Here is a 45,222-nt window from a genome sequence, read left to right as displayed (position 1 = left end):
ACCCCCGGCCTACCCCGCGGCACCCGGCGGACCCGACCCCTTCGCGCTGGACCAGCTGGCCACCGACGCCGCCGCTCGCGCCCACGCCCTGCTCACCACCGGCCGTGACCCGGTGGGCGGGCTGACGCTCTGGCAGGACGCCGCCCGTCTCGCCGCGGCCCGCCCCGGCTCCGGTCTCACCGCCGGCACCCGGGCGCTCTACGCCTCCCTGGCCGGCGCGGCGGGCCGGGACCAGGCCGACCTGGCGCGCGCCGTGGCGGCCTGGCGACAGGGCGGCGCCGACGGCCTGGACGTACTGGAGGAGGCCTGGGACCCGCCGGCCGGCCGCTTCGACCGGGCCCGCCCCCTGCTGCTCGCCGCCGACCTCCCCGCGTTCCGGCCCTGGCGCAACCGCCTCACCCATCCCGGAGGCCATGTCCAGCTCCGGCTCGGCCGGTCAGGGCTCTGGTACGCCTACGAGTCGGAGCCCGGCCGGGAGGACTGGTGGCCACGGGGCACCCCCGACCTCGACCCGGTGGGTGCCCTCACCGGCCTGGGTTCGTCCGACGACCTCTGACCGGCCGTCAGCGGCCACTCCTGCCAGGGGTCACCCCTCGGCGTCACGCACCAGGAGGGCGATCTGCACCCGGTTCTCGACCGCCAGCTTGGCGAACAGACTGCCGGTGTGCGCCTTGACCGTCGCCACGCTGATGTGCAGCCGCCGGGCGATCTCCGGGTTGCCCAGCCCGTCGGCGATGGCCCGGGCGGTGTCGAGTTCCCGTTCGGTCAACGTGGCCAGCTGCTTCCGCGCGGCGTCGCGCGAGGAGTCGCGGGCGTGCGAGGAGTGCGGACCGGTGGCCGCGGCGATCACCCGGGCCGTGGCGGCCGGAGACAGGACGGGATTGCCGTCCGCGACCGTCCGCACCGCTTCGAGGAGCTGCGGCGGCTGGGTGTCCTTGAGGACGAACCCGAGCGCTCCGGTGCGCAGGGCGCCGAGCACCAGATCGTCGGAGTCGAAGGTGGTGAGGATCAGCACCCGCGGCGGCGCCGGCCGGGTGAGCAGCTCCCGGGTGGCGCTGAGACCGTCACGGCCGGGCATCCGCACGTCCATCAGCACGACGTCCGGCCGGTGTTCGTCCACCACGGCGATCGCCGTGTCGCCGTCGGCCGCCTCCGCGACGACGGTCAGGTCCGGTTCGCCGTCGATGACGAGCCGCAGCGCCATGCGCACCAGCTGTTCGTCGTCGACTACGACGACCCGCACCGGCTCCCGCTCGCTGTCCACTCATGCTCCCTTTTCGTGTGTGGGGCTCGGCCAGGGCAGTTGTGCGCTGAGGAGGTAGCCGTCGTCCCGTGTGGGGTGGTGGCGCAGCTCTCCGCCGGCGAGGTCGACACGCTCGCCGAGGCCGAGCAGGCCGAATCCCGACGCCGGCGGCTTCGCGGCCGTCGTGGTCGACGGGGAGTTGCGGACGCTCACCCGGAGGCTGTCGCCCGCCGCTCCTTCCAGGGTGATGCGGATGCGCGCGTCCGGGGCGTGCTTGGCGGCGTTGGTCAGCCCCTCCTGGACGACCCGGTAGCCGGTGCGGCCGACGAGGTCGGGCGGCGTCCCCGTCACGGTGCCGGCGAGCGTGGCGTCCAGCCCGGACGCGCGGGCGTCGGCCACCAGGTCGGGGACGCCGTCCAGCGAGGGCTGCGGCGGTTCCGGGAGACCGGGGTCGGCCCGGAGCACGCCGAGGACGTCCCGTAGCTCCTCCAGGGCGAGGTGGGACCCCTCGGCGATGCCGCGGACCAGTACGCGGTTCTCCTCGGCCTTGAGATCCCGGCGGTGGTCCAGCACGCCGGCCTGCATGGCGACCAGGGAGATGCGGTGGGCGAGGACGTCGTGCATCTCGCGGGCGATCCGGTTGCGTTCCAGGGCCCGCGCCTGCGCCGCCCGCGCGGACTGCTCCCGCTCCGCGCTCTCCGCCCGCTCCCGCAGGGACCGCACCTCGACGCGCCGGGCCCCGACGGCCATGCCCATCGCCACCGCGATGCCCGCGGTCAGGAACGGCGTGGCGACCTGGTACCAGAAGGCTCCGGGAGGGGTCTCGATCGGGTAGAGCCCGGCGCCGAACTGCGACGCGGTCAGGTGGACCGCCACGACGACCGCGATCTCCACCGGACGACGACGGGTGGAGACCGACGCCAGTGCCAACAGCGTGGCGCCGGTGGACATGACCGACACGGTCGAGGCGGCCGTGACTCCCAGGGCGACGGCGACCGGGAACCGCCGTCGCCACACGAGCGCCGTCAGGCACCCGAGAGCCACCAGTGGATCGCCGACGAAGTACCAGGTACCGGGTTCGCCCGCCGGCCCGTTCGACACCGCCACGCCGGTGGTGATCCAGAGCACCAGGCCAAGGGCCGCGGCCGCCGTCAGCCGCCAGGTCTGCTGCCACCACCCGAGCCGTGGTGCGACGTCCATGTTCACCAGGCCATTATCGCGAAACAGTCGCGCCGGTGACTCGGCCCGAGGACTGAGACGCCCTAGACCAAAGTCGAATTCCCGCCTCGCCCGTGGTCCAAGACGTTCCGGTCCGCCGGGCCGATGTGCGGGGCCGCGCCGCACGAACAGACTCCCTCCAGCGCCGGGACACAACCGAAGGCGAAGCGAGCAGAGGGAGTGGGAGGCATGTTCGACGACGTGCGCCGAAGGCGGGCCATGGGTCGGGTCAGGCCGGGGGACGGGCGGGCGCTGAAGCCTTTCCGTTGGTGGCAGTTGCCGTTCCGCGCCCTGTTCTACCTCCGGCTGCCGAACGACGACGGCGGCCGCAGCGTCTACGCCGTCGACGTCAGGCACGGGAAGAGCGACGACTCCGGCAGGGTCAGCGCCCAGCTGTACCTCGACGGCAGGCAGCACGCCGAGTCGAAGCTCCCCGCCGCCTTCCCCGTCCCGGGCGGCGTCGTGGAGGTGAGGCGGAGCGAGTTCGGGCTCAAGCGTTGCCACTACGTCACCGACGACGGGACCGAGTACCCACTCGTCCCCGACCGCGACTCGGCCGAAGGGCGCCGCGCCCACTTCGACCGCAAGCACCCCGTGGTGAGCCGCGCCGTCGACTTCCTCTCGGCGGTCGTGCTCCTCGTCGGCCTGTTCCTCGTCCTCACGCAGCTCGCCGAACAGCTCACCCGGCCGGAGGAGATCGCCCGGCACGTCGGCGGGACCTTCACCGCGCCCGTCGACCTGCCGGCCTGGGGCAACACCGTGGCCGGCCTCATCACGGTGACGGCCAGCACGGAGCGTGCCCTGCGGCTCCGCTACAGCCGACTCCTCGACGGCGCGGCGGGCTGACCCGCCCCTGCCCCCCCACACCACGCTCCACAAAGCAAAGAGCAAGGAGTACTGCATGCGAAAGCTTCTCGTCGGGGTCCTCGCCACCCTCATGGTGGCGCTGCTCACCTGGCAGGGCGCCTCCGCGCAGACGGCACCGAGCGCGACGGCGCCCCCCGGCCGGATCAGCTGGGGAGAGTGCCCCGGCACCCCACTGCCGAGACTGGAGTGCGGCACACTCAAGGTGCCGCTGGACTACCGGAACCCCGACGGCAGGAAGATCGACGTCGCGATCTCACGCCTGGCGAGCACGAACTCCGAAAGGCGCCGAGGCGTGCTGTTCACGAACGCCGGCGGACCGGGGGCGCCCGGCCTGAGCTACCCGCTGGTGCTGAAGTACTACGGCGTGCCGCAGAGCGTGCTCGACACCTACGACGTGATCGGCTTCGACCCCCGAGGCGTCGGCTACAGCGCGCCGGTGACCTGCGGCCTGGAGGGGGAGGCGACGGCGACGGCGAACGTCCCCGACTACGCGCTGAACCGGGCCGACGTGGCCCGGCAGGCCGAGCACGCCGCCGAGGTCGCCGAGAAGTGCGGTTCGGCGGCGACGGCTTCCCTGCTGCCCCACATCAGCACGGCCAACACCGCCCGTGACATGGACCGGATCCGCGCCGCCCTGGGCGAGCCGAAGATCTCCTACCTGGGCGTCTCCTACGGCACCTACCTCGGGTCCGTCTACACCACGCTGTTCCCGCGCCGGAGCGCGCAGTTCGTGCTCGACAGCGCGATGGGCCCCGAAGGCAGCGGACCGTCGGCCACCCGCGGATTCGGGGAGGGCGTCGAGGACAGGTTCCCCGACTTCGCGACGTACCTGTCGGAACATCCGGAGTACGGCTTCGGCACCTCGGTGGAGCGGATCAGGGAGAAGTACTTCGAGCTCGCCGCCCGGCTGGACGCGGAGCCGAGGCCGGACGGATTCGACGGCAAGAAGTTCCGCAAGGTCACGTTCGAGCGGCTCTACCTGGACCTGTGGCTGCCCGAACTGGCGGAGATCTGGCAGGCCGTCGACACCGGACGGGCCCTCCCGCCGACACCGCCCGTCGAGGTGCCGCCCGGGCAGCCGGCCGACAACCCCGCCGCCGGTCAGCTCGCCGTGCTCTGCAACGACCGCGACTGGCCGGAGTCGGTCGCCACGTACCAGCGCAACGTCGGGACCGACCGCGTCCGGCACCCGATGTTCGGCGCGGCGGCGGCGAACATCTGGCCCTGCGCGTTCTGGCCGACGGAACCGTCCGAGCCGCCCGTGCGGATCAGCGACCGGGGACCGTCAAACGTGCTGATCGTGCAGAACCTGCGCGACCCGTCCACGCCGCTGTCCGGTGCCCGCGCACTGCGCGCGGCCTTCGGCGAGCGGGCGCGGATGATCACCGCGGACCAGGGCGGGCACCTCGCCTACCTCTACCTGAAGAACCGCTGCCTCAACGACGCGACGACCGCTTTCCTGGTCACCGGGGAGCGCCCGCGAACCGACCGGGCCTGCGCGGCCGAACCGGGCGCGAGCCGCGGCGGCCGGCCCGACGCCCCCTGAAGCGGAAGCACCGGAGCCGGCATCCGTGCGGCCGTGCCGACCTCAGTCGTCGTACGACAGGCCGTGTCCCATGCGGAAGAGGACCCTGGCCGGATCGTCGGCCCGCTGGACGGGCACGGGCAGCTTGCCCCGCGGATCGACCCGCCCGGCGATCACCCGGGCCGCAGCGCGCAGTTCGACCTCGGTCCAGCAGTAGGAGACCAGTGAGGCCCGGACGTCGCCGAGGTGGGCGATGTCGTAGGGGTTGCGCACCGCGAGGTGGACGACGGGGACGCCGGTCGCGAGCAGCCGGGAGACCAGGGTGCGCTGCGCGCTGGTGGCACCGACGTTGTCCGTGGTGACCACCACCGCGTCCCGTCCCCGCGCGGCGGCCACGGCTTCGTCGATCTTCGCCGCGTCGGGTGTCCGGCCGGTGGCCAGGTGGGTGGTGCCGTAGCCCAGTTCACCGAACGCCTTGGCCAGCTCGGGCACCGTGGTGCGGTCGGCGTCGGTCGGGAAGGCCGGGCTGGCGCCGACCACGAGCAGCCTCCGCTGCCCGCGGCGCAGCGGGAGCGTGTCGTCCTCGTTGACCAGCAGGGTGGTGGTGCGCTCGGCGATACGGGCGGCGGCGCGCTGGTGGCCCCGGGCGCCGACGACCCGGTCGACCTCCCTCTGCGACACGTAGGGGCTGCCGCCGAGCAGGCCGGCCTTGTCCTTGATCCGCAGGACGCGCAGGACCGATGCGTCGAGGCGGTCCTCGGTGATCTCCCCTCCCCGGACGGCGGCCAGCACACCGTTGAAGGCGACGTCCATGTTCGGCGGGAAGAGCAGTTGGTCGACGCCGGCCTTGAGGGCGAGGACCGGCACGCGGTCGTCGCCGTACTTGGTGCGTACGCCCTGCATGTTGAGGGCGTCGGTGACGATCACACCGTCGAAGCCGAGTTCGTCGCGGAGCACGCCCTGGAGGATGGCGGGCGACAGGGTGGCGGGCTCGTTGCTGGGGTCGAGCGCCGGGACCTGGAGGTGCGCGGTCATGATCGAGTCGACGCCGGCGGCGATCGCGGCCCGGAAGGGCGGGGCGTCGATGCGCTCCCACTCCTCGCGGGTGTGGGTGATCACGGGCAGCCCGGTGTGGCTGTCCTCGCCGGTGTCCCCGTGGCCCGGGAAGTGCTTGGCGCAGGCCACGACACCGGCCCGCTGATAACCCGTCACCTGCGCGCCCACCATGCGACCGACCTCGCGGGCGTCGGCGCCGAAGGAGCGGACGTTGATGATGGGGTTGGCCGGGTTGACGTTGACGTCGGCGACCGGCGCGAAGTTCTGATGGATGCCGAGGGCGGCGAGTTCGGTGCCCGATATCCAGCCGGCGGTGCGCGCGTCGGAGAGCGAGCGGCCCGCGCCGAGCGCCATCGCGCCCGGCAGCTGGGTGGCGCCGCTGCCGATGCGGACGTTGACGCCGTGCTCCTGGTCGATGGAGATCAGGGAGGGGATGGGGGTGGGCAGCGCGAGCGAGGCCCGCTGCACACCGTTGCTGAGGTCCGCGACCTGGCGGGGGTCCTGGATGTTGTTCGCCCAGCCGGAGAAGTAGATGACCCCGCCGACCTGGTACTTGGCGATGAGCTCGGCCACGGTGCGGACGCCGAGTTCCTTGAGGTTGCGGTCCTGGTCGAGCGGGCTGGGGGAAGTCGCCGACGTACCGTAGAAGTACGGCACGAACAGCTGGCCGATCTTCGCCTCGACGCTCATCCTGGAGATGATCTTCTTGAGGCGGCGGTCGCGCGAGTGGGCGACCGCCGGGGTGGCTGCCACACCCGAGACGGCCGTCGCGCCCGCGGCGACCACGGTCGCGGAGGCGAGCACGGTTCGTCGGGAAAGACTCCGGTCCTGCATGCGGACTTGCTCCTCCCACCCTTGCCCATCAAGGGACTTGACGGATTCTTGAAGGACTCCGAGCAGCGGGAAAGGTAGCCCGCGGGTCGCGGGTGGGGCAATAGGTCTAGACAAAATAGGTCCGGACGAAGCGAGGGGCTCTGCCGCCCGAGGGCCCTGCCGCCTGGGGGCTCCGGCCCACGAGGCTCCGCGTTCCCAGGCTGCGCGCGTCCTTCAGGCGACCGGCTGGGCGGACCACTCGGCGATGACCCCGCGGGCCGCCTCCTGGGTGGCGTTCACATCGAAACGCTCTGTGTGCCAGGTCGTGGAACGCAGGACGCCGCGGTCCCGGTAGGCGCGCATGATGCGGACGTGGTCGTGCCGGGCGACGAAGCCGCGCAGGCCCTCCTCGTCGCGCCACACCGAGACCGACCCCGAACGAGGGCGCGACAGGCCGGGGACGGACCAGAGCCAGAGCCCGATCGCCCCCTCGACGTCACCCCAGCCGCGGCGCAGGGCGGCCCCGGCGACGTTGACGCCGAGGGAGGTCCAGGGGCGGTGCGGGGCGAATTCGGTGACGCTCACGACGGCCGGACCGCCCGGACCGGTGTCGGGGCCGGTGTGTCCGGCGGGGCCCGGCTTCCACGGGGCGAACCAGATGGGGCCCGGCATCGCGCCTCCTCGCAGCACTAAAACTGAACGGTCGGTCGTGCTAATATATCAGGCCCTGACGCGCAAGCGAGGAGCCGTGAGCATGAAACCCACCGAGGCAGTCGCGAGTACCGCCCTCAACGCCCTCTCCCTCGTCTCGGGGCGGCTGGCGGGCAAGGGGGCGTTCGCCCTGTTCCACATGCCGCTGGTGCGCAGCCGGCTGCGGTCGTCCGAGCGTGAACTCCTCGACAGCGCGCGCGTGGGGCGCATCGAGGTGGGCGGCGGCAAGTACGCGGTGACCTACCGGTGGGGCGACGGCAGTCGCCCCGTCCTTCTGGTGCACGGGTGGCAGTCGCGTGCCTCGCGGCTGTCCAGCCTTGTCCCGGGGTTGCTGGAGCGCGGTCACAGCGTCGTCACCTTCGACGCCCCGGCCCACGGGGACGCGGGCGGACGGGGCACGACGATCCTGGACTACCGCGACATCGTCTCCGAGCTGCACGCCGAGTACGGCACCTTCGACTGCCTGATCGCCCACTCCATGGGCGTACTGGGCTCGTTCTTCGGCCTGCGGAACGGAGCGGTGGCGCGGAAGGTCGTCACCGTCAGCGGGGTCTGCGACTTCGACTACCTGATCGAGGAGTTCTCCGCGGAACTGAACCTCCGCGGCAGCCTCAAGGCACGGCTGCGCGACGAGATCAGGGTGAACCTCTTCCCCGACCTGCCGCACGACGAGGTGCCTTTCTCCCTCACGGACATGACCGAGACCGTGAGCGCTCCGCTCCTCGTGATCCACGACGAGGACGACACCAGGATCCGGGTGGACCAGGGCCGCAGGATCGCCGAGGCCTTCGGTGACCGGGCGCGGCTGGTCGTGACGAGCGGTCTTGGGCACCGGCGCATCCTCGGTGACGAGGAGGTCGTGCGGACCGTCCTGGACTTCGTCTCCCAGGGCCGGCGTCCCGCCGACGGGGTGGAGGCGCGGGCGGCCGTCCTGGACTGATCCCTTCCGGTTCGGACATCAAACCGCACGAACGTCCACTCATTCGCTACACTGTTGACGCCTCAACGGAGCCGAGAAAGGCCGGCTCCAGGAGAGTAGGTGCACATGGGCGTGGCAGGAACGCAGGCCGACGGACGGGTCGTGCGCGGTAACCAGACCCGTCAGCTGATCCTCAGACGGGCGGTGGAGATCGCCTCGGTGGAGGGCCTCGCGGCGCTCTCCATGGGGCAGCTCGCCAATGAGCTGAAGCTGAGCAAGAGCGGTGTCTTCGCCCTCTTCGGCTCCAAGGAGGACCTCCAGCTCGCGACCATCCGCGCGGCCATCACCGTGTACCTGGAGCACGTGGTCCAGCCTGCCCGGGACCTGCCGGCGGGCGTCGGCCGCCTGTGGCGGCTGTGCACGGGGTGGCTCACGTACTCCCGGGAGCGCGTCTTCCCGGGCGGCTGCTTCTTCTACTCGGTCTCCGCCGAGTACGACGCGCGCGAGGGCAAGGTCCACGACATGCTCGCCGCGGCACGCGCCAACTGGTTCTCGTACCTGGAACAGACGGCACGGGAGGCGCAGCTGGCCGGCGAGATCGCGGACGACATCGATGTCCCGCAGCTCGTCTTCGAGCTGGTGGCGTTCCTGGAGATGGCCAACGCCGAGTCGGTCCTGCACGACGACTTCACCTGCTACGGCAAGGCGGAGAAGGCCGTGCTGAGCCGCCTGCGCACCGTCGTCACCGACCCGTCGTCGCTGCCCGACGGCACCTGAGCGCCCCGCGGAGGGCACGGTGGCGGTCCGTCCGCCGCCGTGCCCCCCCCTCACGCCCCGATGGCGTGCACGCCGCCGTCGACGTGCACGATCTCCCCCGTCGTCCGGGGGAACCAGTCGGACAGCAGGGCGACGACGGCGCGGGCGGCCGGCTCGGGGTCGGAGAGGTCCCAGCCGATCGGGGCGCGGGTCTCCCAGACCTCACGGAAGGTCTCGAAGCCGGGAATGTGCCGGGCCGCCATGGTCCTGACCGGGCCGGCCGCGACCAGGTTGCAGCGGATCCCGCGCGGGCCGAGGTCGCGCGCGAGGTAGCGCGAGGTGGCCTCCAGCGCCGACTTGGCGACGCCCATCCAGTCGTACGACGGCCAGGCCGTGCTCGCGTCGAAGTCCAGGCCCACGACCGACCCGCCGCGCTCCTCCATCAAGGGCAGGCACGCCATGGCCAGCGACTTGAGGGAGTACGCGGAGACCTCGACCGCGGTCGCCACGGAGTCCCAGCCGGTGGCGAGGAAGTTGCCGCCCAGCGCGTCCTGCGGGGCGAAGGCGATCGAGTGCACGACGCCGTCGAGACGCGCTTCGCCGCCCACCCGGTCCCTGACCCGGCCGGCCAGGCTCTCCAGGTGGCCCGTGTCCCGGACGTCGAGTTCGACGAGCGGGGCCGGTTCGGGCAGTCGCCGCGCGATCCGCTCGACGAGGCCGAGCCTGCCGTACCCGGTGAGGACCACCTCGGCGCCCTGCTCCTGGGCGAGCCGGGCGGTGTGGAAGGCGATGGAGGACTCCATGAGGACGCCCGTCACCAGGATGCGCCTGCCCGCGAGCAGTCCGCTCATCGCGCCGCCGCCCTCGCCCGGCCACCGCGCCCGCCGGGCTCCCGTCCGGTGAGGAACCGGGAGACCGTGTCGACGACGACGGGGGCTCCGAGGATCCGCCGGTGTCCGAGTCTGCGGGTGACCACCAGCCTCGCCCGGTCCGCGAAGGCTCCGGCGAGCCGCTCGGCCTGTTCGGCGCCGACCGCCTCGTCGTCCTCGTCGTGGACCAGCAGGAGCGGTACCCGTAGTCGAGGGGCGTGGTGGAGGACCGAGAAGCGGGTCCACATGTCCTCACCCGGGTACAGGTCGCGGTCCAGGCGGTCGCGCAGCTCCTGGCTCGTCCGGGCGTCCAGGGCGGTGTGGGCGCAGAACGAGTCGACCAGGTAGGCGAAGTCGGGGACCGTGCTGATCGCCACCATCCGGCGGGCGACCAGTCCCTGGGGCAGCGACAGGAAGAGCGCCAGCGCGCCGAAGGAGTGGCCCACGACGGCCTCGAAATCACCGTGCGCGCGGTGCAGCGCGCGGATGGCGGTGCGGTAGTCGACGAGGGTCGCGCTGTCCCCCTCGGACTCGCCGTGGCCCGGCGCGTCGAAGGAGACCGGGCTGAGGCCGAGTTCGAGAAGCCGGGTGACGAGCTTGGCGTAGCGCGACGCGCGCGACTCCCAGCCGTGCACCAGCAGCACGGGGCGTTCACCGGTGCCCCAGGTGTAGGTGACGACCTTGCCACCGCCGACGCTCAGCTCGCCGGTGCGCGCGCTCTCGATGGCGGCCCGCTCGTCGGGCCGGGGCCTGCTGCGCCCCTGGGGCCGCCGGAAGAGGTCGAACATCCTCTCTCCCTCGGTCCTCGGGACCGGGTCGGCCTCCGTCGTCACGAGGTCCATGGCACGCCTCCAGATCGATCAGCGGACACGGGATACTAGCACGATCGTTCGCTCATATTTATACCAGCGCATCGGGCCCGCGAGTATAAAACTGAACGAACGATCGTGCTAATCTGCCTCGCGTCAGCGCTCCCGCTTGGAGGACGACATGGCACTCTCGTATCCCGCCGCCCGCACCACGCAGACCGTGGCGGACCGGCAGCCCGGCCCCAACCAGTGGATCAAGGACCACCTGGATTCGGTGATCGACGCGGAGTTCCTGAGGGACCACTCTGCCGAGCCCGCCGACCAGCGCGCGGGAGTTCGGTCATGACCGGGGGATCCGCGACCAGGGAGGCTCCCCGGGGGCGCGTGGGCATCGCGGTGGCGTCCGGCATGTTCAAGGGGGTCTACGGCCACGGTGTGCTGTCCGCCTTCGAGGAACGGGGCCTGACCGCCGACGTGTACGCGGCCGCGTCGTCCTCGGGGCTGTCCTGCGGCCTGGCCGCGATCGGCCGTGCCCGCGAGGTCGGCGTCGACTACTGGCTGGGTGCCGCCGCGGCCGCGGGTGAGCACGGGATGAGCCGCGTGGTGCTCGACAGCATCGCCACGTACGGGCCCCGCCTGCGTGAGGGCCTGTTCCTCCCCGGTGCCCCGGAGTACCTGCTGGCGACCAGCAAGGTCACCGACGAGGCCGCCGCGGAGACCACCCGGGGCCCTGGCGCCAAGGTGCTCGGCAAGCAGTTGCTGCGGAACGTCTTCACCGGCGACCGGAGCTGGGTCGAGCGGAACCTGGCCCCCGTCGTCTTCTCCTCGCGGGCGGTGCCAGGCGAGGGACGGCCGCGTCTGACGCCGGGGAACCACGACGCGGTCGCCTACGCCTCCACACGGATGCTGCACGCCTGGGCGGTCCCCGCCGAGATCGACGGCGAGGCGTACGTCGACGCCTCCTACACCTGCTCCTGCCCGGCCCGCGAGGTCGCCGCGCGGGGCGTGACCGAGCTGATCGCGATCGGGTCCGACCCGTTTCCGCTCTTCCGCGACCTCTACGCGTCCGAGGAGATCGCCGACGGCTCCGTACTCGACGGGGCCCGGGTCATGGTCGTCAAGCCGCAGGAGGACCTGAAGAGCCTGGGCGTCGACTACGCGGCGGCGACCCCTGAGGGCCTGGTCAAGGCCTACGAGGCCGGACTCGACGCCGGACACGGCTTCCTGGACGGACGGCCCGGGCTGCTCGCCGCGCCGGCCGCGCCCGGGGAGGGAGCCGCGTGACGCACGTCGTCACCGAGCAGTGCGTGCGCTGCAGGTTCGCCGAGTGCGTCACCTACTGCCCGGTCGCCTGCTTCCGCGAGAGCGACACGTTCCTCGTGATCGATCCCGAGGAGTGCATCGACTGCGGCAACTGTGTCGAGGCGTGCCCGGCCGACGCGATCTACCCGGAGGACGAGCTGCCTCCCGACCTCCGGCCGGCCCTTGAGTGGAACGCCCGCCTGGCTCCCCGGCTGCCGCTGGCCACGACGGACGTCGCGGCGCTCGCCGAGGCCGACGCGTGGCTGGGCCGCCCGGACAAGTGGCGGACCCTGGAGGGGGAGCAGGCCCCGACGGCCGGTCGTCCCTGAGCGCGAGACCTTCCGGAGCGGCACGACGACGAGAGTGGGGGGAAGGCCGGTCCCGTCCTTCCCCCCACTCGTGCGGACCTCAGACGGCCATGGCCTCGCGTTGCGCACGGGCGGCCCTGATGCCCTCGCGGCGGTCCGTGAACGAGGTCGCCTTCCTGTCCAGCCGCTCGACGAACGCGGCGAGTTCCTCTCGCGCGGCCTCTCCCCGCGCGCCGAACCCGTCCCGCTCGAAGACCCGGAGCTTGCGCAGGATCGGCATCAGGACGCTGTCGTGGTGCAGGCGCAGGTCGTAGATGCCGGCGATGGCGATCTCCGCGGACTTGCGGCCGAAGTCCTTGATGGTGGAACCGGGCATCTCGAAGCCGACGACGACGTCACGCACCACCTGCATGGCCGTGTCCGGCGCGAACTCGAACGCGGCCTCGACGAGGTTGCGGTAGAACACCATGTGCAGGTTCTCGTCCGCGGCGATGCGTGCGAGCAGGGCGTCGCACCGCTGGTCCGTGCTCACCAGACCGGTGTTGCGGTGGGAGATGCGCGTGGCGAGTTCCTGGAACGCGGCGTACGCGATCGCGTGCAGCGCGCTGAAGCCGTCCGGCCGGTCGTAGCCGCCGGACATGTGCGTCATGCGGGCGCGTTCCAGGGCCTGGGGGTCGACGGCCCGGGTCACGAGGAGGTAGTCCCGCAGCGCGGTTCCGTGCCTCGCCTCCTCGGCGGTCCAGCGGTCCACCCAGCTGCCCCAGGCGCCGTCCTTGCCGAACTCGGCCACCGCGAAGTGGTAGCCGGGCAGGTTGTCCTCGGTGAGCAGGTTCACCACCAGGGAGGTGCGGGCCACCTCCGGCAGGGTGGCCTCGTCCGGCGTCCACGGCTCCCCGCCGAGCGGGCCGTCGAACGTACGGCCCTCACTCCACGGGACGTACTCGTGCGGGAACCACTCCTTGGCGACGCCGAGATGACGGTGGAGGTTGGCCTCCACCACCGGTTGCAGTTCCGCCAGGATGGAGTGCTCGGCTCGTCCGGCGCCGCGGTCCGATCGGTCGATGGGTGGCATCGTGCTCTCTTCCTCGCGTCCGCGCGGGAGCCGTCGGCTCCCGCCGTGGGTCTGGCTGTCACGTGTGCCGTGCGGCACGGGACCGGATGGCCGGCGCCGCGGCGGCGGCGCCGGCGGCACCGATGGCGCAGGCGAGGAACACCTGCAGGTAGCCCTCGTCGTCGAGGACGTGGTGGCGTTCGAGGATGGCGGCGAGCGCGGCGATGCCCAGGGCGCCGCCGATCTGCCGGGTCGTCATGAGCAGTCCGGTACCGGAGGCGTAGCGCTCGGGCGGCAGCGCGGCCGTCGCCGCGTTGGAGATCGCGGTCAGCGCGGCACCGATGCCGACGCCGGCCAGGATGCCGATGGGCAGCCAGACGGCCGCGTACTGCTTCTCGGTGCCGAGCAGCAGCCACATCGCCGCGCAGGAGGCGCCGAAGAGCGCGGAGCCGACCGCGACCGCCGCCCACTGTCCGGCCGGCCGGACCCGCTTCCCCACGGCCATCGCCCCTATCGCGGCGGCGAACGCGCCCGGCGTCACCGCGAGACCGGCCTTCAGCTCCGAGTAGCCCCACACCGCGTTCAGGAAGAGCAGGGAACTGAGCAGGTACGAGTACATGGCGGCGCCGAAGAGGACCGAGGTGACGTTGGTGGCCGCGAAGGCCCGGCTGCGCCACAGGTCCAGTTCGAGGGCGGGCGCGGCCCGCAGCCGCGAGAGCAGCAGCGCCACCACGAGCAGCACGGCACCGCCGGCCAGCAGACCGAGCACGCGTCCGCTGCCCCAGCCCCACTCGGTGCCCTGGGTCACGCCGAAGACCACACCGCCGACACCCAGTGCCAGCGCGAGGGTGCCGAGCGGGTCGGGCAGCTTGCGCCCGGTCGGCGTGTCGGAGGCGAGTCTGGCGGCGCCCGCGAGGATCACGAGCCCGATCGGCAGGTTGATGAGGAAGACGCTGCGCCAGCCCCAGACGTCCACGAGCAGTCCGCCGAGGCTCGGTCCCACCGCGGCCGCCATGCTGCCGACCGCGCCCCAGACACCGATGGCCACTTGCCGGCGTGCCTGAGGTGTGTGCTGGAGGACCAGGCCGAGTGCCGCGGGGATGAGGCCCGCGGCACCCACCCCCTGCAGGGCCCGGGCGGCGATGAGCATGGGCACGTCCGCGGCGATCCCGCTCAGCAGCGAGGCCGCGATGAACACGCCCGAGGACCACAGGAACAGCTTCCTGCGGCCGATCACGTCGGCGACCCGTCCAGCGACGGCCAGCAGGGCGGCGAACACGACGGTGTACGCCGTGACGACCCAGGTCAGCTGGGACAGTGAGGCGTCGGGGAAGTCGGTGCGCAGGTCGGCGAAGGCGATGTTCACGACCGTGGTGTCGAGCACGGCGAGGAAGGTGGCGCCCGACGCGACGAGCAGGGCGAGCCTGGCCGTGGCCGCGGCGGCCGCCGAGGTCCGTGACTGCTCCGGATCGGCCGGCTGTGGTGTCCGGGGCGGGCCGGTGTCCGGCGAGTGGGGGGAGGCGGTCGTCATGCGAGGTGATCCCTTCGTCCGATGCGCCGTCGTCGCGCGGTTCGCGGCGGCCGCACCCACAGCAGTAAAGTAAACGACCGTGCGTACATTTTAAAGTGGGATCGCGCCGTGCGGGCACGCACGGCCGGAAACAGGCGGTGCCCGCGCCTAGAAGCCGTCCCGGCCGACCGCGCGCACCGGGTCACGGCTCGCGGCGAGGGCCCGGTCCGTCAACTCCCGCGCGGCGCCCGTGTAGGCCGCCGGGTCGAGGAGCGCCTCCAGATCCCGCGCGGTGAAACGGGACGCGATCTCCGGCCGTGCCGCGAGCAGCCCGGACAGCGGTCGGCCCGTGGCCGTGCTCTCGGCCGACGCCCGTGCGACCGCCTCCTTGGCCGCCGCCTTGCCGAGGGCGGAGGCGAGTACGGCGGCGAGGCGCTCGGAGACGATCAGGCCACCGGTCAGCCCCAGGTTGGCGCGCATCCGCTCGGGCGACACCACCAGGCCCGACACCAGCTCGCGCGCGGTGTGCGCGGCTCCGCCCGCCAGTCGCAGACACTCGCGCAGCGGCTGCCACTCGGCGTGCCAGGCGCCCGCCGAGCGCTCGTCCTCGGACAGCATCGACTGCGTCAGCACACCAGCGTACGCGGGGACTTGGAGGGCGGCGGAGCGGATCAGCGTGGCCAGCGCCGGGTTGCGCTTCTGGGGCATCGCGGAGGAGACGCCGCGGCCGGCCGCGGCGGGCTCCGCCAACTCGCCGGTCTCGGTACGGGCCAGTGACTGCACATCCACGGCGAGCTTGCCCAGCACGCCGGTGACCAGGGCGAGTTCACCGGCCAGGCCCGCGACCGGCGCCCGGTGCGCGTGCCACGGCAGCACCGGGGCGACCAGGTCCGTCTCCGTCGCGAACCGGGCCGTCAGCCGGCGCGCGTACGCGTCCGGCGAGGCCTCCCCCCGCTCCTCGCGGTGCAGCCGTTCGTACTCGACGTATCCCGCCAAGGTGCCGGCCGCGCCGCCCAGCTGCACGACCAGTCCTTCGTCCCGCACCCGTCGCAGCCGGTCGGTCGCCGAGGCCACCGCGACGAGCCAGCCGGCCGCCTTCAGCCCGAACGTCGTCGGTACGGCGTGCAGCGCGAGGGTGCGCGCCGCCATCAGCGTCCCCCGGTGTTCGCCGGCCAGGGCGTGCAGGTAGCCGGCCACCTCCTCCAGGTCCGCCAGCAGCACGTCCAGGGTCCGGGCCGCCACGAGCATCAGGGCGGTGTCGAAGATGTCCTGGCTGGTCGACCCCCGGTGCACGTAGTCCGCCGCGTGCGGGTCCTCGGCCGCCACCAGCGCGGTGAAGGCCTGGACCACGGCCACGACCGGGTTGGCCGCTCCCCGGCTGAGCACGGCGATCTCGCGCGGGTCCAGGTGGTCGGCCCGGGCCATACGGGTGATCGTGCGCGCGGCGTCGACGGGCACGTTGCCCAGACTCGCCTGGGCCCGGACCAGCGCCGCCTCCGCGTCGAGCATCGCCTGCAGCCAGGCGTGGTCGCAGGTGGTCTCCTCGGCGGGGGTGCCGGCCCGCACGGGGCTGAGGATCCCGGCATCGACGGTCACGGCCCTCATCGCGTCAGCTCCCCGACCATCTCCTCGTCCGGCCGCAGGTCCGCGGTGCCCGCCAGTACCGCGCACGCGATCGCGTCCGAGTCCTGCAGGGTCACGGAGTTGACGCCCGGCCGGATCCCGGCCGCCGTCGCCCAGTGCACCGACTCCGTGGGGACGCCGAAGGCGAAGCGGCGCGGGTGCGCCCGCCCCGCGGCGTCGATCAGCCGGAACGGCGCGTCGGTGACGTCGAGTCCGCCGGTCTCGTACGGCGTCCCCCCGGGATCGGGTATCGCGTACGGCCTGCACTGTCCGGACTCCAGGAGCGCGCGCAGCAGCGGGTCGGCGGTGGTACGCAGGTCGGTCTCCGGCAGGCGCGCCTCGATCAGCGTGGTGGCCCGGGTCCGGGAACCGGGAACCGCCGGGGACTCGACCGTGAACACCCCCGCCGCCTCGTCGGCCACGGCGTGGGCGTCGGGGCCGAGGACGCTCAGCACCCCGGCCTCGATCAGGGCGATCGCCTGCTCGATCCGGGCGGCGGGGGGACCGATGGACAGGAAGGCGTTCAGCGGCGTGTACCAGGCCTCCAGGTGCTGCCGGTGCGATCGGCCGGTGAGGCCGCCGTGGTCGACGACGAGCCGCAGTTCGTTGCGCAGGTCCCGCAGGACGTCGAGCGCCGCCTTGAGCGGACCGTGGACGTTGCCCGCGCGCGCCGCCGCGAGGTCCGCTCGCAGGTGGCCGAGCAGCCAGCCCCGGAAGTCCTCCGGCGAGCCGAAGTCCCGTCCCGCGTACGGCCGGGCGATCCTGGACCAGTCCCAGCGGTCGGCGGGGGCGATGCCGAACAGGTCGAGGACCTCCCGTTCCTGCCGGCCGCCCGGCGGCGCCGCGAGGTAGGCCGCGCGCAGCCGGCGTGCGTCGCCCGCCCGGTCCGCGCCGGTGAGCAGCGTCGTGTAGTAGACCGTCTCGACTTCCTTGGAGACCAGCGGCCAGACGGACTCGCGGAAGTCGGTCCCGCCCGTGCGCCGGGCCGACTCGCGCAGTTCCCCGATCACTTCGGCGGTCAGCACCGCCGGTTCGTGCCGGCCGTGCGCGCCCTTCTGGTTCTCGCCCCGTGCGTGGAAGGGCAGGCCGCGGCGGGAGCCCGCGGCCAGCCGGGGTTCACGGCCGGACGGCAGGTAGACGAGCCGCTCGCCGCGGCGCTCGAACCTCCCGCCGCGGCCCAGGGTGAGCAGGGCCAGATAGTCGAAGAAGTTGAGCCCCAGCCCGATCAGCGCGACCGTCTCGCCCGCCGCCACCTTCGTCAGGTCCACGTCCGCCGGGTTGGCCGGCGTGACGTGGCCGAGTCCGCGGTCGGCCGCGAAGTCGCCCAGTGCGCGCCGCTGCCGTGACGGCCGCACCGGCAGATGCCCCTGGGCCAGGACCACGGCGTCCAGGCCCTCCAGAAGCGTCCCGTCGTCGAGCCGCACGCACTGGGTGCCGTCGCTTCCGTCGTCGAGCCCGACCGCGTGGGCGCGGTGCACGACGGTGGACACCCCGGCCGGCGCCGTCTTCGTGACCCGCTGGAAGACCCACTCCAGGTAGTGGCCGTAGAAGGAGCGGGTGGGATACGAGTCGGGGCCGAGTGCGCGTGCCTCGCCGAGGACCCGCTCGTCGTGCCGGGGCCCGCCCATGGGGCCGATCAGGGTGAGGAAGCGCGCCCACTCGTAGAGGCTGGGCCCCGGCACGAGCCTCCCCTCGATCCGCACGCTGTCGTCGGTGAACATCGTGACCTGGGAGGTCACCGTGTTCATCAGCAGATGCCTGGACTGGTCGGTGCGCCACACCCGGCCGGCGCCCGGCGGGTACGGGTCGACCACGTGCACGGTGACGGCGGTGTCGTCCGCAACCGACGCGGCGTTCGCACACAGCCGTTCGAGGACCGAGAGGCCACGCGGCCCGGCACCGATCAGGCAGACGTCGAGCCGTCGGCTGGTCATAGTCACTCTCTCCACTGGGTCGGAAGTCGTCGTGGGCCCGGTCGGCCGCCCGACGGGTGGCGGCGGGATCGCCGACCTCTCATTGGCCCGCGGCCGCGCCGCTCAGGCTCAGGTCCGTCCGCCCCTGGATCAGCGCGCGTCCACGGACGCCGCGGACCAGGGCGTCGTTGAGGCGGGCCCGGTCGGCGGAGCCGTGGGCCGGCGGGGCCACGGCCAGGTCCCGCAGCGCGTCCACGGCCGTGTTCAGTTCCAGGACCAGCTCCGTCAGAACCTCGGCGACCGCGGCCGCGTTCGAGCTCAGGATGTCCGTCCACAGGCCGGCGTCGCCGGCCGCGATGCGGGTGGCGTCGCGCAGCCCCTGCCCGGCGAGTTCGAGGTGGGACTCCTCGCCGTTCAGCAACCGCGCCGCGAGCAGGCTCGCGACCAGGTGCGGCGCGTGCGATACGAGGGCCACCGCCCGGTCGTGCCGGGCGGCCTCCATCACCACGGGCCGCGCCCCGCACAGTTCGGCGAGCGACCGCGCCCGGGCGATGCCGCGCTCGCCGGTGTCCTCGGCGGGAGTCAGTACCCAGGGCCTGTCGTGGAACAGGTCGGCCCGCGCCGCGAGCGGCCCGGACCGCTCCCGGCCCGCCATCGGATGACCGCCCACGAACCGGCCCAGGTCGCAGCCCAGTTCCGCCGCCTCCCGCTCCGGCCGTACCTTGACGCTGGACACGTCGGTGAAGTCCTGTGCCAGACCGCGCAGCTGCTGCTCGCGCAGACAGGTCGCGACGAATCGCGGCGGTACGGCGAGCACGGCCAGGTCGACCGGCACGCGGGGCGCCCCCACCACCCCCGCGCCGAGACCGGCCGCCAGCCGCGCCGCCTCGGGGTCCGCGTCGAGGAGGTGGGGGACGATGCCCCGGCCTCGCAGGGCCAGGGCGATCGACGTACCGATCAGGCCCGTTCCGACCACCGCGACACTGCGCATCAGCGGGTGCGCCACAGCACCGGGAGGAAGTCGGGGTCCGCGTAGTCCGGCGTGCCCTCGGCCGTTCGGCGCACCACCATGTCGTGGTTGTAGGTGACCTGGGTGCCGTCGGAGCGGCGGAAGGCGCGGTAGCGGTTCCCGCCGTCCTGGAGGTGGAAGGAGATGGCGCGCCGCGGCCGGTCGCTCATGTTGGCGCCGCTGCCGTGATAGGTGCGGCAGTGGTGGAAGCTGACGTGCCCCTTCGGGATGACCATCGGGACCTTGCGGACCTCGACGCCGTTGTACGCCGCGTTCTCCTCCAGCATCTGGTCGAGCTCGCCGCGGTCGCGCTCGGCGAAGTGCAGGGAGGTGGCGTCGTTGGCGGCGGTCTCCTTCCACCGGTGGCTGCCGTCCACCATCGTGATGGTGCCCATCTCCTCGTCGCAGTGGTGGAAGGGGATGAACGCGGTCAGCATCCGCTCCGAGGTGGACGTGGCCCAGTAGTGGCGGTCGAAGTGCCAGGGCACGATGTTCGACTGCTCCCCGGAGACCGGCGGCTTGTAGATCAGGGTCGACTGGAACACCCGTATCTCCTCGGCCTCGGCGAGCCGCGCCGCCACCGCGCCGAGCAGCGGCTTGCGCAGGATGCGGCCGATGGTGTCGTCCTCGTAGTGGATGTAGTCGTTGTGCCGCTGGACGGAGCCGTGGCCGGGCTCCCAGTAGGCGAGCTTGGGCGGGCGGACCGGCAGGGTTCGGTCGCGGTGGCCGGCGTAGAACCGCTCGGAGGCCGCTTCGAGCAGCTCGGTCTCCTCGTCGGTGAAGAGCTTCCCGGACAGGTACCAGCCGTGCTCGGTGTAGAAGTCGACGTCCTCGTCGGTGGGCAGGAGCGCGCGCTCCTCGTCGGTCAGCGTGAAGGGAGCGGTGTTCTGTGTGGTCACGGTCTTCCTCGGTCGAGTGAAGCGGTCACGGGCGGAGCGGGCGGAGGTCAGGCCATCGCCCTCTCGCGGGCCACGGCCTCGTAGAGGGCCTTGATGTTGCCGCTGCCGAAGGTGCGGGCGCCGTGCCGGTCGATGACCTCCCAGAAGAAGGTCTTCCGCACGTGCATGGACTGGGTGAAGATCTGGAACACCTGGCCCCAGTGGTCCTGGTCGACCAGGACGTTGGTGCGCCGCAGGTCCTCCAGGCGCAGGTCCGGCCGCTTCAGACGCCCGCTCAGCTCGTCGTAGTAGGAGCCGGGCGTCTCCAGGAAGGCGACGCCGCGCGCCTCCAGCGCCGGGACGGTGGCGACGATGTCGTCGGTGAGCAGGGCGAGGTGCTGCACACCGGCCCCGCCGTGCCGGGCCAGGAAGGTGTCGATCTGGCCGGGGCGACGGTCGGTCACCGGCTCGATGAGGGTGAAGGTGACCTTGCCGGACGAGCTCTGCACGACCTTGGAGTCCATGGCCTGCTCGCCGACCTCGATGAACTCCTCGAAGATCTGGCCGAACCCGAACACCTTCTCGTAGAAGGCGACCGTCGGACCCAGCTCGCCGGCCGGCAGGCAGATCGCCGCGTGGTCGACGGTGTGCAGGAGCTGCTCGCTCTCCTCGGGGTCGGCGGCGAAGATGTCCATCGTGCCGGGCAGGAACTCCTCCCGGTCGCCGGTGCGCTGCACGAACCGGTGGGCGACGTCACCGAAGCCGAGGACGGAGGCGGTGACGACCTCGGTGCCGCACTGGCTGTGCACGACCGGTTCCTCGACCGCGGTCGCCCCCTTCGCGACCGCACTCTCGAAGGCCTTGGCGGCGTCGGGCGTACGGAAGGCGATGTTGGCCACGCCGTCGCCGTGCCGGGAGACGTACCGGGCCGCCGGGTGGTCCGGGGTCAGCGCGGAGGTGAGCACGAGGTCGACACCGCCCTGGCGCAGCAGCAGGGAGCGGCTGTCCGCCTGCCCCGTCTCGGGCCCGGCCTGGCCGCGCACCCGGAACCCGAATGCGGTGCAGAGATAGAACGCCGACTGCTGGGCGTCGCCGACGTAGAACTCGACGTGGTCGACGGCTTCGATCTTCACGTGCCTTCTCCCTCTCGCTGTCGTGTGGTGCGGGTACTGGCCGTGCCGAAGAGCAGGCTGACGTTGTGACCGCCGAAGGCGAACGAGTTGGACAGGGCGGCCTCGACGGGCCCGCGGCGCGCCTCGCCGCGCACGTGGTCGAGGTCGCAGGCGGGGTCCACCTCGTCGAGGTTGTGGGTGGGCGGCAGGATGCCGCGCGAGACGGCGAGCGCGCAGACGGCCGCCTCCACGGCACCCGAGCCGCCGAGCAGGTGCCCGGTCATCGACTTGGTGCTGCTCACCGCCGGGGAGCGGTCGCCGAACACGGCCCGTACCGCCCTGGTCTCGGCGATGTCACCCAGCTTGGTGGCGGTGCCGTGCGCGTTGACGTAGCCGACCTCGTCGGGCGTGCGACCGCCCGTCCGGAGGGCACCGCGCATGGCCTGGGCGGCTCCCTCGCCGCCGGGGCGCGGCGCGGTGGGCTTGAAGGCGTCGGTGCTGGCGCCCCAGCCGAGCAGGTCGGCGTAGCCGGCCGCGCCGCGGGCGTCCGCGTGCCCGGCGCGCTCGACGACCAGCACCCCGGCGCCCTCCGCGAGGACGAACCCGTTGCGGCGGCGGTCGAAGGGGCGGCTGGCCGCCTCCGGGTCGTCGTCCCAGCCGCGCGCCAGCGCCCGCGCGTGGTCGAAGGCCAGCGCCGAGGTGGCGTTGAGCGGTGCCTCGGCGCCTCCGCAGACCACCACGTCGGCCTCGCCGTACCGGATCAGCCGGGCGGCCTCCGCCACGGCGTGGGCGCCCGCCGCGCAGGCCGTGGAGACGGCCGAACTCCAGCCGCGGATGCCGTGCTTGATGGCGATGCGAGCGGCCGCCATGTTGGGCAGCATGCCGGGCAGCAGGTAGGGGCTCACCGCGGTCCGGCCACGGCTGACGCGTTCGTGGGCCTGAGCCTCGTACGTGGTCAGGCCGCCCGCGCCGCTGGAGACGACCACCGCGACCCGCTCCGGGTCGGCGTCGCGGCCGACGACGAGCCCCGCGTCGGCGAGGGCGTCGTCGGCCGCCGCCAGGGCCATCAGGGCGAAGCGGTCCACGAGCCGTCCCTCGCTGGGCGGCAGTACTTCGGGGGCCTCGATGTCGGGGGCGATGCCGGCGGAGCCCACCGTGCCGTCCAGCAGGTGCCCCGTGGGCGGTCGGCGCAGACCGGACTTGCCGTGGCACAGCGCGTCGAAGGTGTCGACGGCGCCTCGGCCGAGCGGGGTGAAGGTGCCGAGCCCGGTGATCACCGCGGCCGGGTGCGTGGCGGTCATACGGCCACCTGCCTGGGAGAGGGGTCCCGGCCCAGCAACTCGCCGTCCAGGAAGCGGCGACGGAGCAGGATCTTGCGCACCTTGCCGGTCGCGCCCAGCGGAATGCGATCCGGGCCGACCACCACCACCCGCTCCACCGTGCGGGCCACGTGCTCGTCCAGCGCGGCGAGCACCTCGGCCGTGCGGTCCACCCCGGCGTCCGCCGCCGGGTCCAGCACGAGCAGCACCGAGGTCACCACCCGGCCCTCGCTCGGCACCGCGACGACCGTGCACTCCAGCACGTCGGGGCAGTCGGCGAGGACGCGCTCCTCGCACAGCATGGTGTACAGGCGGTGGCCGTCGCCGAGGTCGACCGCGTCCACCAGCCGGTCGACGTGGTAGTAGTAGCCCTCCTCGTCGCGGTGGACGAGGTCGCCGGTGAGGAAGTAGCCGTCCCGGCGGGTGCGGTAGGTGGTCACCGAGTCGTTCCAGTAGCCCAGCGACAGCGTCGGCGCGCTGATGGCGAGCTGGCCGACCTCGCCGGTACCGAGCTTCTCGCCGTCCTCGTCCACGACGGCGACGTCGGAGAAGGCGTGCGGCTTGCCGATGCAACGGCCGTACCGGCTGGTGTCGGGGGTGTGGGTGATGTGGAACTGGGAGTGGCCCATCTCCGAGGAGCCCAGGCCGTCCACGAAGAAGGAGCCGGGCCGGGTGACCCGCCCCCGCTTGGTGACGGACTCCCGCGTGCCGTTGGCGATGAGCTTGCGGATGTGTGCCTCGTGCGCGCAGTCCCCGGTGTTCCACCAGGTGCGCACCGAGGTGAGGTCGCGCTTCGACAGGTCCTCGCCGGCCAGTTCGGACCAGGTGGCGGCGAACCCGAGGACGCTGGTGGGCTGCCAGGACTCGATGGTGTCCAGCACCAGCGTGCCGGTCTGCCGGGAGAGGACGGCCAGTTGGGCGCGGTTGGTCAGGGCGAGGTTCACCGCGATGACGGTGGCCGCGTGCGCCGACGGCAGCGCTCCCAGCATCCGGTCCAGACCCTGGCCCCTGGGCAGGGACAGCCGGTGGCGGATGGCGGCGAAGAGGCTGTGGTGGGAGTGGGTGACGGCCTTGGGCAGACCGGTGGTCCCGGAGGAGTGCGTGATGACCACGGGCTCGTCGCCGTGGTGCCGGTACGGCGCGGGCGCCTCGGCCGGATCGCCCTTGCCGAGGTCGGCCGGGTGGGCGAGCAGCGGCGTCGAGCCGCCGGCCGAGGACAGCAGCTCCCGGTGCGGGCCGTCGGCGATCACTCCGACGGCCCCGAGCCGCCTGATGTACTCGGCCGCCTGCTCGGCCGGCAGCCTGCCGTTGACGAGCGCGGGGATCGCGCCGAGGCGGGCCAGCGCCAGGTAGCCGAGCACCTGGTCGGCGCCGTCCGTCACCCAGACGGCGACCGGGTCGCGGGGCCGGACGCCGAGGGCGTGCAGGGCGCAGGCCCGGGCGGCGACGCGCTCGGCGAGCCCGGCCAGAGTGAAGGCCCGCCAGGCCGGTTGGCCGTCGACCTCGGTGTCGAAGGTCAGGGTCGGAGTGTCGAGGCCGGTGCCCCGCTCGGTCAGTGTGGTCAGCACGTTGCCCACGCCGAGTCGTTGATCGGCCGCGAGCTGTGCGCGCTCGTTGTTCGGGTTCATTCCCGGGTGTCCCTACGTGTCGGGCCTTGTTGCCAGTGACTTGTCGGGTACGGCTGATGCCGCCCTGACCTGCGCGTACGGTGCCGCCGTCCCTCCCGCCCGCCGCGTGGGCGTGCGAGCGGGGAGGCGGCTGCGGGCCGGGCCGTGGCCGGCCGGGGACTCACCTGGCCGCGGCAGCGGCGGCGGCCCGGTCGACGATCTCCTTGACGAGCCCGGAGACGGTGAGGAGCGCGACGGACTCCATCTCGTCCTCCTCGAACTTCACTCCGTACGTGTCCTCGACCTGGATGGCGATCTCCGCGACGGAGAGGGACTCCAGGTCCAGTCCGGCCGGACCGAGCGGGGTGTCGCCGGTGACCTCGGACACGTCGTAGTTCATGTTCTCCAGCGCCTCGATGATGAACTTCTCGACCTCAGCGGACATTTGATTGACTCCTGTTCATGGATGGGCACCCGGGCATGGACCCGGACACGGTGACGGTGCTGTGGTGCACCACGGACGGGGACGAGCGCACGACGGCACGCTCGCTGCTGCTGCGGAACGCGGCCGCGATGCTCGACGTCCCGGAGTCCGAGGTCTGGATGGAGCACGAGCCCGGCGGCCGTCCGTATCTGGGCGGTGCCGGTGAGGGGCTGAGCGTGAGCGTGGCCCACACGCGTGGAGCACTGGCGATCGCCCTGTCGGGGCGGTGGCCGGTGGGTGTCGACTTGGAAGGGGTTCGTGAGCTGCGCGCCGAGGCGATGGCCCGGGCGTGGCTCCACCCCGCGGAGGCGGCCTGGATCGGAGCGCTGCCCGAGCGGGAACGCTCCCTGGCTTTCCTGTGGTTGTGGACGCAGAAGGAGGCGGTCGGCAAGGCACTGGGCCGCGGACTGCGCGGCGGGGGCATGGGCCGGGCGATGCCGTTGCCGGAGCCCTGGCCTCCCGGACCGCACCCGCCGTCCGCCCCGCGCGCGCTGCCGGACGCCGAGGGTGTCGTCTCGCTGGCGCTTCAGGTGGGCGGCGGCCGCCATGTCGTCGGCGTCGCGTTGCGGGGTGAGGGCGCGGACGGTCCGGACGGGGCCGGTTCAGGCGAGGGCGGTGTCCGGGTCCAGGTGCGCCGGATCTCCTCCGGGGGCCGCACCTGAGCCCGCGGTACACGCCGCGGTCCGTACGGCGGCCCGCAGGACGTCGGCGTTGCGCACCGGCTTTCCGGTGACGGTACGTGGGATCTCGGGCAGGGCGTGCAGGACGCGCGGCCGTTTGTACGGTGCGAGCCGCGCCGCGAGCAGGGCGGCGAGGCCGGCCTGGACGTCCGGCCCCGTCGTGGTCACGAAGGCCTCGATGCCGCTGCCCCGGACGACCACCGCGTCGGTGACCCCCGGCAGCGAGGTGAGGACCTCCTCGACCTCGGCGAGGTCGACCTTCAGCCCGCCGACGGAGACCTGCGCGTCCAGCCTGCCGTGCACCGTCAGCAGGCCGTCCGCGCCGAAGCTGCCCGCGTCCTTGGTGCGCAGCCAGCCGTCGACGAAGCGCGTCGGGTCGGCCGGCCCCACGTAGGGCGTCCGGGGCAGGCCGAGGAGGATCTGGCCGTCCTCGACGCGCACCTTCATGCCGGGGGCCGGAGTGAGGCCGGGCACGGTGCTTCCGGTCAGGTCGGTGGCGATGACGCCGGCCTCGGTCATGCCGTACATGACGCCGAGGCCGGCACCGTACCGGCGGGTGAACCGTTCCCGGACGTCCGCCGCGACCGGTTCGCCGCCGACGATCATCCGGCGCAGCTGGGGAAGGTGGGGCGGGTTGCGGTGCGCGGCGAGGAGCGCGGCCTGGGACGGGACGCCCAGGAGGGTGGTGGGTTCGTCGCCCGCGGCTACGGCGCGCAGGACCCCGTCGACCGTCTGGGTACCGGGCAGGACCACCTCCGCGCCGGAGGCGAGTCCGTGCAGCAGCCCTCCGACGAGGCCGAGGACGTGCACGACCGAGGCCAGCACGACGACGCGTTCGCCTCTGCGGGGAAAGCCGTCCAGCCGCGCGTACCGGTCGAGTTCCGCCAGGAGGCTGCCCACCGGGCGGCCGATGACCTTGGAGGGTCCGGTCGAGCCGGAGCTCAGCTGCAGCAGCGCGTCGGGTGACGCGGCCGGACGGCCGCCGTGCAGAGGGGTGATGCGGGCGGTGACGTCGAAGAAGCCGCGCAGCCGGCCGGTCGCCTCCTCGACCGGCTCGACGACCAGTTGCGGGGTGAGCCGCGCTATCGCCTTGCCGACCTCGTACGTGGTCAGCCGGTGGTCCAGCAGCGCGACCTGGGCTCCCGCGCGCCACCCGGCGAGCATGGCGACGACACAGGCCAGGGAAGGGGGCATGCGTACGGCGAGCGTGCCCCCGCCGACCAGTCCGGCGGCCCGCAGCCGGTCCTGTTCGCCGGCGACGAGCAGGCGCAGTTCCTCCAGGGGCACCGGCCTGCCCAGGTGGAGGGCAGTCCTGTCGCCGTCCCCCTCGAGTAATATGTCGTCGATCCATGCGCCTTCGAGACAAGCGGCCTTATTCGGCACCGCTATCCTCACTTAAATCCCCACCCATCGGAATGTGGAAACGAGCGGCGGCCTTCTCTATTTCTCGGTGGCGCCAGATTCATCGTTGCTCACTACCTGTGAGTAAGCAAGCGAAGTTTTGGTGACCTGTTGCACTGCGGCGATGTCTCTGAGCAGGTATTTCCGGGCATGCCGAATGACCATTCATCCGGTCGAGGAAAGATGAATGGGTGGCGATCGGGGGTCAGCGTGAATTCACCGGAGAGTAACTCCCGAGGGGCCGAAAAGCGGGATGCGCGGGGCGCCCATGAGGGACATGACTTCTTCGAACTCGTCCATGAGGACCCGCAGCACCGCAAGAACGCCGGCGCGGCCGGAATGTGCGAGCCCCCACAGGACCGGGCGGCCCACGAAAACGATGTCGGCGCCCAGGCAGAGTGCCTTCGCGATGTCGGCGCCGTGCCGGATCGAACCGTCGAGGACAATCGGACATCGGCCCGATACGGATTCGGCAATCTCCGGGAGTGCCTCCATCGCGGGCCGGGCGAAATCGAGCTGGCGCCCCCCGTGATTGGAGACGACAATTCCGTCGGCGCCGTGCTTCACCGCGAGTTCGGCGTCCTCTTTGGTGAGCAGGCCCTTCAGGACGAGCGGCAGCGACGTGCGTTCGCGCAGCCAGGCCAGGTCCTCCCAGGTGACGGAAGGGTCGAACTGCTCGCGGGAATGCCGGGCGACGGCGGACTCGCCCGGCCGGTCGGTATGGGAGGAGGACATGACGGCGGGATCGATGTTCACCGCGCGGATGCCGTCCGGTACGGCGAAGCCGTTGCGCGCGTCCCGCGGGCGGTGGGCGACCCGCGGGGCGTCGACCGTCAGGACCAGGGCCCGGTACCCCGCCTCCTCCGCCCTGCGGACGAGGTCGAGCATGGGCTGGCGCCGTCTGAGCCAGTAGAGCTGCAACCACAGCGGACCCGTCGCAGCGGCTGCGATCTCCTCCAGGGTGCGGCTGGCGAACATGCTGACGGTGAGCAGTGCGCCGGCCTCTCCGGCCGCCCGTGCCGTCGCCGACTCGCCCTCGTCGTGCGCCAGTCGGTGGTAGGCCATGGGGGCGATGCCGAGAGGCGCCGCCAGTTCGGCACCCAGCAGCGACGTGCGCGGGTCGCAGTCCGAGACGTCGACGAGGCAGCGTGGCCGCAGCCGGATCCGGTCGAAGGCGTCGCGGGCGGCCGACAGCATCGACTCGGTCCCGCTGCCGCCCGCCAGGAAGTCGAAGACCGGGCCGGCGAGCCGCTCCCTGGCCACCGCCTCGTACTCGTGAAGCGCCAACGACATCAGCGAACACCCCCGTGTTCTCGGCCTGTTCCGGCGTGTTCGACCGTGCTTCCGAAGTAACCGCACGCGCGTACACTGACCGAACTCTCCCACATGACCGCACGGTCGTCCACATAAACCTGGAACCGGCTGGTCACGGCGGACGCACCCGGTGGGAGGCATCGAGGAGGTGTTCCTTGGCAAGAACAGACACGGACGGACGGATCGAACGGGGCAACCGGACCCGGCGGGCGATCCTCCAGCGAGCCGTCGCGATCGCGTCGGTGGAAGGCCTGGAGGGGCTGTCGCTCGGCCGCCTGGCGAGTGAGCTGAACCTCAGCAAGAGCGGCGTCTTCGCCCTGTTCGGATCGAAGGAGGAACTGCAGCTCGCCACCGTGCGCGCCGCCATCAAGGTCTTCATCGCCCGCGTGGTGCAGCCGGCCCGCGACCTGCCCGCCGGCCTCGGCCGGCTCCGCTGCCTGTGCGGCAACTGGCTGGCCTACTCGGCTCAGCGCGTCTTCCCCGGCGGGTGCTTCTTCTACTCGGTGTCCGCCGAGTACGACGCCCGCCAGGGCAAGGTGCACGACGCCGTGGCGGGCGCGCACGGCAACTGGTTCACCCTCGTGGAGCAGACGATCGACGAGGCGAAGGCGGCCGGCGAGGTCCGCGCGGACGCCGACGCCGCCCAGCTCGCCTTCGAGCTCGTCGCCCTGCTGGAGATGGCCAACGCGGAGTCCGTGCTGCACGGGAACTTCGCCTGCTACGGCAGGGCCGCCGACGGCATCGTCGCCCGGCTGCGCGGCATCGCGACGGACCCGTCCGTGCTGCCCGACACCCTTGAACCGCCCGCGACCGCAGTGATCGCGGGCCTGGAACGGAGGCATCATGCCGTTTGACCCGCAGTTGCAGGCCCTCTACGACCGGCGCGCCGAGCACGGCGTCCGGCCGCTCTACACGATGACGCTCCAGGAGGCGCGAGCGGCCGACCTGGCGGACGTCCAGGGCGCGGCCGGCACCCCCGAGCCGGTGCGGGAGGTGCACGACCTGTCGTTCGACGGCCCGGGCGGCCCGTTGCCGCTGCGCGTGTACCGCCCGTCGGGTGAGGGGCCGCTGCCCGTGCTGGTCTACTTCTTCGGCGGCGGCTGGACCCTGGGCTCGCTGGACACCAGCGACGCGCTGTGCCGGCACCTGGCCAACTCCGCGGGCTGCCTCGTCGTCGCCGTGGGCTACCGACTGGCCCCCGAGCACAAGTTCCCCGCGGCACCCCGGGACTGCTTCGCGGGCGTGCGGTGGGCCGCGGAGCACGCCGGCCGGTTCGGCGGGGACGCGAGCCGTCTGGCCGTCGCCGGTGACAGCGCGGGCGGCAACCTCGCCGCGGCCGTGACCCTCATGGCCCGCGACGAGGGCGGCCCGGACCTCGTCACCCAGGTGCTCGTCTACCCGAACACCGACTACCTGGCGGACACCCCGTCGCGCCGGGAGAACACCGACCCGCTGCTCTTCAACGACAAGTCGGTGCACTGGTACTGGGACAACTACCTCGCCACCCCGCGGGACGGTACGCACCCCCTCGCCTCACCGCTGCGGGCCCCCGACCACTCCGGCCTGCCGCCCGCCCTGGTCATCACCGCCGAGTACGACCCGCTGCGCGACGAGGGCGAGAGCTACGCAGCACGGCTGCGGGCGAGCGGCGTGCCCGTCGAGTCGACCCGCTACCCGGGGCTGGCCCACGGCTTCTTCACCATGTCCGGCACGCTCGACGCGGCCCGCCGCGCCGTCGGGCAGGTCGCGGCACACCTGCGCACCGCCTTCGCCGACGCCGCGAGCGGGGACTGACCATGACCGACACCACGACCCCCCGGGCTCTCGCCCTGGACGACCTGCACGCCTCGCTCACCGACCCGGTGCTGGACGCGATGAACTTCCTCAACGAGGTCGTCGCCCGCTTCCCCGAGGCGCTCTCCTTCGCCCCGGGCCGGCCCGCCGAGGGCACCTTCGAAACGGACGATCTCGCCCGCCACCTGCGCTCCTACACCCACCACCTGGAGCGGGCGCGCGGCTGGTCCAAGGACCGGGTGCGCACTCACCTCTTCCAGTACGGGCGCACCAACGGCATCATCCACGAACTCGTCGCCCGCACCCTGGCCAACGACGAGGGGATCCACGTGGCCCCGGAGTCGGTCGTCGTCACCACCGGCTGCCAGGAGGCCATGCTGCTCACCCTGCGGGCCCTGTTCGCCCGCCCCGAGGACACGCTCCTGGTCAGCTCGCCCTGCTACGTCGGCGTCACCGGCGCGGCCCGGCTGCTCGACATCGCGACCCACCCGGTGCCCGAGGGTGCCGACGGCCCGGATCCCGAGGCTTTCCTGGCCGCGGCCCGCCGGCTGCGCGCGGCGGGCAGGCGGCCGCGCGCCCTGTACGTGGTGCCGGACTTCGCCAACCCGTCCGGGACGAGCATGACCCTCGCCGCGCGCGAACGGCTGCTGTGGGTCGCGGCGGAGGCGGACCTGCTCGTCCTGGAGGACGACCCCTACGGGTTCTTCGTCCGCGCCGGTTCCGCCCGCCCCACGCTGAAGGCGCTGGACCGCGAGCGCCGGGTGCTGCACCTGGGGTCGTTCGCCAAGACGGCGCTGCCCGGCGCGCGCGTCGGCTACGTCGTCGCCGACCAGGAGGTCGTCGGCCCCGGCGGCCGGCGCTCCCTGCTGGCCGACGAGCTGTCGAAGATCAAGAGCATGACCACGGTCAACACCTCGGCCGTCGGGCAGGCGGTGATCGGCGGGCTGCTCGTGGAGTGCGACTGCCGGCTGCGCGAGGCCAACGCCGGGGCCATCGCCCACTACGCCGGCAATCTGGCCACCCTGCTCGACGAACTGGAGCGGCACTTCCCCGAGGGGCGGCGGCGCGCCCTCGGCCTGAACTGGAACGAGCCGACGGGGGGCTACTTCCTCGTTGTCGACGTCCCCTTCCTCGCCGACCACAAGGCCCTGGAGGAGTCCGCGCGCACCTACGGGGTGCTGTGGACCCCGATGAGCGACTTCTACACGGACGGCGGCGGCGAACACCGGCTCAGGCTCTCCTGCAGTGCCCTGACGCGTGATCAGATCGTCGAGGGGGTGCGCAGGCTGGCCCGGTTCGTCGAGTTCCGGGCCACCGGCGGGGCCGGGCACCGCTGACGGGCGGCCCGGACCGCCGGACGTCATCGACGGGCCGCGGGTCGGGGCACGGGTCCGGGCATGAGCCTGAAACTGAACGCACGGTCGTGCTAATGTTTCTGCCCGGACCCACTCACTCGCGAAAGGGCCCGCATGGATATCCGGAAGCTCGACCGGACGGCTGTGCTGGAGACCGTACGCCTGGTGCGCCAGGCCGACCCGACCCACTGGGACCTGCCGACACCCTGTGCCGGATGGACGCTCAGCCGGCTCGTGGCCCACATGGCCGCCCAGCACCACGGCTTCGCCGCGGCCGCTGCCGGTGGCGGTGCCGACCTCGCGGCGTGGCAGCCCCGCGCGCCGGGTGACGACCCGTCGGCCACCTACCGGGACGCCGCATGGGCGGCCGTCGACGCCTTCGCCGAGCCCGGCGTGCTCACCCGGGAGTTCACCCTCCCGGAGATCAGCACCACCGTGCGTTTCCCGGCCACGGTCGCCATCGGCTTCCACTTCCTGGACCATGTGGTCCACGGCTGGGACGTCGCCCGCACCCTCGGCGTGCCCCTGGAGCTGGACGAGGCGACCACCGAGGCCGCCCTCGCCTTCGCCCTGCGCGTTCCGGACGACGAACGCAGGCTCGTCCCCGACCCCCTCTTCCGTCCCGCACTGCCGCCGCCCCCCGGCGCGAGCTCCCTCGACCTCGTCCTGACCTCGCTCGGCAGGTCACCCGACTGGTCCGCCGCGCCCGCCCGTTAGGCCCGCGCCCGCCCGTCGGGCCCGCGTCCGACACACACAGGGAGACACCTTGCTCACCGAACTCAAGCAGCACGTCGCACGGCGCCTCGGCCTCACGCCGGAGGAGGTGTTCGCCGGGCAGCCGCTGTCAGCGGTCCTCGTCGCCTCACCGACCGCGATCAACTCCATCGACCTGCTGGACGCGTTCGCGGGCGCCCTCGCGGACACCGGCTTCGACGACGACGTCGAACTGCCGACGATGACCCTCGACCACACCGCGCAGGACGTCGTCCAGGCCCTCGGCAAGCAGCTCGCACCCACCTCGTCCTGAGCGGGATCCTCCGCACGGGTCCGCCGCAACGGAAGGCGAGAGACATGCTGATCATGACCGACATCGTGGGGGAGCTGCGCGCCGGCGCCACCATCACCGACGTCCTGCGCGTCCAGCAGAGCTACCACGAGCGGCGCCGCTGGTCGTCCGACGACCTCTTCGACGGCCGTCGCCTGACCCGTCCGGGCGAGAGCGACAAGGCGGCCCTGTGGCACGCCGCCCGAGCCGAGCTCACCACCCAGCCGGCCGGTATCCGGCTCGCCGTGGACGGCGTCAAACTCGCCCACGAGATACGCGAGTCCAACCCGCTGGGAAGCGACGTCCTGCACGTGGCCGCGGCCTGGTCGGCCCGCTACTGGCTGGAGGAGGAGGCCCACCACGAGGTCTCCTTCGGACGTCTGATGGAGATGGCGGGCATCGACCCGATCGACACCGAGGAGGTCGTGGAGCACCGCGGTGCCTTCCCGACCGACAACTACGCCCGGGTCTGCGTCCTCCAGGCCTGTGTGGAGATCGAGGCCTGCGTCTCGTACCAGCACGCGGCCCGCACGAGCGACGACGAGCTGGTGCACGACGTCTTCCACACGATCATGAAGGACGAGGTGCAGCACCGGCAGTACTTCGCCGCCTTCGCCAAGGCCCTGGTGCAGTCCGGCGTCTACCCCGTCAAGGACGTCCTGTCGATGGCGTACACCTGGATCCGTCCCGACGGCGGTGAGACCTACGGGTCCGCTCGTGAGGCCCAGACCGAGCGCCAGGGGTTCGTCAACTGGTGGGAGCGGATCCGGACCGACGAGGACGAGTTCGCGCTGGGCGACGACGCCCTGCACGAGGGCTCGGTGCACGCCCGCAAGCTCAGCAGTGTGTTCGCCCTGGTGCGAGAAGTCACCGGCATCGAGACCCGATCCTACGAGGACCTGAAGCGTGCCTACTTCGCCAGCCTCCGCACGAACGATGTCGACCGGATTCGATCTGCAGTCCGTCGCGGAGCTGGCTCAGCGGCGGCACTTGCGCGATAGCGGCACGGTGTTCACCGAGGGGGAGCGGGCGCACTGCCGCTCCCGCCCCGACCCGGACGCGTCCCTGGCGGGACTGCTGTCCGCCAAGGAGGCCTTCGTCAAGGCCCTCAGCTCGATGGGCGGCGCGCCGGCGTACAACTTCCCGGAGATCGAGATCGACCACGGACCCGCCGGCCAGCCCCGGCTGCGGCTGTACGGAGAGATCGCCCGCTGGTGCCGGGAGCACGGTGTCCGCGCCGAGGTGTCGATCAGCCACACCGGCGGCATGGCCGGCGCGGTGGTCGTCCTCCTGGCCGGGACGACGACGAACGAAGGGCAGGTCGCATGACCACCGCCACACCACCCGTCCTGGAGCACGTCTGTGAAGTGGCCCTGCGTCCCAACGACTTCGACCGGGCGGGACATCTGAACAACAGCGTGTACGTCCAACTGCTGGAGACCGGCCGTTGGGAGTGGGGACTCGCGCACGGTGCCGACGCGCGCGAGGGCACCCTGGTGGCCGTCGTGCTCCAGCTCCGTCTGGACTTCCTGCGAGCGGTCGACTGGGACCCGGTCGGCCGCCTTGCCGTGCGCACGTCTCTGGCGGGACGCTCGCCCTACAGCTTCTCCCTGGCCCAGGACGTCGAACTGCCCGACGGCACGGTGGCGGCCCGCGGCCGGGTGCGGCTCGGCCTCGTCGACCGCCACACCAAGCGGGCCCACCGGGTCGATCTGCAGGCCATGTTGGACACCTCCGCGAGCCCGGCATGAGCCGGCGGGCACACCCCACCCTGTCCGCCGCCCTCGCCTCCCAGGCGCACCGCGACGACGCGACCGTCACCTTCGGCACCTCCGCCCGGCGGGAGACCCTGACCTACCCCGAGTTCGCCGAGCAGGTCGCGGCGGCGGCCGGCGGCTTCGCAGCCCAGGGCGTAGCAGCCGGGGACCGGGTGATGCTGCGCGTGGGAAGCTCCAGGGAGAGCGTGCTGGCGCTGCTCGGGCTGATGCACCTGGGGGCGGTCCCGGTCTCCGTGAAGCCGCGCGTGCCCGGCACGGCCGTCGAGCGGTACCTGGCCCAGGTCGCCCGGCAGCAGCGGGCCCGCCACGCCTTCCGGATCCCGGGGCACGGCATGAACGAACTGGCCCTCGACACAGGCCCGCACCGGGCGCCCGGAGCCGCACCGGGGGAGCCGGGCGACCTGGCGTTCGTCCAGTACACCAGCGGCTCCACCGGTATGCCACGCCCCATCCCGCTCAGCCACCGCGCCGTCCTCGGCAACATCGAGGCCATCGGCGGGGTGTCCGGCATGCGGCCCGGCGACACCGGTCTCCTGGCCCTGCCGCTCCACCACGACATGGGGCTGATCGGCACGTTGACCGCCCTCGTCCGGGGCGCGGACCTCGTACTGGAGGATCCCGGCACCTTCCTGCGCAGACCCATGGCCGCGCTGCGCCTCGTGCGGGACGCCGAACGCGTCCACAGTGCCTTCCCCGACTTCATGCTGCGCTACCTGGCGGCCCGGATGACGGAGACGGCCGCCAAGGAGGAGCCCGATCCCGGGCTGCTGCGGGCCTGGAGCACCGTCTTCTGCGGTGCGGAGCCCATCCGCCGCCGGACCGTGCGCACCTTCCTCGACACCACCGCCCCCTGGGGTTTCGGCTCCTCGGCGCTGGTCTTCTGCTACGGCCTCGCCGAAGCCGTCCTGATGGCCACCGCGCACCGGCTGACGGATCCCACCGCCGGCTTCCGCACCGGTGGCCCGGTCGGCACCGCCTGCCTCGGTACCCCCGTGCCCGGCCTCGCCCTGCGCGTCGTGGACGAGAGGGGGCGTGCCTGCGTCCCGGCGGAGACGGGCCGTGTGCAACTGCGCGGGGAGACCCTTTTCGACGGCTACGACGGCGCCACCGACCACCGCACCACCTGGTTCGACACCGGCGACCTGGGCCACCTGGACGCGGGCATGCTGTATCTCGACGGCAGGCGCTCCGACCGGGTGTGCGTCAACGGTGCCAACGTGTTCGTCGCCGACGTGGAACACGTGGCGGCCGCGGAACCGGGCGTCGCGGAGTGCGTCGTGCTCCCGCACGGCGCCTCGTTCGTGGTCGCGTTCGTCGCGGAACGGGGCCGCCGGGTCGACACCGCCCGCGTCGCGGCCCGAATCACCGCGGACTTCGCCGTCGCCCCGGAAGCCGTCGTCGAGGTCGCCCACAGCGCCGTCACCCGCACGGTCAGCGGCAAACCGGCCCGCACGCACCTGGCCGCACGGCTCGCGGAAGACGGTCTGCTCCCGGGCCCCTGAGGGGGCGCCCGGCTGCGGCAGTCGTGCGCACGACCGGCACGGCCGCCGAACAACGCGGCCGTCGCTGCCCGTCCAGCAAGGCTCACCGTCGCCCTGCGGAGTACATTGCGGGGCATGCTGCGAGAGGCACGCCGCGAGAAACTGCTCGCCGTTTTCGGTGGGGAGGGCGTACCGCCCGTCCGGCGGCTCCTCCCGGACGCGAGCGACGTGCTGAGGGACGGCAGCGTGCTGGACAGCACCCATGAGGAGGCGCCGGTGGAACGGGCGACGACCGACGCCCTGATCACCGACGACACATCGGACCCGGCCACCCTCGCGGCGTTCCGCGATGCCGGGACGGAGGTAATCACCGTATGAGGCTCACTCTGCTCGGCGGCGGCGGGTTCCGCGTACCGCTCGTCCACCGCGCCCTGGTCACGGACGACGGCGACGCGGCCGGCCGGTGCACCGAACTGGTGCTGTACGACACCGAGCGGGCGAGGCTCGACGCCATCGCGTCGGTCCTCGCCGAGCAGGCGGCCGCGCTCGCCGGGAACGACCGGCCGGCTCCGCCCGTCGTCCGGACCACCACCGACCTCGACGACGCGCTGCGCGGCGCGGACTTCGTCTTCTCCGCGATCCGCGTCGGTGGCCTGGAGGGCCGTGCCCGGGACGAGCGTGCGGCACTCGGCGAGGGGATCCTCGGACAGGAGACGGTCGGCGCCGGCGGCGTCCTGTACGGGCTGCGCACGGTGCCCGAGGCGGTGCGGATCGCCGAACGGGTCGCGGCCGTCGCGCCGGACGCCTGGGTCATCAACTTCACCAACCCGGCGGGCATGGTCACCGAGGCCATGCAGCGGGTTCTCGGGGACCGCGTCATCGGCATCTGCGACTCGCCGGTCGGACTGTGCCGGCGGGCCGCACGAGCACTGGGAGCGGATCCGGACCGCGTGGGCTACGACTACGTGGGGCTCAACCACCTCGGCTGGCTGCGGCGGGTCACCGTGGACGGCCGCGACCGGCTGCCGGAGCTGCTGGCGGACGCCACCGCGCTGGAGTCCTTCGAGGAGGGCAGGCTCTTCGGCGCCGACTGGCTGCGGACGCTCGGCGCGCTGCCCAACGAGTACCTGCACTACTACTACTTCAACCGGGAGGCGGTCACGGCGCTGCGGCAGGCCCCCGCGACCCGCGGGGAGTTCCTGCGCGAGCAGCAGGCCGCTTTCTACGCGGACGCGGCCGCCCGGCCGGAGCACGCCTTCGCCGCGTGGGAGCGCACGCGCCAGGAACGCGAGGAGACGTACATGGCCGAGAGCCGGGAGAGCACGGGCGGCTGGCAGCGCGCCGCGTCCGATCTCGAGGGCGGCGGCTACGACCGGGTCGCGCTGGCGCTGATGCGCGCGATCGCCCGCAACGAGCGGACGACGCTGATCCTCGACGTCCGCAACCGCACGGCCGTCCCGGGCCTGGACGCGGACGCGGTCGTCGAGGTGCCCTGCCTGGTCGACGCCACCGGCGCGACCCCCCTGGCCACGGGGCCGGTGGCGCCGGACCAGCTCGGCCTGATGCTCAGCGTGAAGGCGGTGGAGCGCGCGACGATCGAGGCGGCGGCCGGCGGCTCGCGGTCCGCGGCGCTGCGGGCCCTGGCACTGCACCCGCTGGTGGACTCGGTGAACACGGCGGAGCGCGTCCTCGCGGACCGACTGCCGCCGAACCGGTCGCACCGGGGCTGACGAAGCCGACGGGCCCGTTCACCGCCAGTCCGTACGCCCGCTGTCGAAGACAGTCACATCGCTAGAATGCGACGCAACCGCTGGAAGCGGTACGTAAGGGAGCGGGACAAGTGGACAGACTCACCTCCGTGGAGCGAGCGCTGCGTGCGGCGACGCCGAACGCGCTGCTCGACGTCGTGACAGCCGCCCTCATGGAGCAGTACGGCGCCGCACGCGTCGAACTGCGCATGGCCGACTACGGAATGCGCTCGCTCCAGGCGGTCGAGACGGTGCCGTTCACCACGGAGCCGGTCATGATCCACGACAGCCCGCAGGGCAGGGCGTTCGGGTCGCAGGAACCCTTCGTTCTCGCCGATCCCGACGCACACGCGGTGACCGTTCACCTCCCGGTCACGATCCGCGGCGACCGCCTGGGAGTCCTGTCCGTCACCCTGCCGGAGGACCGCCACTCTCAGGAGCTGATTCCGGAGATGCAGCACCTCTGCGACGTTCTCGGCCACGAGATCCTCGTCGCGGAGCGTGACACCGACCTCTATCTGCTCGCTCGGCGTGCCGCGCGCCTGACCCTGGCGGCGGAGATGCAGTGGCAGCTGCTGCCGGGCCGTGCCTGCTCTCGCCCCGAGTTCTCCCTCGGCGGCCATCTGGAGCCCGCGTACGCGATCTTCGGGGACAACTTCGACTGGTCCGCGTCCGCCGACCATCTCACGCTCACCGTCACCAATGGCATGGGCGAGGGCATCGAGGCGGCCCTGCTCACCAACCTCGCCGTCAACGCCATGCGCAACGCCCGGCGTGCCGGGCTGGGCCTGGCCGACCAGGCGGCACTCGCCGACCAGGCGGTGTACGCGCAGTACCGCGGTTCCGCGCACGTGTCGGTCGTTCTGCTGCGCTTCGACCTCGCGACCGGCGAGGTCGAGGCCGTGGACGCCGGATCGCCCCGCATCTGGCGGATGCGGGACAAGGACGTCGACTCCCTGCCCCTGGAGGCGCAGTTGCCTCTCGGTATGTTCGAGGACACCCACTACACCTCCGAGTACTTCCAGGTGCTTCCCGGCGACCGGCTGCTGATCGGCAGCGACGGCGTCTACGACTCGGTCTCCCCTTCGGCGGAGAAGTACGGGGAACGAGCGCTCGCCCGTTCACTGACCGCCGCCCGGCTGCTGCCGCCGCAGCAGGTGCCCGGAGCGGTGCTGCGTGAGCTGGCCACGTACCGCGGCAACACGCCCTTGGACGACGACGCCCTGGTCGTCTGCCTCGACTGGTACGGGCGGGACTGACGAACCGAGGACGGCCGCCGACGCGCGTGCGCCCGCGTCCCCAGTAGCTCCTCGTACCCCTCACTGTGTCTCCTCTTCGGCGACCTGGGACAATCCCCGCATGGGAGTCGAAGCTGAGGTGACCGTCACGACGGTCGACGAGGTGCGGATCGTGCAGGCCGTCGGGGAGTTCGACCCCGACAGCGACGAAAGCCTGGCCCTGACCCTGGCCCCTCCGGTGGAACGCCCGACGGGCACCATCCTGGATCTGGCCAAGGTCACGTTCGCCGACTCCGGCTTCCTCCACACGCTGCTGGCCGCCAAGACCGAACACGACCGAGTGGGCGTCCCGCTCGTGCTCACCCAGTTGCCCCCGGTGGTGGAGCGGCTTCTCACGCTGACCGACGTCGCCCGTGCCTTCGACCTCACCAGCGACATCGGGGCGGCCATGGCCCTGATCAGGTCCCGCGGCGACGCCGCCCACCGGCCATGAGCGCCGCACCCCAGAGGCTCGGCCGGCCGCCTGGGGGAGAGGCCGAGAGGAGAGGGGGCGAAGGCACGTGACCACAGCCGAGACGAAAGCCGGTGGGCTGGAGCCGCCCCTCAGCGCCGCCACCGCGCGTGACCGCGTCCGAGAACTGCTTCTGACGTGCCATCCGGCCCCGCCTCCGCGGGTCATCGACGACATCCTGCTCGTGGTCACGGAGTTGGTCACCAACGCCGGCCGGCACGGCGGCGGCCTGATGGCCTTCTACGCGCGCCTCGCTCAGGACACGATCACCATCAGCGTGACCGACGCGTCACCCGTCGTCCCGCGTACCCACGCCCGCGACCGGGCTGATGCTCCGGGCGGGTTCGGCTGGCCCTTGATCCAACTGCTCAGTGCCGAGGTGTGGGTGCGTACCACTGCTGCCGGAAAGACGATCGGGGCCGTACTGCGCACCACCGCCCACGGTTGACGCGGCGTCCGCGGACGAGTGATCCCCCGCAGGGGACACGGCGCTCAAGCCGCGGAGTGTGCTGCGGGCGTTGCGTCCTCGTCGCCGTGATCGGTGTCGAGCTGTGCTTGCAGCGCGGCGAGTCCCGTGGCGAGGGCACGCCGCTCGGTGGCGGGCAGGCTGCTGATGGCACGGTGGAGCACTCGGTCGCGTTGCTCGCGGATGCGCAGCAGGTGCCGGGTGCCCGCGGGGGTCAGCCGCAGGATGATCTCGCGGCCGTTGCCGGGGCAGGGCAGGCGTTCGAGGAAGCCGACGGCTTGCAGGCGGTCGCACATGCGGGTCACGGTGGACGGTGCGGAGGCGAGCAGTTGGCAGACGGCGCGCATCCGGATCCCGTCCGCACGGTCGGCGAGGTACATCAGGCGCAGCTGGGATGTCGACGTGGGCGTGGTGCCACCGTCGGTGGCATTCCTGGCGTGCTCCCACAGCACGTCGAGGAGTTCGGTGATGCTGCCGGCGGACCGTATCGCCTCATGGCAGGTCCTGTCGGGGGCTGCGTCCGGTGCGGTCATGGTGGCCCTCAGTGGTGTGCTTCTGCCCGGCCGGCGGCCGGACACTGGTTCAGGTGGTGCCGTCCGGTCCGGTGGGACCGGCCGCAAGGAGGTCGTCTTCGCCCGCCACGGAGCGTGGGGCGCGGGCGGGGACCGAAGCAGTGAGGTGGCCGAGGGTGCCGGTGAGGTCCAGGAGACGGTCCAGCTGCGCAGGTCGATCGTCCAGGTGCAGTCGCACTCCTGCCTGAGTGGTGCGGCGGCCGATCATCAGCAGGACGGACAGGCCCAAGGAGTCGACCATGCGGAGTCCCGCGCAGTGCAGATGGAGGTCCTCGAGGCCGGGCCGGGCCGCGAGCTGGGCGGTTGCCTCGTCCAGGAGGAGGTCGGCATGGTCGTAGTCGAGGTCGCCATGCACCTCGATACGGACCTCGTTCTGCGTGTCGACCGTGACGAGGCGCAGGTCATCGGGGGGTATTGCGGTCATGCGGTGGTCCCGGCGGTGTCGGAGTGGGCGGTCGTGAGCACGAGGGTGGCAGCCCGGAGCATGCGGCAGGCCCGGGGGAAGTCCTTGAGTTCGTGGGCCAGCAGCCCCAGTGCCGGCGGCAGACTCCTCGCCGGCACACCCCGCGCCACCAGGATCTGCGCGGTCCAGGTGATGAACCCGGTGAAGAGGGCTTCGTCGCCGAGGTAGAGGGCGGTGGCGAGGAATTCCACGATGTGCGCCAAGTCCTCCGCGGTCCGCTCGCGTTGCAGATCGTCGTAGGACGCCATGGCCGGAAACGTTGTCTCCAGCTGGGTGAAGACGGCGCGCACCAGGGACCTGCTGTTCCGGCTGACCAGGGTGTACTCCTGGTCCGACAGGTGGGGCAGGTCGTCGATCTGCTGATGGTCGGGCCGCGGCCGGGGCAGCGGCCCCTGGGCGAGGCGGTCGGCGGCAGTGCGGGCGTCGGGGGCCCACGCGTCGGCGCCCAGCAGTCGTGCGTACCGCCCGTCGGGTCCGAACGCGGCGCCTCCGACGAGGACGGGCACGCCGACGGCCTGGCACGCGGTGACGGCCGCGTGGGCCGTGGGCAGCCGCGTGGCGATCGAGCTGGACAGGGCGACCGCGTCGGCGCGGGTCCTGTGAAGGTGGTCGATGAGGTGCGGTGACGGGACCTGCGCACCGAGGTAGTCGATCTGCCAGCCGCGCAGTTTCAGTACTTCGGCCAGGAGCCGGGCGGGCAGGGCGTGCCACTCGCCGTCCACGCAGGCGACGGTGATCCGGCCCCGGGAGACCGCGGTGCGGGCGGAGGGGTGCACGCTCACCGCGGTGACCGCCCGCTCGTTGATGGCGGTCGCGGCGTGCTCCTGGGCAACGCTGAGCCGGTTGGCCGCCCACTCCTCACCCACCTTGCCCTGCACGGCCGCGATGACATCCAGCAGCACGCTCTCCGGTCCGGCCCCTTCGTCGAGGGCACGGAGAACCAGCTCGGTGGCCGCGTGCTCATCCCCCGCCGAGACGGCGTCCCACAGCAGGTCCACCGGCTCCCGCAGGTCCGTGCCGGCTGCGAGGTGGGGCGAGACACTGGCGTTCATGCGGTGTACCTGCCCCGTGTGTGGCCGTTCACCGCACTCAGACGGTGGGTGCGGGGAGCGGAGATCACGACGACTGCCATGTCGTCGTGACGGCCTCGGCCGAGCCACTGGGCGGCCAGCATGTGCACGTGCTCCGCGATCCCCTCGGCGGGCATGCCCGCGCACTCGGACAAGGCGCGCTTGAGACGCTCGTCGCCGAAGAGGACGTCACCCATCGGCCCGCCCCTGGCTTCGGTGATGCCGTCGGTGTACAGGACACAGGACTCGCCGGGGGCCAGGGACACGGCCGCGGTGAGGGCGGAGATCGTGGGCACGGCCCCGATCAGGGTGCCGCGGGTCCCGGCTTCCTCGACGGTGCCGTCCGCGCGGACGATCAGAGGGGCGGGGTGGCCGCCGCTGGTCAGCCTGAGATCCACCTCGCTGCCCCGGCGCTTGGCGGAGGCCAGGACCAGGGTCGCGAACCGAGTGGTGTGCGAGTTGAGCAGTGTGGTGTTGAGCACGTCGAGCATCCGCTCGTGGTCGTCCGCCAGCGGCAGCAGCGCGTGCAGCGTGTTGCGGATCTTGCCGGTCAGTACGGCGGCCTCCAGGCCCTTGCCGCACACATCCCCGAGCGTGACCAAGGAAGCGTCACCGTCGGCGGTGGCGGGGTGCACGTCGTAGAAGTCCCCGCCGATGCGTTCGTGGTCCCCCGCCGGCCGGTACCGGCCGGCGAAGTCGACCCCGGAGACGTGATGCAGCACCGGCGGCAGAAGATCACGCATCAGGACCTCGGTGATCGCGCTCTGCTCCGCGTAGAGCCGGGCGGCCGACATCGCCGCCCCGGAACGGGCCGCGAAGAGCCGTGCGAAGACTTCCTCTTCCTCGCTGAAGGCGACGGTCTCCGTCCTTCGCAGCAACACCAGCGCTCCGGCCGGGACACCGTGCCCGGGCAACGGGGTGATCACTATCGAGCCGACCGGCCCGAAGCCCTCGGGCACCATCCACCGCGGCGCCGCCGCGGGGTCGATCCACCGCGAGGGCACCGGCGGGAACCCCCGCAGCGCCTCCGCCAGACCGGGCACCCCCTCGGGGTCCGCCTTCTCCTGCGCCAGGCTGGGAACCCCGCCACGCAGGCACGTCACCACCGGGAGCCGACGCCCGCGGGCGGGCGCGACGACCAGCGCCGCATCGGCGAGGCTCTCGGCGGCCATCTGCGCGGTCACATCCATGCAGCGCCCCAGATTCAGCGAGGAGAGCAGGGCGCTGGACGCCTCGGCGAGGAACGCGGTCCGCTTCCGCTCCGTCTGCAGGGCTTCCCGGGCCAACTGGTGATCGGTGTCGTCAACCAGCCACCACACCACCGAACCGTCGTCCCGCACACTGGGATGTGCCTCGAAACGGCGGCCCCCGATCGCACCGGACCACGGCCCATCGGTCTCCGGGACGGTACGCGGGCCGGGGAAGCGCAGCGCTTGATGAGCGTCGGCGATCCAGGCGGGAGCCGCATCCACCAGGGGTGTTCCGGGAACCGCGCGGGGCAGGAGCGCGCCGGCAGCGTCGTTTCGGCGCGTCAGTCTGCCCTCTGCGTCAGCGACCAGAACCGGGTACGGGGCCCCGCCCCACGAGAGGTCCGAATCCGTGCTTGCGCCGGTATGTGCTTGGGTGGATACCAAAGACCGAGGACCCGCTGAGCGAATCCCTCACCTCATCACCTCGATGGAACAGTTGCCTTAAGGCAACCATCCCTCATGATGTCGCCTTCTGACAACCAGCGCTCCCGGCTCGGCGGCAAGGGCACTGGTCATCGGCCGCGCGAGGGTGAGCGGCTTGCTGTGCGGATGCGGATGCGGATGCGGATGCGGATGCGGGTGTGGCGGTGCGGGTGGGGGGCGTGGGTTCCGGCAGGGTGCGGAAGAGAAGCCAGCTCAGGGCCGGCATGGCGATCAGGGGAGTGAGGGCGGTCCGGAGGGTGGTGGTGTCGGCGAGGTGGCCCAGCAAGGGGCTGACGAGGCCGCCGATGCTGACGGTGAGGCCGAGGGTGATGCCGCTGGCCGTGCCGATGCGGGAGGGCAGGTAGTCCTGGCCGAGGGTGACCTGGAGCGAGAAGGGGACGTACAGGCCGGCGGAGGTGAGAGCCACGAAGAGGAACATGGCCGGGCCTGGTGTGTGGATCACGCCGGTGACGGCGGCGATGGAGAGCAGGTAGGACCAGCGGCAGACGCGGACGCGGTTGTAGCGACCGGCCAGGAAGCCGCCCAGGACCGAGCCGGCGGCTCCGCCCAGGAACAGCAGGAACAGGGCGGCGGTGCCCGCGGTGGTGCTGCCTTGCATGCGCTGCTGGGCGTGGAGGGAGATGAAGGTGCTCAGCCCGGTGAAGACGACCGAGCGGAAGACGACCGCCAGCGACAGTCGCACGAACGAGGCCACGTCGTCTGCGCCGGGGGGCACTTGAGTTCTGGCCGCGCCGGTCCTGGGCCGTGCGAGCATCCGCAGGACGGGTACGCACAGGGCGGCGCCGGCGAGCGCGGGCAGGACGAGGACGGGTGTCCGGTGCAGGGAGCCGTGTCCGACGGCGGCCGACACCATGAGCGGGGCGAGCGCGAAGCCGATGTTGCCGCCGAGGGAGAACCAGCTCATCGCGCTGTGGCTTCCCTGGCCGGCCTTCCTGGCCACGCGGGCGGATTCCGGGTGGTAGGCGGCCACGCCGATGCCGGAGACGGCGACGAAGAACAGGGTGAGCCCGTAGGAGCCGCTCAGGCCGCTGAGCGCGATGCCCACCCCGCCCAGCAGGGTGCTGACCGGCAGCAGCCACGGCATCGCCCATCGATCGGTGAGCACCCCGAACAGCGGCTGGGCCACCGACGACAGCAGGGACGCGGCCAGCACGATGCCGGAGGCGGCCGCGTAGGTGTAGTCCCGTTCGGCCACGAAGAACGGGATCAGCGCCGCCACGGCGCCCTGGTAGATGTCGACGCAGGCGTGCCCCACGGCCAGCAGCAGGATCGATGTCTTGTTCCGCACCCCACCCATGCTGGGAGCGGCGCCCCATGACGCGCTTCCGATAGATTGCCAGGTGATGCAGGAAATCCGCCACACGGCTGTCGCGCCGACCCGGACCCAGCACCTGGCCTCCGGCGGCGAGATCGACGCGCACCGCCACGACGACCACCAGATCGCCTACGCCAGCCGCGGCACCATCGCGGTGACCACCGACGCGGGCTCCTGGATCGCTCCCGCCACCCGCGCCCTCTGGATCCCCGCCGGCACCGTCCACCGGCACCAGGCCCACGGCGGACTCGACCTCCACCTCGTCGGCCTGCCCACCACCGACAACCCCCTCGGCCTGGACACACCCGCCGTCCTCGCCGTCAGCCCCCTCCTGCGCGAACTCATCGTCACCTACACCCGCGACCCCGACAACGACACCCCACCCCGCCACCGCC

Annotated in this window: 46 protein-coding genes and 1 pseudogene; 24 read left to right on the top strand and 23 right to left on the bottom strand. The window is 72.5% G+C overall.

All coding sequences use genetic code 11. The features are described 5' to 3' along the window. A pseudogene (locus DMH12_RS15250) lies at positions 1–556 on the top strand (hypothetical protein); the annotation flags it as partial. 30 nt (positions 557–586) lie between these two features. Here DMH12_RS15250 and DMH12_RS15245 read toward each other — a convergent pair. Continuing rightward, positions 587–1,264 carry a response regulator transcription factor gene (locus tag DMH12_RS15245; protein ID WP_125492111.1) on the bottom strand — a complete coding sequence of 226 codons (678 nt, stop codon included), beginning with the start codon at positions 1,262–1,264 and terminating at the stop codon, positions 587–589. Then, the gene (locus tag DMH12_RS15240; RefSeq protein WP_125492110.1) at positions 1,265–2,449 is read right to left on the bottom strand and encodes a sensor histidine kinase; all 1,185 of its coding nucleotides are present in this window, start codon (positions 2,447–2,449) and stop codon (positions 1,265–1,267) included. Positions 2,450–2,650: 201 nt separating this feature from the next. Here DMH12_RS15240 and DMH12_RS15235 point away from each other — a divergent pair, with 201 nt between their 5' ends. Continuing rightward, on the top strand, positions 2,651–3,307 hold the full coding sequence (locus DMH12_RS15235; protein WP_125492109.1) for a hypothetical protein: 657 nt from the start codon (positions 2,651–2,653) through the stop codon (positions 3,305–3,307). A 55-nt stretch (positions 3,308–3,362) separates the two neighbouring features. Further along, positions 3,363–4,874, top strand: coding sequence for an alpha/beta hydrolase (locus DMH12_RS15230; protein ID WP_221763127.1), 1,512 nt, complete (start codon positions 3,363–3,365; stop codon positions 4,872–4,874). 42 nt (positions 4,875–4,916) lie between these two features. Here the strand turns inward: DMH12_RS15230 and DMH12_RS15225 are convergent, their stop codons facing one another. Both DMH12_RS15225 and DMH12_RS15220 read right to left on the bottom strand, forming a co-directional pair. After that, positions 4,917–6,743 (bottom strand): glycoside hydrolase family 3 protein, encoded by a 1,827-nt coding sequence (locus DMH12_RS15225; RefSeq protein WP_125492108.1) that lies wholly within the window; start codon positions 6,741–6,743, stop codon positions 4,917–4,919. Between the two features lie 213 nt (positions 6,744–6,956). After that, entirely contained in the window at positions 6,957–7,394 is a 438-nt protein-coding gene (locus tag DMH12_RS15220) for a hypothetical protein (RefSeq protein WP_125492107.1), read from the bottom strand. Positions 7,395–7,476: 82 nt separating this feature from the next. Between DMH12_RS15220 and DMH12_RS15215 the strand changes: the two genes are divergently transcribed. After that, positions 7,477–8,373, top strand: coding sequence for an alpha/beta fold hydrolase (locus DMH12_RS15215; RefSeq protein ID WP_185832327.1), 897 nt, complete (start codon positions 7,477–7,479; stop codon positions 8,371–8,373). 111 nt (positions 8,374–8,484) lie between these two features. Further along, complete coding sequence (locus DMH12_RS15210) at positions 8,485–9,129, top strand: TetR/AcrR family transcriptional regulator (protein WP_125492105.1); 645 nt, start codon at positions 8,485–8,487, stop codon at positions 9,127–9,129. 50 nt (positions 9,130–9,179) lie between these two features. Here the strand turns inward: DMH12_RS15210 and fabI are convergent, their stop codons facing one another. Both fabI and DMH12_RS15200 read right to left on the bottom strand, forming a co-directional pair. Further along, positions 9,180–9,959: an enoyl-ACP reductase FabI gene (fabI, locus tag DMH12_RS15205; protein ID WP_125492104.1), complete on the bottom strand. Its 780-nt coding sequence runs from the start codon at positions 9,957–9,959 to the stop codon at positions 9,180–9,182. Continuing rightward, positions 9,956–10,819, bottom strand: a complete 864-nt coding sequence (locus tag DMH12_RS15200; RefSeq protein ID WP_125492103.1) for an alpha/beta hydrolase — start codon at positions 10,817–10,819, stop codon at positions 9,956–9,958. The genes fabI and DMH12_RS15200 overlap by 4 nt, the downstream gene beginning before the upstream one ends. A 148-nt stretch (positions 10,820–10,967) precedes the next feature. Between DMH12_RS15200 and DMH12_RS39075 the strand changes: the two genes are divergently transcribed. The 3 genes from DMH12_RS39075 to DMH12_RS15190 are packed head-to-tail and all read left to right on the top strand — an operon-like array spanning position 10,968 to position 12,417. After that, a complete protein-coding gene (locus DMH12_RS39075; RefSeq protein ID WP_185832326.1) occupies positions 10,968–11,132 on the top strand; it encodes a hypothetical protein in 165 nt (54 codons plus the stop codon). Continuing rightward, entirely contained in the window at positions 11,129–12,070 is a 942-nt protein-coding gene (locus DMH12_RS15195; RefSeq protein WP_125492102.1) for a hypothetical protein, read from the top strand. The genes DMH12_RS39075 and DMH12_RS15195 overlap by 4 nt, the downstream gene beginning before the upstream one ends. After that, positions 12,067–12,417 carry a ferredoxin family protein gene (locus DMH12_RS15190; RefSeq protein WP_125492101.1) on the top strand — a complete coding sequence of 117 codons (351 nt, stop codon included), beginning with the start codon at positions 12,067–12,069 and terminating at the stop codon, positions 12,415–12,417. The genes DMH12_RS15195 and DMH12_RS15190 overlap by 4 nt, the downstream gene beginning before the upstream one ends. A 79-nt stretch (positions 12,418–12,496) precedes the next feature. Here the strand turns inward: DMH12_RS15190 and DMH12_RS15185 are convergent, their stop codons facing one another. The 10 genes from DMH12_RS15185 to DMH12_RS15140 all read right to left on the bottom strand — a co-directional run bounded on the left by DMH12_RS15185 (position 12,497) and on the right by DMH12_RS15140 (position 24,863). Then, positions 12,497–13,468, bottom strand: coding sequence for an acyl-ACP desaturase (locus tag DMH12_RS15185; RefSeq protein ID WP_125492100.1), 972 nt, complete (start codon positions 13,466–13,468; stop codon positions 12,497–12,499). A gap of 58 nt (positions 13,469–13,526) precedes the next feature. Then, positions 13,527–14,978: an MFS transporter gene (locus DMH12_RS15180; protein ID WP_125492099.1), complete on the bottom strand. Its 1,452-nt coding sequence runs from the start codon at positions 14,976–14,978 to the stop codon at positions 13,527–13,529. A gap of 147 nt (positions 14,979–15,125) precedes the next feature. Then, complete coding sequence (locus DMH12_RS15175) at positions 15,126–16,562, bottom strand: adenylosuccinate lyase family protein (protein WP_125492098.1); 1,437 nt, start codon at positions 16,560–16,562, stop codon at positions 15,126–15,128. Then, on the bottom strand, positions 16,559–18,514 hold the full coding sequence (locus DMH12_RS15170) for an FAD/NAD(P)-binding domain-containing protein (protein ID WP_125492097.1): 1,956 nt from the start codon (positions 18,512–18,514) through the stop codon (positions 16,559–16,561). The genes DMH12_RS15175 and DMH12_RS15170 overlap by 4 nt, the downstream gene beginning before the upstream one ends. Before the next feature lie 79 nt (positions 18,515–18,593). Next, positions 18,594–19,484 carry a prephenate dehydrogenase gene (locus DMH12_RS15165; protein ID WP_125492096.1) on the bottom strand — a complete coding sequence of 297 codons (891 nt, stop codon included), beginning with the start codon at positions 19,482–19,484 and terminating at the stop codon, positions 18,594–18,596. Further along, positions 19,484–20,401, bottom strand: coding sequence for a phytanoyl-CoA dioxygenase family protein (locus DMH12_RS15160; RefSeq protein ID WP_185832325.1), 918 nt, complete (start codon positions 20,399–20,401; stop codon positions 19,484–19,486). The genes DMH12_RS15165 and DMH12_RS15160 overlap by 1 nt, the downstream gene beginning before the upstream one ends. A 47-nt stretch (positions 20,402–20,448) precedes the next feature. Continuing rightward, positions 20,449–21,513 carry a 4-hydroxyphenylpyruvate dioxygenase gene (gene hppD / locus DMH12_RS15155; protein ID WP_125492095.1) on the bottom strand — a complete coding sequence of 355 codons (1,065 nt, stop codon included), beginning with the start codon at positions 21,511–21,513 and terminating at the stop codon, positions 20,449–20,451. Beyond that, entirely contained in the window at positions 21,510–22,793 is a 1,284-nt protein-coding gene (locus tag DMH12_RS15150; protein WP_125492094.1) for a beta-ketoacyl synthase, read from the bottom strand. Before DMH12_RS15150 ends, hppD begins: the two co-directional genes overlap by 4 nt. Continuing rightward, complete coding sequence (locus DMH12_RS15145; RefSeq protein WP_125492093.1) at positions 22,790–24,439, bottom strand: class I adenylate-forming enzyme family protein; 1,650 nt, start codon at positions 24,437–24,439, stop codon at positions 22,790–22,792. The genes DMH12_RS15150 and DMH12_RS15145 overlap by 4 nt, the downstream gene beginning before the upstream one ends. A gap of 160 nt (positions 24,440–24,599) precedes the next feature. Next, positions 24,600–24,863, bottom strand: coding sequence for a phosphopantetheine-binding protein (locus DMH12_RS15140; RefSeq protein ID WP_064730551.1), 264 nt, complete (start codon positions 24,861–24,863; stop codon positions 24,600–24,602). Between the two features lie 17 nt (positions 24,864–24,880). Between DMH12_RS15140 and DMH12_RS15135 the strand changes: the two genes are divergently transcribed. After that, positions 24,881–25,564, top strand: a complete 684-nt coding sequence (locus tag DMH12_RS15135; RefSeq protein WP_125492092.1) for a 4'-phosphopantetheinyl transferase superfamily protein — start codon at positions 24,881–24,883, stop codon at positions 25,562–25,564. On the opposite strand, the gene DMH12_RS15130 is transcribed toward DMH12_RS15135, so the two are convergent. Together DMH12_RS15130 and DMH12_RS15125 are read right to left on the bottom strand one after the other, a co-directional pair. Next, on the bottom strand, positions 25,505–26,869 hold the full coding sequence (locus tag DMH12_RS15130; protein ID WP_221763126.1) for a class I adenylate-forming enzyme family protein: 1,365 nt from the start codon (positions 26,867–26,869) through the stop codon (positions 25,505–25,507). The two genes, DMH12_RS15135 and DMH12_RS15130, sit on opposite strands and share 60 nt — an antisense overlap. Positions 26,870–27,199: 330 nt before the next feature. After that, positions 27,200–28,276 carry an alpha-hydroxy acid oxidase gene (locus tag DMH12_RS15125; RefSeq protein WP_125492090.1) on the bottom strand — a complete coding sequence of 359 codons (1,077 nt, stop codon included), beginning with the start codon at positions 28,274–28,276 and terminating at the stop codon, positions 27,200–27,202. A gap of 176 nt (positions 28,277–28,452) precedes the next feature. Here DMH12_RS15125 and DMH12_RS15120 point away from each other — a divergent pair, with 176 nt between their 5' ends. From DMH12_RS15120 to DMH12_RS15055, 14 genes are all read left to right on the top strand, one after another. Then, positions 28,453–29,151 carry a TetR/AcrR family transcriptional regulator gene (locus tag DMH12_RS15120; RefSeq protein ID WP_125492089.1) on the top strand — a complete coding sequence of 233 codons (699 nt, stop codon included), beginning with the start codon at positions 28,453–28,455 and terminating at the stop codon, positions 29,149–29,151. Beyond that, positions 29,141–30,091, top strand: coding sequence for an alpha/beta hydrolase (locus tag DMH12_RS15115; RefSeq protein WP_125492088.1), 951 nt, complete (start codon positions 29,141–29,143; stop codon positions 30,089–30,091). The genes DMH12_RS15120 and DMH12_RS15115 overlap by 11 nt, the downstream gene beginning before the upstream one ends. 2 nt (positions 30,092–30,093) lie before the next feature. Continuing rightward, the gene (locus DMH12_RS15110; RefSeq protein WP_125492087.1) at positions 30,094–31,428 is read left to right on the top strand and encodes a PLP-dependent aminotransferase family protein; all 1,335 of its coding nucleotides are present in this window, start codon (positions 30,094–30,096) and stop codon (positions 31,426–31,428) included. Between the two features lie 132 nt (positions 31,429–31,560). Next, positions 31,561–32,163 (top strand): TIGR03086 family metal-binding protein, encoded by a 603-nt coding sequence (locus DMH12_RS15105; RefSeq protein WP_125492086.1) that lies wholly within the window; start codon positions 31,561–31,563, stop codon positions 32,161–32,163. Between the two features lie 49 nt (positions 32,164–32,212). Continuing rightward, entirely contained in the window at positions 32,213–32,473 is a 261-nt protein-coding gene (locus tag DMH12_RS15100) for a hypothetical protein (RefSeq protein WP_125492085.1), read from the top strand. A gap of 44 nt (positions 32,474–32,517) precedes the next feature. Next, the gene (locus tag DMH12_RS15095) at positions 32,518–33,492 is read left to right on the top strand and encodes a hypothetical protein (RefSeq protein ID WP_125492084.1); all 975 of its coding nucleotides are present in this window, start codon (positions 32,518–32,520) and stop codon (positions 33,490–33,492) included. Further along, the gene (locus DMH12_RS15090; RefSeq protein ID WP_125492083.1) at positions 33,428–33,820 is read left to right on the top strand and encodes a holo-ACP synthase; all 393 of its coding nucleotides are present in this window, start codon (positions 33,428–33,430) and stop codon (positions 33,818–33,820) included. Before DMH12_RS15095 ends, DMH12_RS15090 begins: the two co-directional genes overlap by 65 nt. Next, entirely contained in the window at positions 33,817–34,242 is a 426-nt protein-coding gene (locus tag DMH12_RS15085; RefSeq protein ID WP_125492082.1) for a thioesterase family protein, read from the top strand. The genes DMH12_RS15090 and DMH12_RS15085 overlap by 4 nt, the downstream gene beginning before the upstream one ends. Beyond that, complete coding sequence (locus DMH12_RS15080) at positions 34,239–35,771, top strand: AMP-binding protein (protein ID WP_125492081.1); 1,533 nt, start codon at positions 34,239–34,241, stop codon at positions 35,769–35,771. Before DMH12_RS15085 ends, DMH12_RS15080 begins: the two co-directional genes overlap by 4 nt. A 114-nt stretch (positions 35,772–35,885) precedes the next feature. Continuing rightward, positions 35,886–36,128, top strand: a complete 243-nt coding sequence (locus DMH12_RS15075; RefSeq protein ID WP_260474216.1) for a hypothetical protein — start codon at positions 35,886–35,888, stop codon at positions 36,126–36,128. Then, complete coding sequence (locus DMH12_RS15070; RefSeq protein ID WP_125492080.1) at positions 36,125–37,480, top strand: 6-phospho-beta-glucosidase; 1,356 nt, start codon at positions 36,125–36,127, stop codon at positions 37,478–37,480. The genes DMH12_RS15075 and DMH12_RS15070 overlap by 4 nt, the downstream gene beginning before the upstream one ends. Positions 37,481–37,590: 110 nt before the next feature. After that, complete coding sequence (locus tag DMH12_RS15065; RefSeq protein WP_125492079.1) at positions 37,591–38,757, top strand: PP2C family protein-serine/threonine phosphatase; 1,167 nt, start codon at positions 37,591–37,593, stop codon at positions 38,755–38,757. A gap of 100 nt (positions 38,758–38,857) precedes the next feature. Beyond that, positions 38,858–39,229 carry an STAS domain-containing protein gene (locus DMH12_RS15060; RefSeq protein ID WP_125492078.1) on the top strand — a complete coding sequence of 124 codons (372 nt, stop codon included), beginning with the start codon at positions 38,858–38,860 and terminating at the stop codon, positions 39,227–39,229. Positions 39,230–39,296: 67 nt separating this feature from the next. Next, positions 39,297–39,695 (top strand): ATP-binding protein, encoded by a 399-nt coding sequence (locus DMH12_RS15055; RefSeq protein WP_125492077.1) that lies wholly within the window; start codon positions 39,297–39,299, stop codon positions 39,693–39,695. A gap of 44 nt (positions 39,696–39,739) precedes the next feature. On the opposite strand, the gene DMH12_RS15050 is transcribed toward DMH12_RS15055, so the two are convergent. The 5 genes from DMH12_RS15050 to DMH12_RS15030 form a co-directional block, all read right to left on the bottom strand. Continuing rightward, positions 39,740–40,246, bottom strand: coding sequence for a MarR family winged helix-turn-helix transcriptional regulator (locus tag DMH12_RS15050; protein WP_125492076.1), 507 nt, complete (start codon positions 40,244–40,246; stop codon positions 39,740–39,742). A gap of 49 nt (positions 40,247–40,295) precedes the next feature. Further along, positions 40,296–40,709 (bottom strand): STAS domain-containing protein, encoded by a 414-nt coding sequence (locus tag DMH12_RS15045; protein WP_125492075.1) that lies wholly within the window; start codon positions 40,707–40,709, stop codon positions 40,296–40,298. Then, positions 40,706–41,800, bottom strand: coding sequence for a B12-binding domain-containing protein (locus DMH12_RS15040; RefSeq protein WP_125492074.1), 1,095 nt, complete (start codon positions 41,798–41,800; stop codon positions 40,706–40,708). The genes DMH12_RS15045 and DMH12_RS15040 overlap by 4 nt, the downstream gene beginning before the upstream one ends. Continuing rightward, entirely contained in the window at positions 41,797–43,377 is a 1,581-nt protein-coding gene (locus tag DMH12_RS15035) for a PP2C family protein-serine/threonine phosphatase (RefSeq protein ID WP_260474217.1), read from the bottom strand. The genes DMH12_RS15040 and DMH12_RS15035 overlap by 4 nt, the downstream gene beginning before the upstream one ends. Positions 43,378–43,525: 148 nt before the next feature. Beyond that, positions 43,526–44,809: an MFS transporter gene (locus DMH12_RS15030; RefSeq protein WP_260474215.1), complete on the bottom strand. Its 1,284-nt coding sequence runs from the start codon at positions 44,807–44,809 to the stop codon at positions 43,526–43,528. Positions 44,810–44,855: 46 nt separating this feature from the next. Between DMH12_RS15030 and DMH12_RS15025 the strand changes: the two genes are divergently transcribed. Beyond that, on the top strand, positions 44,856–45,222 hold a 367-nt coding region (locus DMH12_RS15025), incomplete at its 3' end, for a cupin domain-containing protein (RefSeq protein WP_125492071.1).

The sequence above is a fragment of the Streptomyces sp. WAC 04229 genome, from assembly GCF_003947455.1.
Classification (GTDB): Bacteria; Actinomycetota; Actinomycetes; order Streptomycetales; family Streptomycetaceae; genus Streptomyces.
Note: the sequence above shows the minus strand (reverse complement) of the source record. Positions and strands in the feature narration are given on the sequence as shown.

Coding starts and splice junctions, on each gene's coding strand:
- DMH12_RS15030 (WP_260474215.1), bottom strand. CDS start 44,809: ATGGGTGGGGTGCGGAACAAGACATCGATCCTGCTGCTGGCCGTGGGG.
- DMH12_RS15215 (WP_185832327.1), top strand. CDS start 7,477: ATGAAACCCACCGAGGCAGTCGCGAGTACCGCCCTCAACGCCCTCTCC.
- DMH12_RS15195 (WP_125492102.1), top strand. CDS start 11,129: ATGACCGGGGGATCCGCGACCAGGGAGGCTCCCCGGGGGCGCGTGGGC.
- DMH12_RS15060 (WP_125492078.1), top strand. CDS start 38,858: ATGGGAGTCGAAGCTGAGGTGACCGTCACGACGGTCGACGAGGTGCGG.
- DMH12_RS15235 (WP_125492109.1), top strand. CDS start 2,651: ATGTTCGACGACGTGCGCCGAAGGCGGGCCATGGGTCGGGTCAGGCCG.
- DMH12_RS15050 (WP_125492076.1), bottom strand. CDS start 40,246: ATGACCGCACCGGACGCAGCCCCCGACAGGACCTGCCATGAGGCGATA.
- DMH12_RS15220 (WP_125492107.1), bottom strand. CDS start 7,394: ATGCCGGGCCCCATCTGGTTCGCCCCGTGGAAGCCGGGCCCCGCCGGA.
- DMH12_RS15150 (WP_125492094.1), bottom strand. CDS start 22,793: ATGACCGCCACGCACCCGGCCGCGGTGATCACCGGGCTCGGCACCTTC.
- DMH12_RS15135 (WP_125492092.1), top strand. CDS start 24,881: ATGGATGGGCACCCGGGCATGGACCCGGACACGGTGACGGTGCTGTGG.
- DMH12_RS15090 (WP_125492083.1), top strand. CDS start 33,428: ATGTCGACCGGATTCGATCTGCAGTCCGTCGCGGAGCTGGCTCAGCGG.
- DMH12_RS15075 (WP_260474216.1), top strand. CDS start 35,886: ATGCTGCGAGAGGCACGCCGCGAGAAACTGCTCGCCGTTTTCGGTGGG.
- DMH12_RS15200 (WP_125492103.1), bottom strand. CDS start 10,819: ATGGACCTCGTGACGACGGAGGCCGACCCGGTCCCGAGGACCGAGGGA.
- DMH12_RS15110 (WP_125492087.1), top strand. CDS start 30,094: ATGACCGACACCACGACCCCCCGGGCTCTCGCCCTGGACGACCTGCAC.
- DMH12_RS15145 (WP_125492093.1), bottom strand. CDS start 24,439: ATGAACCCGAACAACGAGCGCGCACAGCTCGCGGCCGATCAACGACTC.
- DMH12_RS15170 (WP_125492097.1), bottom strand. CDS start 18,514: ATGACCAGCCGACGGCTCGACGTCTGCCTGATCGGTGCCGGGCCGCGT.
- DMH12_RS15105 (WP_125492086.1), top strand. CDS start 31,561: ATGGATATCCGGAAGCTCGACCGGACGGCTGTGCTGGAGACCGTACGC.
- DMH12_RS15070 (WP_125492080.1), top strand. CDS start 36,125: ATGAGGCTCACTCTGCTCGGCGGCGGCGGGTTCCGCGTACCGCTCGTC.
- DMH12_RS15095 (WP_125492084.1), top strand. CDS start 32,518: ATGCTGATCATGACCGACATCGTGGGGGAGCTGCGCGCCGGCGCCACC.
- DMH12_RS39075 (WP_185832326.1), top strand. CDS start 10,968: ATGGCACTCTCGTATCCCGCCGCCCGCACCACGCAGACCGTGGCGGAC.
- DMH12_RS15115 (WP_125492088.1), top strand. CDS start 29,141: ATGCCGTTTGACCCGCAGTTGCAGGCCCTCTACGACCGGCGCGCCGAG.
- DMH12_RS15045 (WP_125492075.1), bottom strand. CDS start 40,709: ATGACCGCAATACCCCCCGATGACCTGCGCCTCGTCACGGTCGACACG.
- DMH12_RS15230 (WP_221763127.1), top strand. CDS start 3,363: ATGCGAAAGCTTCTCGTCGGGGTCCTCGCCACCCTCATGGTGGCGCTG.
- DMH12_RS15125 (WP_125492090.1), bottom strand. CDS start 28,276: ATGTCGTTGGCGCTTCACGAGTACGAGGCGGTGGCCAGGGAGCGGCTC.
- DMH12_RS15165 (WP_125492096.1), bottom strand. CDS start 19,484: ATGCGCAGTGTCGCGGTGGTCGGAACGGGCCTGATCGGTACGTCGATC.
- DMH12_RS15185 (WP_125492100.1), bottom strand. CDS start 13,468: ATGCCACCCATCGACCGATCGGACCGCGGCGCCGGACGAGCCGAGCAC.
- DMH12_RS15040 (WP_125492074.1), bottom strand. CDS start 41,800: ATGAACGCCAGTGTCTCGCCCCACCTCGCAGCCGGCACGGACCTGCGG.
- DMH12_RS15175 (WP_125492098.1), bottom strand. CDS start 16,562: ATGAGGGCCGTGACCGTCGATGCCGGGATCCTCAGCCCCGTGCGGGCC.
- DMH12_RS15180 (WP_125492099.1), bottom strand. CDS start 14,978: ATGACGACCGCCTCCCCCCACTCGCCGGACACCGGCCCGCCCCGGACA.
- DMH12_RS15085 (WP_125492082.1), top strand. CDS start 33,817: ATGACCACCGCCACACCACCCGTCCTGGAGCACGTCTGTGAAGTGGCC.
- DMH12_RS15080 (WP_125492081.1), top strand. CDS start 34,239: ATGAGCCGGCGGGCACACCCCACCCTGTCCGCCGCCCTCGCCTCCCAG.
- DMH12_RS15140 (WP_064730551.1), bottom strand. CDS start 24,863: ATGTCCGCTGAGGTCGAGAAGTTCATCATCGAGGCGCTGGAGAACATG.
- fabI (WP_125492104.1), bottom strand. CDS start 9,959: ATGAGCGGACTGCTCGCGGGCAGGCGCATCCTGGTGACGGGCGTCCTC.
- DMH12_RS15225 (WP_125492108.1), bottom strand. CDS start 6,743: ATGCAGGACCGGAGTCTTTCCCGACGAACCGTGCTCGCCTCCGCGACC.